Here is a 57,671-nt window from a genome sequence, read left to right on the forward strand (position 1 = left end):
TCGGGCTCTCCCTCGGACGAGATACGGCGGACATGTCCCTGGTGGAGGCCGTGCGGACCCGGCTGTCGGAGTTCTTCCCCGGTGCGCGCATCCGTGGCTCGCGCGCGAACCTCGTCGTCTGTCACCAGAGGATCGCCCGGTACACAGTGGCGCGTTTTGCACGACGCCGGGGGTTGCCGCTGCTGGTGTGGACCGTGGACGAGCCGGAGGCGCTCGCGTACTGGCTCGCGCCGGATGCTGCGTGGCTGGTGACGACCAACTATCCGGAGCGGGCGATCGGGCTCGTGAAGGCTCCATAGCGTGCGCGCTCCGGGGCGGGTCGTTGGGCGGTGACTGCCGGTCGGGTCAGCACGTGGTGCCCCACGGCGCCGCGACGACGTGGACGGCGTCGGCGTACAGGATGCGGCCCGGGTCGTAGGTGCGGACCTCACGCCAGCCGACGTCGTACCCGTCCAGCAGGTCGAGGTAGCCGCGAGTGATGCCGAGCAGGTCCCGGGCGTCGGCGCGGATGTACGTCCGGGCGTCCGGATGGCGCTCGCGGTCGTAGAGGCTCGGGTCGGCGGCAGACGGGTCCGGGTAGGCGCCGTTCATGAGGTCGTTGTGGGTGTGCCACCAGGCCTGGTCCTCGGGCGTGAGCCGCCCGGAGTGAGCGAGGCCGTTGGCCAGCGCGACGACGCCGGGGTAGGTCATCCGGCGGGTCGGCTCGGTGGCCTCGTAGCGGACGTACTCCACGAGGGGTTGCAGCTCGCAGAGCCGGCTGTTGACGTGTGCCCAGTCGTCGTCGGGAGTCTCGCTCAGTTCGCGGTACCTGTGGCCGAACGTGAAGTCCAGGAGGAACGCGGTCAGGTCGTCGGCGAGGCGGCGGTAGGCAGTGCCGTCCGGCCAGTGACCGCCGGGCTCGCCGTCGACCAGCCAGATGGATCTGTCGGCCTCGTTCAGGACAAGCAGGTCGACGTCGTGCACGTCGCCCACGACGTGCCAGGTTCCTGGCGGCGTGTCCTGGCCCGGGGAGAGGGCAGCGAAGGGGTTCCAGTTCGGCAGCCAGGGGCCGTCGTTCAGGCGGATGGCGCCGAGGACGAAGCCGTTGGCGACCCGGAGGATGTCGGCGTGGTCCGGGTGAGTCGCCGTGGATGTCGCTGTTGCCGGTCCCGAGACCTGGTGGTTCATCGCCAGGTCTCGGTCGCTGTTCAGCAGGAGACGGGCCTGGATGAGGCGGTGGATGACGGTGTCGGGCAGGGGCACGGTGGTGAGCGTAGTCAGGCACCGTCGAGCGTGAGCTGTCAGGCGGAGTTGCCGAACAGCGCACGCTCGATCTGGTCGGACGCGACAGGCGTTGCCGGCGTGCTGAGCTCGTCGGCCCAACGCGCGAGCAGCTCGCAGTAGGCGACGTAGGTGTCGGTGTACCAGTTCATGCGCCGGGGTGGCAGGCTGCGCCAGCCCGCGTGGTGCAGGCGCGTCGCGACACGCGCATCGAGAATGACGCAGGGATGTGACGCTGCGCCGTTTCCCGCGAAGTAGAGGTACTTGGTGAAGAACGACGGGCCGAGATAGGGGATCGAGGCACGTCCGGGTCGGACCAGTGCTCGGTAGGAATCAGCAGTGTTACCGGATCGGGCGTGTTCCACCGACTGCCGAAGTAGTGCGACGTTCGTTCGTGCATCAGCCGGGTCGATGAACGCGGCGATACGTCGGCGGTTGTTCCGGATCCTGGGTCCTGAGCCCCAGGCCAGGACGTGCCACAGCAGGTTCAGGTAGGCGTCGTCGTCGGCATCTGGCCCGACGGTGTCCGCAAGCTTGAACAGGGACCCCCGAGTCAGCTGAACTTCAGCGGTGCCGTTCGGATCTGCGGTGACGACGAACCGGCCGAGACCAGCATCCGTCAGCGTTCGGTTCCACCAGGGCAGTGCCAAGTTCGCAGCTGCGGGCCCGTGGTCGAGGATGCCGGTCCCGCGGTCGACCACGTCGGCGGTGACGTCAGCAGGAAGCCGCAAGTCGGTGGGCGGAATGGGTGCCATCTCGCGAGGCTAGTGGACGACTTGACCGAAGGGTGCCGGCGCAGCCCGAAATAACCCGGTGATGCCGTGAGCTCTCTTGTGACCAGGCGCTACGCTCATCGCCGGTAGGAATGAAACGGTCCATCGGCCGGCCGTTCCCGCCCATATCCTGTTCGAGATCTCGTTCAAAGGGGCTTCGCCATGAGTGCATACATCGTGTTCCACAAAGAGGGCACGCACGACCAGTCCGAGCTCGACGAGTACCTGAAGAACGTCGGAAAGACCTTCGAGGGGCATCCGGCGAAGATCCTCGCCGCGTACGGTCCGCAGCAGGTACTCGAAGGCCCCGCGCCGGAGGGGGTCGTGGTGCTGGAGTTCCCCACGGCGGCCGCGGCGCGTACGTGGTACGACAGCCCGGCGTACCAAGCCGTGGCGAAGCACCGTCTCAACGGAGCAACCTTTCGCGTCGTGCTCGTGGAAGGCGCTTGAGAGCACCAGTCGCCCTGCGGCGACGCGCCGTCCACAGATCTCCCCACGGAGGGAGGAGGTGCTGACCGGTACCTGATATCTACGGTCGGGGCATGGAGTCCCACAGTCCCTTGCAGCGCGTGCATCACGTCGACTGCGTCGTCGTCGGCGCAGGCGTGGTGGGAGCGACCATCACTCAACAGCTCGCCCGCCGCGGTGTCGGGGTCGCGCTGATCGATCGCGCGCCCGGGATCGGCGGTGGCTGCTCGTACGCGAACGCCGCGATCGTCGCGCCACACCATGTGACGCCCCTCGCGACGCCCGCACTGCTCCGCGAGGCCCCGATCCAGATGCTGCGCCGCCCGCCGGCCGTCAGGATGCAGCCCGATCCGAGCATCCTCCCGTGGGCCGGGAGCCTGATGGCATCGGCCGCCCCTCGGCGTGCCCACCTGGCCGGGGAGCGGTTGAGCAGGCTGGCGGCCGAGAGCACCCGGCTCCATTGCCTGCTGGCCGACGAGGGTCTCAGCCCGACGCTGCGCAAGACGGGCGCCGTCGACGTCTACCTCCGTCCACCGCGGCGCCGTCGTGCCGACCTGCTCTCCTTCGAACGGCTGACGGCCATCGAACCGGCGTTGGCGCCGGTCGCAGCGGGTGCCCACCACGCCGAGGAGTGGACGCTGGAGAGCCGCAGCTTCGTCAAGGCCATGCTGGACGACGCGTCCCGCCATGGCGCCGACGTCTTCTTCGGCACGTCGGCCGAGCGGTTGCTGACGGAGCACGGGCGGGTCGTCGGGGTCGCGGCGGAGGGCATGATCCTCCTCGCCGATCATGTGATCCTCGCGGCCGGGCTCGGGTCAGCGACGCTGGCGGCTCAGGTCGGTCTGCAACTTCCGCTCCGTGGTGGAAGGGGCTACGTCATCGACGTCGCTGCCGGTGATCACGCCCCGGCGATGCCTGTTCGCATCAAGGAGCACCGCGTCGTCGTGACGCCGCTCGCGGACCGGGTCCGCGTGTGCGGATCCATCGAGTTCGGGGACGAGCGCAGACCGATGGACCCGGGCAGGGCGGAAGCTCTGAAGACCGTGGCCGCACGAGTGCTCCCCGGGTTGGAGCGAGCCGCCGTCGTCGACCGCTGGGCCGGCGAGCGGCCGTGCACCCCGGACGGGGTGCCGGTCATCGGCCGGTCGAGAACGGTGGAGAACCTCTCGGTCGCCACCGGGCACGGGATGTGGGGAATGGTCCTGGCTCCGGTCACCGCCCGGATGATCACCGACGCCGTCGTCGACGACGTCGAGCCGGCCCAGGACGCGTGGCTGAGCCCTGACCGGTACGACGGCCGGCCGGCGAGGCACCGCCGCACGTTGCGTACAGCCTGATCTCTGCCGCCCAGCCAGGTCATCGCTCGAGCGCGAAAGAACCGTGCAGCGGCTATGCTCCGGCGAGCGGCACGAGGGCCTGATCCAGAGAGAGGGCACAGGATATGAACGCTCGGATGCGGGTCCTGTTGGTCGAAGATCACCCCGTGGTGCTGCACGGCCTGCGTGCCATCTGCACCAGCAACCCCACGATCGACGTCGTGGGGGAGGCGGCGACCGCTGCAGAGGCCGTACAGGGCGCTCGCGAGCTGCAGCCGGACGTGGCGGTCGTGCCGGTCAGGCTCGGGGGCACCCGCGGCGGCATCGAGCTCTGCCGGTCGATCAAGAGCGTGTGCGGCGCACGGGTGGTGGTCTTCACGTCGTTCACCAGGACGGTCGACGTCCAGGTCGCGATGCTGGCCGGCGCAGACGCGCTGATCAGCAAGACCGCGACCAGCGACGTCTTCATCGCTGCCCTCCAGCAGGTGAAGGCCGGCCGGCAGGCGCTGTTCGTGGGGACCGGCCCGACGCCCCTGGCCGCAGCGGCGAGCTTCGACGCCATGGAACCGCTCACCGAGCGCGAGGAGGAGATCCTTGGCCTGGTCGTCGACGGTCTCACCAACCCGGAGATCGCGGCACGCCTGACGATCGAGGTGTCGACGGTCAAGACCCACATGCGAAGCGTTCTTCGCAAGCTGCGAGTCGATACCCGGCGCGATCTGCTCGTCGAGCTGGCCCAGTGACCCGGCTCCGCGCCGGAGGCGCCACCGAACACCGGCACCGCGCCTGCGCATCCTCCTTCCGGGAGGATCTTTCGTCGGCGGCACGCATCTAGGTTCTTCTCAACGTGGAGAGCTCACCTCGTGATCAGCTCGCCACCCGCTGGAGAGGGGAACCCCATGCGAGTCCGATCGAGGAGAGGCCTGGGCGCGCTGACCGTGGCGGTGGCCTTGGCCGCAACGGCCGCTGCACCGGTGGCCGCGCAGCAGCAGACGGTTCCGGAGGCGGTGACCGTTCCAGAGGCGGTGACCACCGCTCAGGAGATGGTGGTGACGGCCAACCCGCTGGCGACCAGGGCGGGCGAGCAGGTGCTGCGCAACGGCGGCACCGCCGCCGACGCGGCCGTCGCGGCGCAGATGGTGCTCGGTCTGGTCGAGCCGCAGTCCAGCGGGCTGGGCGGCGGGGCGTTCGTCGTGTGGCACGACGGCGCGAGCGGTGAGGTCACCACCTACGACGGCCGGGAGAAGGCGCCCCTGGCCGCGACCGAGGACCGGTTCGCCGGGCTGTCGTTCACCGACGCCTGGCAGAGCGGGCTGTCGGCCGGCGTGCCGGGCACGCCCGCCCTGATGGAGAAGATCCACACCCAGCACGGCAGGCTGCCCTGGCAGCGGTTGTTCGCGCCGGGGATGCGCCTGGCGCTGGGCGGCTACGAGATGACCGACCGGACCGCTGCCCTGGTCGACTCCTACCTGGCCGACAACGACAGCTGCAGCGACCGGCTCTTCTTTCGCGACCCTGTGGCGTTCGAGTACTTCACCAACGGGTCGGAGACCGACTGCGCGGCCAAGCCCGGCGGGACCCGGATGCGCAACCCCGACTACGCGGACACCCTCAGGACGCTGCGCGACGAGGGCGCAGAGGGCTTCTACACCGGCCGGCTGGCCGAGGCGGTCGTCGAGGCGGTACAGGAAGATCCGCACCTCCCCGGCGACATGACACTGGAGGACCTGGCCGGCTACGAGGTGGCCGAGCGGTCACCGGTGTGCAGCGACTACCGCGGCCACGAGGTCTGCGGCATGGGCCCGCCGTCCTCCGGCGCGCTGGCGGTCGGACAGATGCTGGGCATCCTCGAGCACTTCGACCTCGGCGACGACCCGCTCGCCCCCGAGGCGGTGCACTTGTTCACCCAGGCCGGGCGGCTGGCCTTCGCCGACCGCAACCTCTACGTCGGCGACGCCGACTTCGTGACCGTGCCGGCCGAGGGCATGCTCGACCCGGACTACCTCGCCGAGCGGGCCGGGCTGATCACCGACGAGGACATGGGCGCCGCCGAAGCAGGCATCCCACCGGGGGAGTTCGACCCGACGGCGCCGCAGACCGAGTCCAACGAGTCGGGTACCAGCCAGGTCTCGGTCGTCGACCGGTATGGCAACGCGCTGTCGATGACCACCACCGTCGAGAGCGGCTTCGGCAACGGCGTCATGGTCGACGGCGGCGGGTTCCTGCTCAACAACGAGCTGACCGACTTCTCGTTCGCCGCGGCCGACGCCGAGGGCACGCCGATCGCCAACCGTGTGCAGCCGGGCAAGCGGCCGCGCAGCTCGATGTCCCCGACGATCGTGCGGGACGCCGAGGGCTCGCTGGAACTGGTCACAGGCTCCCCGGGCGGTTCCCGGATCATCGGGTACACCGCCCAGTCGATCGTCAACGTGATCGACTTCGGGCTGGACCCGCAGCAGGCGATCAACGTGCCGCACGTCCAGAACAACAACGGCTCGACCGCGCTCGAGCCGCCGATCCCGGGCGTGACGCTGGACTACGACGTGGCGGCGCTGCGGGCCGCGCTCGAGGCTCGCGGCCATCCCGTCACGGTGACGGAGCAGACCAGCGGTCTGAGCGTCATCCAGGTGACCCCGGAGGGGCTGGTCGGTGGGGCCGACTACCGGCGGGACGGGAGTATCGGTGGGCGGTGATGTTCCGGTGATCGGCTGAGTGTTACGGGGTGGTCTCAGAAGCGCCGATTTGGGGGTATCTTCATGCAGGTGGTTGAACTCTCACGGGAGATTCCCCCCGCGACGCTCGCGCGCTTCACCGGTTGGCTGAGACGACTGACTGTGCCGTCGAGCCTTGCTCGACTCTCGCCACCGCATATCTTGATGGTGCGCGGTTCCGGTCCCAAGTTGCGGTGGCGCACAGCGAATGGTGCATTAACTCCTGTGAAAGATCTTGCCCGCGAGGAGTACCTGCGGAGGTTGCCGCACAAGCGAATGGCAGCAGGCGTGCTTCTTCGCTATGCGGACGAGATCGTACTTGTCGAGCCGACCTACAAGGACGCTTGGGAGATTCCAGGCGGAGTGGTGGAAGCAGACGAATCGCCGTGGGTGGCTGCCGAGCGCGAACTGAAGGAAGAGCTCGGTCTGGTGCGGGAAAATATGCCGGTTCTCCTTGTTGACTACGTTCCTCGCACGCAAGATGGAGTGCCTGAAGGACTGCTCTGGATCTTTGACGGGGGCTCACTGAGCGAATCCGAGCGTGAGCACCTTGGGAGCGCCGATGAGAATGAAGTCAGATCGGTGAGGCTTCTGTCGATCGAGGAAGCCAGGCAGCGGACGAGCGGACCCTTGGCGTCGAGACTGAGAGTCGCGTTTGATGTGGCGCTGGCGGCTCAAGCAGCTCGCGCATCTCAGGCGACGCCGCCTGCGTACGTGACTGTCTTCTGCGACCGGGGGGAACCGAGGCCTCTGGAGCAGCCAATACCCGAACCTGTAGTTTCTTCGACCAGGGATCTCGCGACCGTCTAGGGTCTGCGGGTGACTCTGCTCGCAGGAACCCTTGCCGGTAACTCCCACAACCAGGACCGCTACATGATCGGTGAAGGCTTCGCGGTCGTGCTCGACGGTGCCACATCGGTCGCAGGGGACCGCTCGCACGATCCAGGTTGGTTCGCTGGACGCATCGGCGAGGTCCTCGCCCGCACCCTTCCTGGTGGCGAACCGATCCCTGAGCTGGTCGCGGGCGCCATCGCGGAGGTCCGCGACGCGGACCGTCTCATCCCCGAGACGAGTCCGACGTGCACGGTGACGGTGGCACGTTGGTCAGGGGACACCGTCGAGACCTATGCGCTGTGCGACAGCACCATCGCCGTGCTGCACAGGGACGGGACCGAGTCCGTCTACTTCGACGACGAGGTCGGCGACGCCGTCGGTCAGAAGCGGGAGAAGTATCGCGCTCGCCTCGCGCGCGGGCACGGCTACGACGAGGCGCATCGTGACCTGCTCATCGAACTTCAGAAGGAGCAGGCACGGTGGCGCAACCGGCCCGGCGGCTATTACGTGGCCGGCACTGATCCGGACGCCGCTTACCACGGTGTCGTCGGCACGGTCGAGCGCACCGGAGTGACCGCGTTGCTGCTTGCGACGGACGGTGTGGACCCTGTTCGGCATCCCCGGGCCGGGACTTGGTGGGACCTCTACACCGAGGCCGTGGATCATGGCCCGGACAAGGTTCTCCACGATCTGCATGCCGCAGAGGCCGCCGACCCGGACGGGCTCCAGTGGGCGCGCTCGAAGCGGCACGACGACAAGACTCTGGTTGTCGTGCCGCTCACGTGAGCGACGGAGGTCAGAGGTCGGCGAGGAACTGCTCGATCGGTTCGGCATCGTCCCGGAGGTCGCGTGCCCGGTCGTGCTGTCCGGCACTGGCCAGCAGGGTCGCGTACCCGTTCAAGGTGGACCGGTAGGCGGTGACGAACAGGACTGCCCGCATGCCCGTCTCATAGCGGCGCCGATACAGCCCGACCGCCTCGGCGAACTGCTCCCGCGCGAGATCGTCGAGTCCACACATCGTGAGTGAGGCCGCGGAACTTCCGAGGCTCCAGGCGAGGTTCTGCTCGCGCCGGCTCGGATACCTCCGGGTGAGGTCTCGGTAGACGGCGACGGCCTCGTCGTGGGCTCGGACGGACTCCGCCACGCGGCCCAGGTCCGCGTAGGCGGTTCCCAGGTAGGTGAGGGAGCGCGCGCGTCCGGGTTCGAAGCGGACCGGGTTCCGGGCGGCGAGTCGGAGCCAGATCTCGTGGGCCTCCTGATGCATGGCGAGCGCTGCCTCGGGGAGGCCGAGTAGACCATACGTCGCCCCGAGATCTCCAAGGGCTAGTGCGAGGTCGGGCTCATAGCGAGTCGGGGTCTGCGTGTCCAGCTGCCGCCAGTGTTCCAGCGCCTCGAGGTAGTCAGAGTGTGCCTGCTCGGTGTCGCTGAGGTCGGTGTGGCAGCGCCCGATGGAGCTGAGCGACCGGGCGAGAGAGGCCCGGTGGCGGTCGTGTTGCTCGGCAAGACGTCGTCGGGCAGCCAGCGCCTCCCTGTGCGTCACGAGCGCCTCGCGCGGCTGACCGAGGTCTCGGTAGGAGACCCCGAGGTTGTGCAACGACTTCGCGAGGTCCGGGAGAAGACGTACGGCGTCGACCTGTGCGTGCTGCCGCCAGGTTCCTGCTGCTTCGTGACGAACGACGAGTGCCTCGTCGTTGCGCCCGAGGACGGCGTACGAGTCACCCAGGTTGTCCAGAGACCTGGTCAGGCCCGGCCAGTAGCGGCGCGGGCGCCACCGGGCGAGCTTCCGATACAGGCGTGTCGCCTCTTCCCGCGCGCTCAGGGACCTGTCGTAGTCGCCGAGTGTGAAGGTCCAGTTCCCGAGAACGTGCTGTGCGTGGGCGGTCCTGCCCGTGCGCTCGAAGAGCCGATCGCTGTTGACCGCGCGGACAAGGAGCACAGCGACGTGGTGGCCCACCTCGTGAAGCGCGCTCGGTGGATCTGGCCAAGGGAGCAGCTCGTGGACGGCGCTGACGGTGCGCCATCTCACGTCGATGCCTTGCACGAGATCCAGGGCAAGCCGCGCGACGTCGTCGCCCCTGCGTGGATCGAGACGATCCGGATCGGATTCGTCCGTGGACCGATGATTCTGGCCGTGCGAGCTGGAGCTGTTCGACGGCTTGTCGTCCTGGCTGCGTGACGGATCGGAGGCAGCGCGCGTCAGGACGATCATCGCCCGTACTGCCTGGCGTTCGCTCAGGCCGCGCAGCAGGACATCGCGCCGTTCGGCGCTCACCAAGGCACGTGTCGTGTCGCTGGCGTCGGTTGCCGTCAGCATCGAGACGACGAGGTGCTCGGCAAGGCGGTCCGGATGCAGGCTTCCGATCCAGCCAGGGTCACCGACGAGGACCAGGTCGTCCGAGCTGTCCAGGAAGCCGGTGCTGGGCGGGTACTGCTCACGCAACCAGCGTGCGGCCGCCCGGGGGTCCAGACTGGTGCCGGGTGGACACAGCCGAGCGACGCGGCGGACCAGCGATTCGGCTTCGTCCTGGCTCTCCGCGCCGAGGAGACACGCGGCCGCCACCAGGATTCGCAGCGTCTGTCCGTCGCTGGGGATACCGGCTTCGTCTGCCGATCGTGTCCAGCTTCGTGCCTCGTGCCGGAGCAGCTCATCGAACACGGCGTGCATCGATACGCCCGCCGGGGTTCGCCGTGGGCTGGTTGCGACGTCGGGCGCATGAACTTCGACTCGAAGCACATGGACAAGTGCGATGGAGAGCAGATCGAGCATTCGCGCACCGGGCACGACGTCGGGCAGCGTCAGCTGCGCAGGACTCTTGTCGAGGAATGCGGTGAAGTCTTGGACCGCGACGTCGACGATTCTCTGCTGCTCTGCGAGGTGCCCGTCATCCGCATCGTGCGGTACGACCCGAGCAGAGAGCTCGATCGGGTCATATCTGCCGACGACGGCTCCGACATCGGATTGCTGGCACAGGTCCGACCACCACAGACCACCTCGCCGTGCGAGAAGAAGGACGCGTACGGCACCGGGATCGTTGTTCGCCTGGCGCAGGAGCTCTGCGACGCCTTCACTTCTGTTCTCCGCGTAGTCGACGATGAACAGAACTGGTGCCTCGCGGTGGCCGCGGCGCAGCACCTGCATGGCCTCCGCCTCGACGCCGGTGCGTAGGTTGCGGCACTCCCAGCCGTGATTCGTTCGCATGGCTCTCTGCAGCTCATGCGCCAGGCGCGTCTTGCCGACGCCGCCGGCCCCGGTCACCAGCCGTACTCGCAGGGAGCGTCTGCCGGGGTCGTAGTCGTCGATGCACCAGTCGACGAGCTGCTGGAGCACGTCGTCGCGGCCGACGAACCGGACTATCTGTTCGTCACCGTCTCGAACAGGTGAGAGCAGCCGGCCCGGGGCGTCTTCGTCCCCCGGCGGTCGCACGCCGAGCTGCTGCGAGGCGAGGCGGTCGCGCGCCTCTCTGTCGGCTGCTTCCTGGTGCCGATCGTGCAGAGTGAACCAGCGTTCCAGAAGGGTCGCGCCAAGGACACCGCCCACGACCGCGCCTGCGACCATCGTCTGCCGCACCCAGGTCGGCACCGACTCCGGCAGGATCGCCGCGGCGATCCCCACGATGACGGCGAGCGTGGAGGCGATGCCGTACACCCACAGCCGTCGCGCGCCCTTGCCCCGGTATCCCCCGAAACCCGCCTCCGTCACTCTCACGAGGGTACGAGCAACCGGACAATCCGGGAAGGTAAACCTGGAGGACGGACGCAACCTGGCTGACGTGCGTGCCGCGTTCGGTGGTGAGAAGCCTCGATGCGAGCCACGCGGCAGACAGTCTGCCGGAGGGCCAGCGCTGGCCTGTGCTCCTTGATCTGGCTTGAGCCGCGTCGCTGATGACAGACCATCTGGACCGGTGAAAGACTCGCGCGATGGACCCGCTCCACTGGCACTCGTCGAGGGACCGCGACGCGTACGCCGAGACATTCCTTGCAACGATCGATACGATAGCCGACGCCGCGCGCGCCGGGCGGTGGCCTGACGTGTTCGCTGCCCTGGACGCCGCGCGATCGGACGGAACCACGTTCCATCCGAACGTCTGGCGGATCAGTGGGAGCTCCGGATTCACGCCACTGCACCAGGCCGCATGGCACGGGGCCCCGGTCGAGGTGGTGAGGGAGTTGGTCCGGCGGGGCGCATGGCGGACGCTTCGCGCCGCGAACGGCCAGGACGCAGCGAGTATCGCGCGTCAGCGGGGGCACGAGGAGATCGTTCCCGACCTGCAGCCACCGCCTCCCCCGCAGGACCTCCAGTTCTCCGTGCTGGATGGGCACCTCCTGGGCCTGATCGAGGCGCGCGTGCGCCCGGCGCTCGGGATCAAGCTGCGGTATCCGCAGGCTGCCGTCGTCCATGAGGCGGGCACGATCTGGTACCCCGTCCCTGGGATGTACGGCGGGTTCGTGTTCAAGGCGATTCCGGACGGTGTGGAGGCGGAGAGCTGGGTCCGGGTCGTGGGCGGCTCCGGTCAGCGGCACGTCATCAGCCGCAACGGTTGTCACCTGGTGGAGGAGGGGTTCGTGTGAGCCTCTTGGTGTGGCTTCCGAAGTTCGCGAGATTCTGTTCGGACATGCGGACCGGAGCCCTCCACTGCCTCTATGGCAGGTGCGTCCAGCGCGGTACGAGTACTCAGTGAAGTTCAGCCTGTGAACCGGTCGACGTCCGCTCTACCGTGTGCTGATGACGGAAGATCCCCCCGGGCGTGCGATGCCGGCCATCCTCGAGCCCGAGTTCGCGCCGCTGGCCGTTGCTCCTGCTCCGCGACTACTACGCCGGGACCAGGAGCAACGGCCAGCCCTGGTTCACCGGGGCCCGGCGCTCCGCTCTGGGAGGCCTCCGACGCAGAGATCGGCCAGGTCTCTGCCGCTGCCGAGCTCTGGTGGTTGCTGCGCGGTGGAAGGGACGGAATCGGCAGGGTGACGGCGAGCAAGCTCATGGCCCGCAAACGCGCGGACCTGATCCCGATCTACGACCGCGTCATCGGATCGGCCCTGGGCCAAACCAGTGCTGAGGGCCACTGGGAGGCGATGCGTCAGCTGATGCTGACCAGCGTCGGCGGAGTGCCGCTCCACCAGCGCCTCGGCACGATGGCGCTCGATGCCGGACTCGCCCCGCTCGTCACCCCTCTGCGAGTCTTCGACGTGTTGGTCTGGTACGCCCACAACCCGGACAGTACGGTCAAGGCCAGGGCGGAGGGGTTCGCGGACGAACTCAGCGGATCGGGGGCGCTCTCGCAGATCTGGGACGCGCGTGTATGACCTGCGCGCCTCGTAGACGCTGTCGCTCGTCCCGCCCTACGCGAAGATCCGCTCGCGATGCCAGGCCAGATACTCGTTCGCGGGCGCTACCGTCGGCAGCGTGAGATCGATCCGCTGGCGCAGGCCGTCACCGGAGAAGTGGCGGGCGGTCGCCGGGTGCCGGTCCGCGGCGGAATGCAGACGCGGCGAGACACGGACCGTCAGATGGTCTGGCGCGGTGTCGAGCGTCATCAGGCCGGTGTCGAACGCGGCGTCGTGCGTGGGGCAGGCCGCGATCCCGTTGGCGACGTCAAGGCGTTCGCGGCGGTCGGAGTCGCGCCACGGCTTGATGTGCCCGGCCCGGAGCAGGCTTGGCCGTCGTCCGTCACCCAGGGTGAACCCACAGAATGCGCACGCGTCACCGTAGTTACGCAGCACCTCGCTCGCGAACGCGCTCTGCCCTACGCGGAGCATCTGCACCAGCGCTCGCTCGGTCGCGCTGTCGGTGTCGAGGTCTTCCAGCCGGCGTTGACCGATCTCCTGCTCGACGGCGGTCTCCAGGTCGAGCGCGTCGATCTCCTCCTGACCGAGCAGCACCATGAAGCCGCCGTGCTCGAGGCCCAGGAAGTCGGGTAGACGATCGGTGCCGATACCGACGTTCCGAGCCGCCGCGAGAATGATCCGGTAGGCGCTGGCGACGAGGTCGGGATCGGCGGCGAGGCGGCGGCCGAGGTCAATGTCGGTGGTGGCGCCGCGGTTCCGGCCGGGAACGCCGGACAGGTTCTCGACCTTGGACGCGACGCCGTTGGGCTTGCGTCGGAACAGACGTGCGAGCTCGGGTACCGGGAAGGGGAATGAGCGTCCTTCCCCGCCGCCGGCGCGGACATTCGCCACGACGCGCACCGCGCCCGCCAGGAGCGTCTCGACCGGCGTGTGGTTTACGCGGCCGCGATTTTCCGTGGGGTCCTGGCGCGAGACGATCTCCAGCCACTGGCGCTCGGCCTCCGCGACTGTGAGGTCGAGGTATTTGGGCAGGTTCACGGTTACCTGGTCTGCATTGTTGCGGGCGGCGGGGGCGTCATCGACCCAGGCTAGGTTCTGCGAGCCGGCCGTGTCATCGCCCACCTCGCTCGCGCCTCCTACCATTGGATCGTTGCGTACTCGCTACGATCCAATGGGGCACATTGTCGAGACGGGGGTCGGGTTGCGCGAGCAGGTCAGGATCTGGGGCAAGATCGACAGCTCGCACACGATGCAGGACCCGATCGAGCGACTGAAGGCCTCGAGCCAGTGGCGGCTCCGGCCCGGTACACAGGGCAACGGATCAGTCCGGTCAGCGTTGATGGACACCGACTTCCTGGACGTCGAGCGCGCCGCCGGTCTACGACGGCATCTCACCGACGTAGCGGTCGTGCGTGGGAGTGGCTCGGCACGGCCGCGCATCACGATCCGCAATGGATCCGCCCTCCATTTCGACCTCGTCGCCGGTATCGAGAGTCCATCAGCCGAGGTCACATCCGAGCACATCGAAGAGCTCATTCAGGGTTTCCGCGGCCAGGTTCTCGATCTGGGGCTTGAGCCTGTGGGTGCCGCAACTCGATATTCAGAGCCGGCCGTAGTCGCTACAGGCAGCGACTCCAAGGTCCGAGAGCTTGCCAGCTGTGGCGACACTCCCTGTCTCTATCTGTACGACGGCGTCGTTCCGGTCCTGATCAGCCGCGACACCGGGTGTCCGGGCATCGACAACCCGATCGACGAGTTCTATCTGCACTCGGTCGCGTCCATGGGCGCCCAGGACGTCCTGACGAACGTCCGGGACACGGTGCCAAGTGCGGTCTCCGCACTGGCAGACCTCGGCTCTCTCGACCGTCGTGCGGACGACCGGCTGACCTTCTCCGAAGCACTTGAGGGCACGCACCGTCTGCCTTCATTGCGGCGCGACCTGGTGCGGAACGAAGCCCGCAAGCGAATCCTCGTCGACTTTCGGCGCACGTCCCTGGGCGGAGCCGCGACGAGCCCAGGCCACGCCGGCCTGTACGCCTACCTGGACCGCCATTTCGACGATTACTACCTCGGGTCGTTGGAGACTGCGCTCGGTGCGATGCGCGAGGGTGTCGACGAGATCGGCGAGCACTCGACGACGATTCTCGAGCTCGCGAGTCTGTCGTACGACATCACGATTAAGGAAAAACTCAAGACGATGCAGTGGATGTCGCTAGGCCTTGCCATTGCTTCCTTAGCCGTCGCGGTTGCCGCGATCATGACAGCGCTGTGAGAGGACAGTACACATGAGGGTCGCTCTGCTGGTGGTAGGAGACGAGATCCTGGACGGGTCGACGACGGACAGCAACAGCGGGTGGGTGTGCCGGCAGATCTCTGGCCGCGGGGCGAGCGTCGTACGGACCGCGGTCGTCCCTGACGACCCCCGTGAGATCGGCCAAGGACTGGACTTCCTGCTGCAGGTGAAACCGCGCCTCCTCATCACACTTGGTGGGCTTGGTCCGACACGGGACGACCTCACGGTAGGGGCAGTCGCCGACTATTTCGGTGTGCGGCTGGCCGAGCATCCCGACGGTGCCCGGATCGTCAGCGAGCGGTACGCAGCGCTCGCGGAGGCGGGCCGGGTAAGGGACACGTCGAGTCCGGCAGCGCTTCAGGCACGGGCCAAGATGGCGCTCCTGCCGAAGGCCGCAGTCGCTCTTGACAATCAGGTCGGAGCGGCCCCGGGGGTGTGGTTCGACGTCAAGGAGCGCCTGTCGGTTCTCAATTTGCCGGGCGTGCCGTCCGAGCTGAAGTACATCTTCATCAATGAAGCCGGGGCGCACCTCCAACGTGTGCTGGGTACGGGGTACTTCCGGTCCGCGACGATCGTGACCTCAACGAACGACGAGTCGGAGTTGTCAGCCTCGCTTGCTGCGTTCGACGAGAAGCACGCTGACCCCGCCATCTATCTCAAGTCCCGGGCCAAGCGTTTCGGCAAGGACGTTCGGATGCAGGCGACGATCTCAAGTCGGGGGAGCGACCTGGACGACGTTATCGGTCGGCTCGCAGCGGCTATTGAGGGCTTCCGGTCTGAACTGACGAGCGCGTCCATCGAGGTGCAGTCGGTGACCTTCGATGAGTGATCCCGCGAGCGGACTTGTGGACACGCGGTCCCGAGCGAGACGTCGCGTCGAAGTGATCCTGGGAGACCTCACTCTGGTCGAAGCGGACGCGATCGTCTGCCCGGCGAACAGCTACGGGACCATGGGTGGTGGCGTTGCGGCTGCGGGTTTGGCTTCTTCAGCTGATCCTCAAGATGAGCAGGCTGCGGCTGTGCGGGCGCTTGGCGTGCTGCTCACCGGGACCGAGGCGCTCCTGGTCGCCGCCGGGCTGGACGCCGAGGAACCCGTGACGTCCGCGTTCGCGGTCGTCGATCCTCGTCGGCGTGCGGACGCGCTTGCGCTCGTAGCCGCCGCTGGACTCCGGTTGCGGAGGGATGTGTTGGCCGTCGTGATGCGTGGCATCGAGGGGGGCCGCTCTGTGACTCAGCGGGTCGAGACTCTCTGGACCATGCCCGGGCATCTCGCCGGCGCGGGAAGCCTCACCACATCGCTCGTGCTGCTGGTGGCAGGCGCACGCGAGTCCGTGGTTTGCTCCACCTTCAACTTCCGGCGGTCTTCGGGCATGTGGACCGCGTTGCACCACGCCGTCGCCAGAGCAGGCGTGTCGGTACGTGTCTACGTGGACGCGGTCGCGGTCGAGAGTGGACGAGGTCCGTCTGCCGCCGAACTAGCGAAGTAGGTGCACACGCATGTCGGTCATTCCACTTCGAGCAACACCCGTCATCGCGTTTTCTCGCGCCAGCGCCCTGCTGCCCTGCGCTGAACGTGAGCGACCTGTTCATCGGTCAGGTGCCAGCGCGCTTCACTGCCACGGCTGTCGAGTGTGTTGTACTCGGCCCGTAGCCAGGCCCGTACCGTCTTCGGCGACAACCCGAGCTTGCGGGCGAGATCGGCGGGCGTCACTACGTCGTCGCTCATGTCGCCTGATGCTATCCACCAACCGTTGCGGACCGCTGCTCGCGACCAGATAGCTGGACTATCGAGCCGCGCCGTCGCCGAGTGATTCCATGGCGTCCTCCAAAGCCGCCCGGACGTTTGCAAACCTCGTCTTGAGATCCTCAAGACGAGCTAGCGCGTCGTTGCCGTCGAGGATTGCACGAAGGTCGGCGACGCGGTCCTGGTCTGGGTCTTGGACCGCTCGAACGACCTTGTGGAGCAGGTTCGTGTCGGTCGCAGGCGTCAGCCAGACCTGCTGGGTCTGTCGCGGCTCGGCGTTGTAGTCCAGGATCCACTCCGGGAAGTAGGTCAGGTGCTCGTCCCGCAAGCGGGTCGCGATGTCGTTGAGCACGTTGGTGCCCAGCCGCTTGACTCCCAGCAGGTCCTTGAGGTCCTGCAGTTCGACGACGAGGACCTGCGCCTCAACGGTCTTGGCTTTGAGGTCTGCCCAGTTTCGGTAGCCCACGCGCGCTCCTTCAGTTCGGGACTGCTTGCGCAGTTCGGGACGGCTTGCGCCATCCTACGACGTACTCGTTTCACCCCTGTGCGACGCCCGTCGCACCCTTGTTTGAAGACCTGTCATGTGGCAGGATAAGGGCTCAAATAAGCCTACGGCCGGGAGCCCGACATGACTGACTGGATCTACCCCGCGAATCCTGGGACCGAGAGCTGGGGCTACAGAACAGCCGAGGGCGTCTCAATCCCGCCACGTGAGCTGTTCGCGGGGAAGCACCCGGACGTCCTGGGCCCGGGCAACCGTGTCCAGACCTGGTACTTGCCCCGGCTCCGGCGTGAGTTCCACGCCGGAGACGTCGTTTGGGTCCGGCAGAGCGAGACGGGTGGCCTGCTCGTCGGTGCTGGCGTAGTGCTGACCGAGCCGTGGCCCGGCGAGGACGGGGGCATCTACTTCGAGGTCGACTTCTGGAACCCTGAGAGTCGCGACCTGGCGGCCGTCCCGTTCGACCTCGCCGTTGAGTCTGTACCTCAATCGGCCCGCACTGCGAAGGACAGCGAACGCGCGCAGGTGCTGGCACGCTTCCCGGACGGAGTTACCGTCGATGATGACACCCGAGCCCGCCTACGTCGTCGGCAAGACGTCGCAGGTCGCCAGGGTCTGACGGTGTTCCGCGAGAAACTCATCGACGCCTACGGCGGCCGGTGCGCCATCACCGGCGATGATGTCATCGACGCGCTGCACGCGGCTTACATCGACCCGTACACCGAGACCGGCAGGGAACTCGTGGTGAACGGGCTCCTGCTGCGCGCCGATGTCCGCGACCTGTTCGACCAGGGCCGGATCTGGGTCGATGTCGACGGCAAGGTCCGTATGCACACCTCCCTGCGGTCCAGCGGCTACAAGCAGTACTCGGGCAAGAAGCTCCGCCTGCCCAAGGACGAGAACAAGCGGCCCGGGACCACCCGCCTTGCGCGGCATCGCAGGGTCATTGCCGGTCAGTCCGCCTGACAGGCAGCGCATCCCGCGTGCAGGGCGCGACGGATGCCGGTGGCGCTGATCCCGTGGGTCTGCTCCTCCACGCGGGCGGGAGCCCGTCGAGATCCGTTTCACCCGGGTGAGTTGTTGCCATTTCACTCCGGAGTCTGGGTTGCGACCCTTCGCCGTTCTTATCCTTGGGTGCCGGGCATTGTGGGGCTAGGTCTTGTTTTTCCAGGTCATGAGGGGTGTTGAGTTACGTGGGTGTCGACGGACCCAAGGCGTTGCACGAGGGCGTCGTCGGCCAGGCGTCCCGCCTGCTCGACTTCTTGTCCGCGGTGGCGCGGGAGGTAGGGCCGGAGCCGGTCCGTGACGTCAACCATCAGGAGTTCTTGGTTTGGCCGACCGAGGTCCCGACCCATCGCGCGGTGCGGCTCGGGCCGAGCGACACCCGGCCCTCGTGGCTCGAGGTGAGCCGCCTACCTGAACCCGAGTCAGTGACGATCCCCGACGAGCTCAGCGGACTCATTGTTCAGAAGTCGATGCAGTCTCCTGACCAGGAGCCTGAGTTGTCGGCTGCCGGGGTCGAGGCGTTCGTCGACGAGAGGCTGCCGCTTCCTCTTGACGAGCTCCGCGGTGTCCAGCCCGACGCTATCGAGCAGACGGAGGACCCTGATCGCGCCGTCGACGATGAGCCTCGCGCGGTTTGGGAGGCGGAGCGAGCGGGACTTCGCGAAGAGATCCAGACGCACTTCACCCGGTGGAGGGAGACGACCTGGCAGGTGTGGGCCGACCGCACCCGGCCAGCGATCGCTGCCCGGAAGCTGTACGGCCGGCTCTATGAGCTGCACCTGCGAGCAGAACGGGAGACGGCGACGTACGAGGTCGTCTGGGGCCACTGCGTGATGAGGTGTACCAGGGAGGGGAAGTCCATCGTCGCCCCGATGTTCGTCGCGCCGATGACGGTCGAGGTGAATCCCGATGACGCGTCGATCCGAGTTGCTCCTGAGAAGCCTGCGGAGCTCGAGCTCGACACCATCGAAGGTATCTGGTTCGACGGGCTCGAGGCCCTCTCCGCGCTCCGCACCCGGTTGACGAGCGAGCCTCCGGACCTGTGGGACGCTGACCAGCGGCTTGCGGTGCGACGACAGATCGTAGCGCCGCTCGGCCTGGAGGCGAGGCTTGCGGAAGACGAGGGCCGTGGTGCCAGTGTGTCGGCACCTGTTCTTGACGACGGGTGGACGCTCTACCTGCGCAAGCGCCCGATGCGCCAGGAACGCTTCTATGACGAGCTCGCGGAGAAGCTTCGCGACGAGGAGTTCCTGCCTGAGGCGCTGGCTTCGGTCGTTGCGGACAAGGATGTTCTGGACTCTGCGCTTGCTTCGATCGGGCAGACCGTGGGAAGTGACGACGGCACGGCCAACCGCCTCCTGATGCCGCTCCCGGCAAACGATGACCAGGAGCGAATCGCGCGGCAGCTGGCTCGTTCCCGCGGCGTTACGGTGCAGGGTCCCCCTGGGACAGGCAAGTCGCACACGATCGTCAATCTCGTCTCTCATCTGGTGGCGCAGGGCAAGCGGGTGCTGGTGACGGCACAGAACGACCAGGCACTGACGGTGCTGCGCGACAAGATCCCTGCGGAGCTGCGGGACCTGTCGATCGCAGTCCTCGGCTCGACACCAGCCGCGATGGAGGAGCTGCGGAGCTCGGCACAGTCGATGCAGGACTCGATCTCGTCCCTCGACCTGGCGAAGGAGGAACGGCGTATCAAGGAGCTGGGCGGGAGGATCGACGAGCTCCGGGACAGCCTTCGCCGGACAGATCTCGACCTGGTTGAGGCCCTCCGCAGTGAGCAGCGGGAACTGGACCTGCCTGCAGGCCCGGCCCGTGCCAAGGAGGTCGCGGAATGGCTGGCCAAGGACCGGCACCTGGATGTCATCGGCGACGCAGTACCCGTGGGAAGCGAGTTTCCTGTGGGTGTCGATGAGATGACAGAGCTCCGCGAGTCGGTGCGGAGCATCACCGTGGAAGACGCGACGAGTGCACTGCTGGATCTGCCCGATGTGGACTGGCTACCGACTGCGGCTGACCTGGGCACGGGGTTCGACCGGCTCGACCGGCTCCGTGATGAGGTGACAGCCTTGGAGTCCGGGGGTCTCCAGGTGGAAGGAGTCGACGGGCTCGACCGGGACACATGCCGTGCCCTCGCCGACGAGGCTCTGGACTCGGCGCGCACGCTCGACGCGCTCAACGGTCACTGGGAGAACCAGCTCGCCGCTGAGATCCTCAGCAACGGCCCGGTGGCCGACTTCACGATCCAGCAGAACGCGACTGTTCTGGCCAAGCTGGGCGAGGGACGTTCGATACAGGTGCGCCTCGCCGGCCACGAGATCATCGTCCCCGATGGGGACCCCGCCGTTCAGGTCGCGCTGCTGCAGACCTGGCGGGAGCGGCTCGATGCTGGCAAGAGGGGACTTCCACCATTCGGTGCCCGCGAGCTCAAGACACTCGCGGAAGCCACGCGATTCGACGGGTTCCCGGTCTCGTCCGTCGCTCAGGTCGATCTTGTCGCCTGGGCGATCCAGCTCCGGTCGGTCCTACGGGGGGTCCGCCTGCTCATGGTTCAGGCGTACCAGCCCTCAGGGATCCCGGTGCCTGACGACGGGCCAGGCTTCATCTTCGCAGCGCAGAAGCTGGCCGACCGCGTTGGCAAGGTGCACCGCTGGTGGTCCGAGACATACCCCGACCTCACGCGGCGCTTCCGGCCGCTGGTCACCTTCTCCGATCCCGCCCGAGACGCGGCCTCCCTGCGGCGTGCGGGCGAGCTGCTCGGCGGTGCGGCGGCACGTATCGAAGAGCGAGTCCTGAGCAGCGAGCTCGACAGACTCGGCGCACGGCTCAAGGGGTGCGTGGCGACGGAGCACGCCTCGCCCTTGTGGGCAGCACTCCTTTCCGCTCTCGAGCTGCACTCGGCGCAGAGCTGGAGCCAGGCGACAGAGGAGACCCGCCGGCTCGCGGCCGTCCGGGGCCGTGTGAACTACCGGGAACGGCTCGTGGAGAAGATCGCTGAGGCGGGTGCTCCGCGGTGGGTGCGCTTGGTCGTGGATTCCCGTGCTGATCACGACGTGACGGGCGACCTCGACGACCTGCCGCGGGCTTGGCAGCGTGCTGCGGCACGGACGTGGCTCACCCAGCTGCACGGCGAGAGCGATGTTGCGGTCCTGATGGAGCGTACGCACGAGCAGTCCAAGGAACTGCAGCGGACCGTTGTCGACCTGGCGAGCCGTTCGGCGCGGGTTGGGCTCAAGAAGAACATCAAAGACCGCCAGCGTCGTGCTCTCGACATGTGGCTCACAGCCATCAAGCGCATCGGCAAGGGAACCGGAAAGAACGCGGTTCGGTACCAGGCGCAAGCACGCGAGGCGCTACCCGCGGCGATGGGCGCAGTACCCGTCTGGATCATGCCGATCTATCGGGTCCTGGAGAACTTCGATCCCCGTGTCTCGGACCTGTTCGACGTCGTCGTGGTCGATGAGTCATCGCAGTGCGACCTGCTCACGCTCGGAGTGCTTGCCCTGGGGGAGAAGTCCGTCGTCGTTGGTGACGACAAGCAGACGTCGCCACAGGCGGTCGGCATCAACACCGACCGGATTGCAGCGCTCCAGGAGCAGCACATCGGCGATCTTCCCGGTCGGCGCCTGCTGACCATGGATGAGTCCCTGTACTCGATCTCCGGCCGGGCCTTCCCGTCCACGATCCTGCTCCGTGAGCACTTCCGGTGTGTGCCCGAGATCATCGCTTTCTCCAACACGTTCTATGACGGCAAGATCCTTCCGCTCCGAGAGGTGACACAGCCGCAGATCGGTCGCGCGCTCAACGCCGTGCACGTCCAGGACGGCGCCTCCGTCAAACAGGGATCTCACCGCGTGAACGTGCGCGAGGCCCAGACGTTGGTGGACAAGGTCGCCGAGTGCGCGGCGAACCCCGCCTATGACGGGCTGACCTTCGGCGTGGTGACTCTTATGAGCGGCCCACAGGCGAAGATCATCGAGGACTTGCTGGTCAAACGGCTCGGCATCAGCGAGTACGAGAAGCGCCGACTTCGGGTCGGTAACCCGCCGGTCTTCCAGGGAGACGAGCGCAGCGTTGTCTTCATCTCCGTGGTTGCCGACGACAACTCTTTCGCTGCGACCCGGACGATGCACGCGCAGTGGGTCAACGTCGCGGCGTCGCGCGCCCAGGACCAGATCTGGCTCTTCCACACAGTGGACCCGAGCACTCTGAACGCCGCTGACTACCGTAGGCAGCTCATCGAGCATGTCCGCGACCACGGTGACCGTCCGGAGGCAACCGACCTCTTCGCGCTGACCGACTCCAAGTTCGAGCGCGACGTCCTCAAGCAGATGCTCGACCACAGTTACGACGTGACCCCACAACACAAGGTCGGTAGCTACCGGATCGACTTCGTCGTCAACGTCGCGCCAGGGGAACGGCTGGCCATCGAGTGTGATGGCGACTCGTTCCACGGGCCCGACCAGTGGGATGCCGACGTGCGTCGACAGCGTGTGCTCGAACGCATCGGGTGGAGCTTCTGGCGTATCCGGGCCTCGAGGTACTACCTCGACCCCGTCGAGGCGATGGAGCCATTGTGGGAACGCCTGGAGCACATGCGGGCCCGCGCCGCTGAGGCAGAGAAGGTACGGGCTCGGCAGGCCGAGATCGAGGACGAACGCCGGCTCCGGCGGCTTCGTGTCGCGACGGTGCGACGTGAGCAAGCCGCTCCGACGAGTACCCCAGCAGCCTCGACGGAAGCAGCGGTCGCCGGCACGCTAGACCTGGACGAAACAGTTGCTCCGGAGTCGCGTACCCGGGTCCTGTCGGCCACCAGGCCATCGCGTGAGCCTGGGCAGCAACTCGTCCCCTCGCCTCGACGAGAGACTCCAGGCACGCTCGAGTGGTCCACGATGACTGACCCCTCCGCGATCCGAGCCTGGGCACGGGCACAAGGGTTCAGCATTTCGGACCGAGGCAGAATCTCCGCCGAGGTGACCGCGGCGTTCCAGAAGATGCAGCGTGCCCTTTCGGACGCCGTGGGCACTCCTGGCACGGTGCCATCGGCATCACCAGCGAGCGAGCAGTTGCGCGAGATCTCGGTAAGCGAGATCAGTTCCGACAGGCTGGCCGAGGTCTCCTTGTACGGCGACCAGTACGTTCTTGACCACCTCGGGGACATCGTCTCGCGCCGTGACGGCCGCAGCCTGAGCGATGCCGTTGGTCCGCGTCAGGCCGCGCGGGTTCGTGACGCGATGCGGGCCGTCCGTCCGCACGGCGGCAGGTTCAAGGTCGGCCGCGATGGCGTGATGGTGACGGCGGTTGGGAACACGCCGACCTATGTCACCACCGTCACCGCGGACGAGTGGTTTCCGGGAACTATCGGCTGAACAGTCGAGCGGGCGCCACCATCGAAGAACTGGTCGACGTGATGCTCCGTACCAGGTAGGTGACGAAACTGTCAGGTTTGGGTCCGCCAGCGCCGTAGCAAGTCTTCCTCGACGTCGTGCCGCAGGCGTTCGAGGTCCAGAGAGCCATCGGGCGTCCGCAGACCGCCACGGGCGAGCGTCTCGCAGACCCCGATCCACACAGTGCCGATGACGGTGATCACTGCAGGTTCGATGATGACGTCGGCGAAAGTCCCGGCACCCCCGCTGCTGGGCGCTTCGGACGCCTTTCGGGTAACGGACCAGGCGGTGCGTGCGAGGCGCACCACAGTGCCGGCCGCCTCCTGCGCTTCCCCGGACTCGACCCGATAGATGGCGGCAACCTCCGAGATGAGCTTCTCAAGCAGTTCGTCAGAGTTCTTGGTGCTGAATGCCTCGCCCGCGGCCTTGAGCACGGCCATTCCGGCATTCCTGCGCCGAGCCCAGGACTGTCGGCCGACTGACTTGGCGACCGCCCGATCGATCGCGCTGCGTACTGCAGGAGCGGCGGCTTCGAGCATCGCTTCGTAGAGAGCGTCGAGGCCATGTGCAGACTCACCGGTCTCGACGTCGTCGACGGCCACAACGGCATGTGCTCGTCCGGCATGGACAGGCAGCTGGAGGGACTCAAGGTACGCCGCCATCTCGAAGGCAGACCTGGTGAGTCGGCCGTCGTGTCCCAGCGGAGCCCGGGTGAGTACCAGCAGCACGGGCAGGCCGAGCGCTGACACCTTGCGGATCAGGCCCTCTTCCGCGGGGTGGAGGCGCGCGTCGATGGCGTGAACGCAGTAGAGCGCCATGTGGATCTGCTCGTTCAGGTCTCCCGAGGTGTGGCTCTTGATGCGGTCCCGGAGGTCGTGGACCAGCTCGCTCGACCTCGTTCCGAGCTCGCTCCCCGGGGCGTCGTAGACGCCCAGCGGCTTGCCTGGAACAGCGTGGAGGGTGAGCCTCTCGGTGACCGGACGCCCGATGCCTGTTCGCGCGAGGTCCACGTCGAAGAGCGCATTGACCAGCGTCGACTTGCCTGCGCCGGTGCGGCCGAGCAGGAGGACGTTGAAGCGCTCGGCGCGCTGAGCTTCGGCGGTGTAGGCGGCGCCGCGATCGAGGGGCGAGTCATCGGTCGGCGGCAACTGTGCCTCCGTCTCTTGTGTCGGGAACCGGTGTGCCGTCTTTCTGTGCCTTGCGGAACGCGTACCGAAATTCGTCCCGGAACAGCTTTCCGATCGCTTCGTCGTCGAGCTCGCCGTTGTCGGACCGGAACCGCCCCAGCGCCACCGCCTCGCAGACCGCGATCCAGGCCAGACCGACGGCTGAGACGAGCGCGAAGATGAGTGCGCCGTTCACCACGCCCGCTACCGCGCCGACGACCGGCAGTACCTTCAGGAGCGCGCCGATCGCAACGCGCCCGCTGGCTGCACCAAGGACGACACCGGCGACGCTGGCGACCACTCTGCGGCTGAAGCGAAGCTTGTAGTGTGCGGAGAGGCTCGCGATCATGCCGGTCAGTGCCGTAGACAGACCCGCGATATCGACCAGCGGGACCGGGATGGCCACCAAGCCGGCCGATGCAGTGGCCGCAGCGGTGACGATGCCCAGTGCTGTGGGGCGGAGCCGGCGCAGGCGGGTCTTGACACTCGAGGTGTCGTTGATCGTCCTGTCGAAGGCGGCTTGCCACTCGTCGCTCAGGTGGTCCCAGGTGACGTCATAGAGACGGTCCAGACCGTGCTTCTTCTGGCCCGTCTCCTCGTCCTGGAGCGCGTGCAGCGGTACGGCCTTTCCACCCGCTACCGGCAGGCCCACGTCGTCCAGGAACCCGACGAACTCTGCTGCTCGTGTGACCAGTCCACCGCTCAGAGACTGGCGTGCCTTGGTGACGACGAGTACCACCGGGAGGCGATCAGCGAGATGGCTGATGATCTCCTGCTCGCCCTCGGTGAGCCGTCCAGGTTCGGCGGGGACGCAGTACCAGCAGGCCTGGATCGTTCGTTCGCGTCGCTCCTTGAGTACGTCGTCGATCTCGCCGATCAGCTGGGCGACGGACCTACCGAGCTCGAGTCCCTTCGTGTCATAGATGCCGAGACCGGCCTCTGGGAACTCGTGGTATTCGACGTGCTCGGTGACTGGTTTGCCGGTGCCGGTCCTCGCGACGTCGACGCCGAACATCGCGTTGATGAGGGTGCTCTTGCCGGCACCGGTCTGGCCGAAGACGGCAATGTCCAGACGGGGTTGGGCGCGAGCGGCGCGTTCAAAGGCGTCGTCGAGGTTCTCGTCCTCTGGCGAAGCGGTCGCTGCCATCGGAACTCCGATCTGGTTGGAGGGTCCAGGATGCATGAAGGAGGTGCCTCCGGAAGGCGGTGGGGCGCGAGCCCGGGGGTGATCTTGCTGCTCAAGAGCGTGCCACGAGCGTGCGCCACGGCCAGTCAGGGAGACGATAACGCTGGTTCCCAGCGCTGCGGTTGCTCGGGCCGACTCCGCCCCAGCCCGCGAGCTTCACCTTCTGCTTCTACCTCGGCATGACTATCGTTTGGTAGGCACAATTCAGGGTGACGGGTCGATGCGACCAGGACCGCTTGCGGACAGGTCACCCCGGAGCACCTCCCAAACCGTCTCCTCCAACACCGCCACACCCCGCTCGACCATCGCCGGCGCAAGCTCGTCGTCCCACGGCGCGGGAGTCACTCGCCCAACAGGCGCACCGTGGTCGCCGACATGAGCTCGGTACTCCAGCGCGTCCATCCGCCACGGCAGCGCACCGGTCTCCGCCATGACATGCCCTGCGATGCGCACCCCCTCACCGTCGAGGTCCCCGTGGTAGCGCAGCTCGTTCCCTGCCTCAGCCAGGCCGTTCAGCAGCCGCATCCCCGCCGTGCTCGGCCAGCCCGACGTGCACACCATCGGCGGAACCAGCGGCCCAAAGGCCGTCACCGCGAGCCAGAGGACCGCCGGGTTCTCAACGATCCGCACGATCCCAGCTCGAGGGAGAGTCGGAGCCCCCTCCTGCAGATCGGCCAGGGTCAGGCTGACGGCCCGGCCGTCGGCGTGGCCAAGATGGCACATCCGATCAGCGGCAGCGTCCCCGACAGCGGCGAACCCCGCGACGAGCACCGTCGAGGACAGCACGTCGTCGGCCACACCGACGGACTGCCACAGGGCGCGCCGTTCCGCGGCGCGCTGGGGCCGCCCGACCTCGCGTTCGATGGCGACCGCGCCGAGCACCAGCGTGGCCACCGGGGAACCGGGATCGAGCGCGTGGGTGTCGTTGAGTGTGCGCCCGGCCAGCACGGGCAGCGGCTCACCGGTGCTCGGCAGCGCGTCGAGCACGGTCAGCGCCCGTTCCAGGTTGGTCCGCTGCGTGTCGACCGACCCCCGCACCCCGCCGGCCTCGACGTCGCGGGCCCATCGGGCCAGATCCCGGGAGCGGACGACGGGGTGGCTACCCAGCCATTCCCACAGGGCGGTACGGGCGTCAGCCTCTTGCGCGCGGTCGGCGACCCGGTCGCCGATCGGTCCGTACCTGTGGATCAACGCTTCGCGCAGGGGTGCCCCGGACAGCCGCTCGACCGCGGCGGCCACGTCCTCGAGGCGCACCTTGGCTCCTGCGGACGGCAGGCTCGCCAGCCCCAGCAGGTCGGCTATCGCGTCCTGTTGTGCGCGGTCCAGCTGCCCGAGCCGTACCGACGTGACCGGCTTACCGGTGGAGAGCCGCCGGTGGCACTCCCGGAGCAGGCTGTCGAGCCCCGCGTCCCACCCGTCGGCCGTCACAGGGCCTGTTCCACCAGGTCGATGAGGTCGTCCGGCAGATCGTCGTCCTGGACCAGGCGACCGCCTCGCCACACGAAACGAGTGGTGGTCACGGGGTCTCCGTCCGAGCCCGCGGCGAGAGCATGGATCGCGATCTCAGGAACCTCCGGGTAGCACGCCCACTCGTGGTCGGACGTGAGGACGAGGTCCAGGTCGAGGTCGCGCAGGAGGGCGAAGATCTGCCCGCGGTTGTTCTCGTCGATCCCGACGAAGACCTCGTCGAGCAGGATCAAACGGGGTGCGGTCGGCGTGGCCTCGTAGTGCGCGGCGAGTGCCGCGAAGAGGGGGAGGTGCAGCGCGATGGCTTTCTCGCCACCGGAGAGCACGCTGTGCGTGCGCTTGGTCAGCGTGCGCCAGCCCTCGATGTCCGGGCGGGAGAGCTGGACCTGGAACCGGTGCCACTGGGTGTAGTCGAAGACGGTCGCGAGCTGTTGCGCCCAGCTGCGTCCGGAGTCCTGCGCGTGCGCTGCGTCGATCCGGGCGCGGAAGAACGTGTGGAGGGCATCGTGCTCCACCTCGGTCAGGAGGGCAGGGTTGCGCAGGAGCAGTTCTCGAGCACTCCGCAGACCGGTGCCCGCATCGTCTCGGACGTCCCAGCTGAGGCGTACCCGGACGCCGGATGCTGTTCGCACCGTGCCGAGACGGTCGTTCATCCGGCGTACCAGCGCGTCTGCGTCACGGATCGTCTGCGAGAGATGCCGCCGCGTGTCTCCGGTGAGGGCCTTCTCGAACAGGGCGTGCTCGCTGTCGGTGATCTCGTGGTGGGCGCGTCGCTCCTCCTCCTCGACAAGGTGAAGGAGTTCCGCGATGCCGATCCGGCGGCCGGGCAGCACTGCGACCGGGATGACGACGTCGCTCTCTTGGATGACGTCGAGGTGGGCCCGGCGGGCAAGCTTGTCGCCGATCTCGTGGGCCCGTTGGTGGAGCCGGCTCTGCGCGTGATGCAGCGTGTCGTTGGGGCGGGTGGTGGGCAGCGTGCGGTCGAGTCGGCGGGATTCTTCCAGCACGGCGGTCACCCCGGCGTCCACAGGCAGCGGCTCGGTGATACCTGTGTCGGTGGCGAGTGTCGTGCTCAGCGCGGCGACCAGGGCTCGGGAGACCTCGTCACGGTGCTCCAACGCGCTCTGGTGCTCTGACTCAGCCGTGACAGCGGCCTGCTCCAGGCGGGCGACAGCCTTGCCCGCGTTCCCCGCCTCGCTCGTGAGCCGCTTCACCTCGCGACCTTCGTCGTCGATCTGTCCGGTCAGCTCGTCAAGACGCGACACCACCTCGGCGTACGAGCCGCCGAGCCGTTCCTCGAGCGTGCGGAGCCGGACGGCGTCCTCGTGCGCCGTTCTCCCATCGCCCTCCGCGCGGTCCTGCTTGCTCGAGACGTCGTCCGCGGCAACCTCGGCGGCCTCCTGTGTGTCCAAGGACGTGTCACGCGCGGCCTCGGCGTCGCGCTCCGCCTGCACACGGTCCCGGTCCTGGACGCGCAGCAGGGCCAGGGTGGCAGTGATGGTCTCGAGCTGCTCGCGCTCGTTGGGCAGGGCGCGTTCCTGTGCCCCCCGGACGAGCGTCTCGTGGGCACGGGTCACGGCGTCCTGGGCCTCACGCACCGCCTCGGCAGCGACGCCGTCGGCCCGTTCACGCTCGGCCTGCAGCACGGAGGCCTCATCGATCGCCCGACGTGCGGCAGCAAGTGTGGTGGCGGAGGGAAGCCGCGTGGCCTCGGCATCGACGATCCGCAGCTGCTCCTCCAGTCGCTGCACGGTGTCGGCGTGCCCGGCTGCGCTCCTGGCGTGCTCGGTGATCTGCTCGTCGAGCTCTGCGAGGCGCACGAGTCGGTGTCGTTCGCGTGCGGCGGCGCCGATGAACTGTGCGGCGTCCTTCGACCAGGTGCCCCGTGCGACGCCGAGACGCCAGGCGCCGGCCGGGGAGACCCAGCTCGCTGCCGTGCCCTCCGATGCCTCGTCGCCGGTCTGGTGCAGCCCGACGGCGTCAAGGGCGCGCGTGACGGCGGTTGCGGACACTGCGACGCCGGCGGGGACGTCGGGTCGCAGTACCTGCGAGAGCCGCGGCCCGTCGACCGGTGCGGACGGGGCCAGCACCGTGTCGTGACCGGCGGGGACGAGGGAGCCGTCTGACGCCAGCCAGGCGTCGAGCAGGCCCGACGACTCCAGGGCGGCCTCGAGTCCGGCCTGGTCGTCGCCCGGCACGGAGTCCTGGAAGTCGACGACCTGCCACAGCCGAGCCCCCGGGCCGCGCCCGGGACGCTCCGAACGGAACCGAGACGGCGTGGGAGCCACCAGGGACTGGTCGGCGAGCGCCGCATGCTCCGCCGTGAGCCTGTCCCGCTCGCCTGCCTCAGCATCGTGCAGGCGTGCCTGCTCGTCGCGGTCCCTCTCCAGCTCGCGCCGGGTCTCGTACCTCGCCTGCTGGACGTGCTCGGTGACCCTGTCGGTATCGAGGGCGGCGAGCAGCGCCGGTTCATCGAGCTCCAGCACGGAGCAGGAACGTGCCCAGGCCATCACCTCCTCGACGTAGCGTTCCTCCTCCGCCGATGCCGCGGCCCGCGCGTCGTCCAGGTCGCTTGCCGCCTGTGCGAGCAGCTCCAGAGCGCGGGTGCGGGCAGCCTCGGCCGTGTCACGGTCCGCGCCGGCCTTCTCGAGCCGGTCCAGGAGGCGGAGCACTTCGCTGACATGGCCCTCGACGATCTTGATGCGCGCCGCGAGGTCGTCCGTACCGATCAGGTCTTCCATCCCGATCGCACGAGCGGTCTGTACCGCCACGCCGCGGGCTCGTTCGGCTGCACCGCTCTGGTCTGCGGCGGCGCGTACCGCCTCGGCTGCCTTGGTCGCCGCCCGCCCGGCCTGCGCCCGTGCCGTCTCCAGGTCGTGCCGTGAGCGGTCGGCGACCTTGACCGACTGCGCTGCCCTCTTGCGTAGGTCCTCGAGATTCCGGCCTTCCTGATAGGCGTCGGAGTCCTTGAGAGCCTGCTGCTCGGCGTGCCGGCCGGTGAGTCGGGTCTCGGCCTCCGCTCGGAGCTGAGTGAGTTCCGCCTCGCGCTCCTGGGCTTCGGTGAGCCGGTCGCCGCCCTGACGGAGCCGCCGCGAGGCCGTGTCCACCTCGGTAGCTGCGGCGGTGACGGCCTTGGCGCGCTCGCGCAGCAGCACTGCGCCGTACGTGCGCGTCGTGTCGAGCAACGTGTGTGCCGCACGGACCTCGACGGCCAGGTCAGCCAGCTCGGCTCGTCTCTGGTCGAGCCGTTCGAAGCCCTCCGCGAGCTCCTCGATGCGCGTCGCGTCGACAGGTGGCAGCGCGGAGGAGAGGAAGGTCGAGAGGTTCTCCGGGTCGAGCCGCTCGGACAGTTTGGGACGGCGCAGCTGCAGCAAGGCCTGCACGAGTGCGTCGTACCGGTCCGGTTCCATGCCAGGGAAGAGGGTGGTGCGTACGTGTTCGCGATAGCCGTGGACGTCGTCCTCGTACACCTTTCCGCGACTGCTCACGGCCGTCTTGAGGTGGGCGACGGTCAGCGGCTCGCGATCAGGTTGCAGCTCGAGGTCGTACCCGACGCGGGCCTGCACCACGAAATAGGTGGTCCGCACCCTCGTGTCGGACTTGCTTGCCTGCAGCCGCGCGCCGATCGTCACGTGCTGCTCGCCCAGGTCTGCCGGACGGCGTAGCTCCAGCCACACGTAGCCGACGCGGGTCGCGCCGACGGCTCCCTGTCCCATGAGGTTCCAGTGCATCGACCGCTCGCCCGACCCGAACGTCGACAGGCGTGACGGCCGCAGGTTGGCATCCAGCAGGAACGGGAGGAGCAGCTCGAGAGCCTTCGACTTGCCGCTGCCGTTCGGGCCGCGCAGGAGGAGCCGGCCGTCGGCGAACGTGAGTGTCTCGTCGTGGTAGCGCCACACGTTCAGCAGCCCTGCGCGGGTCGGTTGCCAGCGGTTCGTCATGCGGGGCTCTCCTCAGGAACGTTGCGTGCTGGAGCTGCGGCGAAGGTTGCGTCGCGATACCGGTGAGCGGCAGGGCGGGCCGTCACCACGGCACCGTCGCGTGTGACGAGATGATGGCGCCCCAGCAGGCCGATCGCCTCTGCGAGGAGTCGATCCGGACCGTCGTCGTCCTGGTAGGTCCGCGCCCAGCCGCGGTTCGCGGCGAGCAGGTCGGCGATCGCGCTGCGGAGCAGGTCGATGTGGCTACTGCCTGCCGGGCTGCTCGTCAGCACTGTGACGAGGTGGAGCGCGGCGACCGAAGGGGCCCCGTCACCCGGGAACACCTCGTCGGTCGAGATCCGCTCGCGATCGACCAGCAGGTACCCCTCGGCCCGCGTCTCCAGCACGAAGCCAGCCGTCTCGGCGGCCTTGCGCAGCTGTTCGCGCCCGCTGATCGAGTCGAGGTAGTCCCGCTGGGCGGGGCTGAGCCGGTCCCTGTGCAGCGCGGGATCGTCGAACACTGCGCGGAGGGTCGAGTGCCGCAGCCACAGGTTGCGACGCGTCCGGGCAGCATCGTCCTCCGGGGGCGCGAGCGGCCCCGCGCCGGGCCGGGTCGCGTCGCGGTAGTCCTCGCCGTACGCGGGCTCGGCGAGCAGCGCGTCGACGGCGTCGTCGAGCCACTCGTCCTGGTCCAGGTTGACGGCGGTGGACGACGCCCCGACGGGTGCAGCGAGCAGCGAGAACAGGCCGGCCTGCTCCACCTGGTAGAGCACAGCGGTGGTCGCGTCGTCGGTGAACGACTCGGCGCGGCCTTCAACGGCCCGGAGGATCCCCGCCTCCTCGAGCTGGAGCACGGCGTCGACGAAGGCTCGGCGGTGCCCGTGCCTCTTGGTGTCGAACGGCGGTAGCGCAGCGTCGGTGCTGCAGGAGTGCGCCGCAGCCTCCGCGAGCTCACCGAGCGTGACGACACGGCGAGACACGAGCTCGGCGCCGACGACGCACAGGAGGACGTACCGGTGCCGGTCGAACGGGACACCGGAGCGGTGCTGTCTGGCGGGGCGGACGTCGTCGGGCACGAGATCGGGGGGTGCCACCTTGACGAGGCGCACGTGCCCGCTGCGTGGGTGCAGCCGCAGCTCCCAGCCGAGGTAGTTCTGGAACCAGGCGCTGACGGCGATCTGTCGGCGCCGCACGAGGTCGTAGTCGTCCGGCGAGCTGTCCCGGACGATCAGGGGAGTGCGGAGGAGAACCCGGATTGCCTTGCGGACCTCCTCCGTCTCGGTGACGACAAGCTGGTTCTGCAGGTTGCTCACGAGACCGCCCCCACGGTGGCCGGCTGCGCCCGTGTGGAGGTGACCACGTCGAGGCGGATGGTGAAGTCGGGGCACTCCAGCTCGCCGAACGTGGTTCGCAGGACGGCTCGGGCGCCGCCCGGGGCCGGCGTCAGTGTGAGCGCCACGAGACCGTCGGACGAACGGACCGAGCGTGGGCCCGGCCCTGCGACGGCCACCGCCTTGCCGACCAGTGCGAGCAGGTGCCGGAACGCCACCGGGTCGAGTCGTGCGATCTGGGACAGGCGAGTCTCTCCGCCGGTTCCGAGTGCATCGAGCGCTGCGATGGCTTGCTCACGCTCGGCGCGCGCCTGCTCCGCGCGCTCCCGCCGCAGTGCGCTGACGTCACGGACCTTTCCGGTCCGCGAGAACACCGCGGTACGGCCGGACTCCCGCAGTGTGCGCGACACTGGCACGGGTGGGGCCGCCTGCCAGGGCACGCCCGCCGAAACCGTCTCCGGGTCCACCCGGTCCAGGTGGGCATGACGTGCGGAGTGCAGTCCGAAGCCCACGCGCCACAGTCGGTGCAGGTCGGCGTCGGACGGCGCCGCCGCGAACCAGCGTGCGAGCGTCCGGAAGTCCGCCTCGATGCTCGACGGGCGCCGCCGGGCCGCCCAGAGGCGTTCGAGGACCTGCAGCAACGCCAGGATGGCCCGACGGCCGGCCGCGCCCAGCTCCTCCGCGCGCGGGCGGCTGCCGTCGAGGGGTGAGAACCAGGCATCGAGTCCGGCCCACCGCGCCCGCGCCTGCGCGAGCCACCGTTCCTCTCGGTCTGCGGTACGCAGCTGCGGCGGCAGCTCTGCCCCCGCGAGGGCACGGGCGAGGACCGCGTCGACGCCCTGCGCGCGGACCCGGTCCAGCGACCGGACGATGCGGGCCGCCCGCTCGTCGAGGCGGGAGAGGTACTCCTGGAGGTAGGTCACCGTGGCCTGCTTGACGTCTGCGAACGTCTCCTCGTCGACCTCCTGTGCACGCAGGAGCCGTTGCAGGTCGGCGTTGAACCGCTTGACGTTGGCCGCGAGCGCTGTCAGGTGCCCCTCGAGCTCTTGGAGAGCCACGTAGACCTTGCGGTCGAGCGCGGCTTCGTCCGTTGCGCTCGTGCGAGCGGGCGGCGCGGAGGCAGCGAGATCCGCGAGCTGGTCGAGCCGGTCGGCGATGGCTTCCAGTACAGCCGTCTGCAGTGACCCTGTGGCCTGGAGCGCCGCGACGGCAGCGGCATGCCCGGCGAGGGCTGCCTCTCCGTGACGGGTGAGCGAGAACTGCAGATTGCGGCGCTCGTACTCGCGCACCGTGCGATAGCGCTCGGTGTGGTTCTGGCCGGACTCCAGCAGATCCCAGGCCACGAGCTGGTCGAGCGCTGCGGTGAGCTCCGCGTCACCGAGCTCGTCACGCCATCCGACGTCGTCGAGGTGCCGGCGCACGTCGTCTGCTGTCAGGGAGGTGACCAGCCGATCGTTCGCATCGCCGAAGGCATACAGGAGCGCGGTGTAGAGGGCGTTGCGATCGGCGCCTGTGAACCGGAACAGCGTCTCTGGAAGGACGATGTGGCGCATGAGCCTCCCTGTGTTCGGGCAACGGTGGCTGACGTCGGACCTGACCGGTTAGGTCAGGCAGCGCTTCGGACCCTATCCGGGGCCACCGACATCCAGGATCTCTACTGCGGTGCGGAACCTCAGAGCGGCCTCCCGCACCTCCCCGTACGGCTTTCCGCAGTCCTCTCCGAACCCGGGTTTTCTAGGTTGAGCAGCATGCCGAGCCAGCCCAGATTCCGTCGCACCCGCCGCACTATCGCGGCCCTCCTCGTCACTGCCGTCGTCACCACCGCAGCGGTCACTCTCGCCCTGACGCTCGCACGCGCTCAGACCCTCCACGCTGTCACGGCCAGCACCGTGCCCTCGACGTCCGCCGCCCTCCTGACAGTCACCGGATCCGGTCCAGCCGACACCTGGACCTCCGGCTCCCCGACCCCCGCCGGTACGGAGCCGCCGTCGGGCAACGAGCACTTCCGCATCGGCAGCATCACCAAGACCTTCGTCGCCACGGCGATCCTGCAGCTCGTCGACGAGAACAGGATCGAGCTCGACGCCCCCATCGAGACCTACCTGCCAGGCACCGTTCCCAACGGCGCCAACATCACCATCCGCCAGATCCTCAACCACACCAGCGGCCTGTACGACTACATGAAGGGGGAGGGCTGGTCCACCAACCGCTGGCGCGGCGACGCCCGCTTCATTACCTACTCGCCCGACCAGCTGCTGACCGAGGCCTTCCGGCACGAGCCGTACTTCGCGCCGGGCACGGACGTCCGCTACTCGAACACGAACTACATCGTGGCGGGCCAGCTCATCGAGGCGGTCACGGGTCGGCCGTACAGCAGCGCGATCGAACACCGGATCCTGGCGCCCCTCGCGCTCATGGGCACGTCCTTCCCGGGCGACGACGCGAGCCTGCCGGAGCCTGCCGTCCACGCCACCGCCAGCCTCGACGGCGGCAAGGAAGTCGACGTCACTGAGCAGAACGTCTCCCTCGACTGGGCCGCCGGCGAGATGGTCTCGACGACCCGCGACCTGCAGACGTTCTTCGCCGCCCTCCTGGGCGGCAGCCTGATCAGCGAGGACTCACTGGTCCAGATGCGCACCACAGTCCCGATGGGCATGGGCTTCCACTACGGCCTCGGCCTGGAGCGCTTCGACCTGCCCTGCGGCGGCCAGCTCTGGGGACACGGTGGCCAGCTCCTCGGCTACGTCACCTACGCCTACCGCCGCGACGACGGCCGCAGCCTCACCCTGCTGCTCGCCTCCGGCAGGAGCGACGGATTCATTCCGTTCGCGGCTGCTACGGGTGCGGCGTATTGCCTGACGTGACGGCCGACCACCTCAGCCGTCCGGATCAGCCAGTACAGCGACCCCCGACCCCGCCCGCGTCAACCGGGTGGAGTGTGATTCCCGTGGCCAGGAGACCGTCGGGCTCGGCGGTCCGGGCTCTCGTCCGACCTTCTGACGTCACGACTCCAGGTACCGCAAGATCGCCAGCACCCGCCGGTTGTACCCGTTCTCGGCCAGCAACCCCAGCTTGTCGAAGATCGCGTTCGAGTGCTTCTCCACCGCCGACGTCGACACGAACAACGCCGCAGCGATCCCCGCGTTGGTCCGCCCCTCGGCCATCAACGAGAGCACCTCCCGCTCCCGCTCCGTCAGCACCCCGAGCGCATGCGACGTGTCCCGAAACAGCTGCCGCACCACATCCGGATCCAGCACCAGCCCCCCGATGCGCACCCGCTCCAGCGCGTCGAGAAAGTCGTCCACCCCCATCACCCGGTCCTTGAGCAGGTACCCGACGGCGCGCGCGTCATCCCCGAGCAGCACCTGCGTGAACTCGCGCTCCACGTACTGCGACAGCACGAGGATGCCCACCTCCGGCCAGCGCTCCCGGATCCGCACCGCGGCCTGCACGCCCTCGTCGGTGTGGGTGGGCGGCATGCGCACGTCCAGCACGACGACGTCGGGCAGCTCCGCCGCCAACCGCGCCAACAAAGGCTCAGCGGAACCGTAGGCGGCGACGACGTCGTGCCCCTCGTCCGTCAGGAGGCTGCGGATGCCCTCGCGGAGCAGGGCGGAGTCCTCGGCCAGCATCACGCGCACGGGAGCGTCACCTCGATCCGGGTCGGCCCGCCGGCCGGGCTGTCCACGACCAGCGTGCCGCCCGCTGCGGCCACCCGCCCGGCCAGGCCGGCGAGCCCGTGCCCCGGCGCGAGCACAGCGCCGCCGACGCCGTCGTCGCTGATCACCACGTCCACGATGCCGCCCTCCGGAACCCCGCCAGCCGCACCGCCCCCACCACGAACCCCCACCGAAACACCAGCCGACCCAGCCCCCGAATGCTTCGCCACATTGGTCAGCGCCTCCGCCACCACGTAGTACACCGTCGTCTCCGCCCCGGCCGGCAGGCGCCCAGGGGAGTCCCACTCCAGCTCCGTCGGCACGCCCGCCCGAGACACCAGCTCCGCCAGCACCGGCGCCAGCCCGTGCGTGTCCAGCGCCGTGGGCCGCACCCGCCACGCGACGTCCCGCAGGTCCGTCACCAGCCGCTCCGCCTCGAGCCCCGCCTGCTCCAGCAACAAGGCCCCAGCAGACCCCGGAGCAGCTACCCGCCGCGCCCGGTTCACCAGCAGTCCGAGCGCCACGGCCCGCTGCTGCACCCCGTCGTGCAGGTCCCGCTCGATCCGCCCCCGCTCAGCGTCCAGGGCCGCAAGCAGCTCAGCCCGGCTCACCGTCAGCGACTCCACCTCCGCCGCCAGCCGCTCGCTCCTGCTCGGCGCCAGCCACCGCGCGGCCGCCGACCGGTCCAGCAGCCCCACGCCGACCAGACCCATCAGGTTCAGGTACAGCAGCACCGCGCCGATCGGCACCAGCAGGAGCATGTCCGACGTCGTCAGCCCGTCACCCTGGAACGACGCGTCCACGGTGAGTCGCAGATCGAACAGCCACGACGCCAGGCTCACCACCACCCCGAACAGCCCGTACCCCAGCAGCCCGAGCACCAGCGTGCCGACCAGGCCGACGCCCACCCGCGCCCCGAGATACCGGGCGGCCCGGGGAGAGGTGAGCGCAGCGCCGCCGTCCGCCCACCCGAGAAACCGCACCGTACGACGCCGGTGCCACCTGACCAGGGAACCCACCAACCCGGGTGCCGTGCCCCGCCGCACCAGCGCCGCCACCGCACCCACCAGGTCCACCGGCCACGTGACAGCGCCGACGGACGCGCCCCACAGCATGCGGGCAGGGGTGCTGCGCCAGACGGCGGGGGAGGGGTCCACCCCGCCAGGATAGGGACGACGTCGGTGGCGCGGACTGCGGAAAACCACACCCGACCTGCGGCCCGCCCCACCGCACCGGACGGATGGGCGCAGCTCGTCCGACGCCAAAGACGAATAGCGTAGGGCCCATGACGACACACAGCTTCGCCTCGACCGTCGCCGAATGGGCCATCGGGCTGATGGAGACCCTCGGCGCACCGGGCGCAGGCGTTGCGATCGCCCTCGAGAACCTCTTCCCGCCCCTGCCCAGCGAGGTGATCCTGCCGCTGGCCGGCTTCACCGCCGCGCAGGGCACCCTCGTGCTCTGGCACGTGCTCATCTGGACGACGGCGGGGTCCGTCGTCGGCGCGGTCCTCCTGTACGGGCTGGGAGCCTGGCTGGGCCGCGACCGCCTGCGCGCGATCGTGGACCGGATGCCGCTCGTGTCCCTGGAGGATGTCGACAAGGCGGAGAGCTGGTTCAACCGGCACGGCGACTGGGCGGTCCTCATCGGCCGGCTGATCCCGATCGTGCGCAGCCTCATCTCCATCCCCGCGGGCGTGGAGCGCATGTCGATCTGGCGCTTCCTCGCGTTCACGACGCTGGGTTCCGGCGTGTGGAACACCCTCCTGGTCGGCGCCGGCTACCAGCTGGGGGAGCAGTGGCACGTCGTGGAGCAGGGTGTCGGGGTCTTCCAGAAGGTCGTCATCGTGGTCGTCGGCCTGCTGGTCGTCTGGTGGGTCGTCAAGATGGTGCGGCGGCGCCAGGGCCAGGACACCCCCCGGCACGTGCGGAAGCGCTGACCACCCGGTGCATGATGCTGCTGTGACCGACGACCGCACCGCCAAGACCCTCCGCTCCATCGCCCCCTACCTGGCCGACTGGGCCTCGTTCCAGGCCGCCTACCACGGCATGCCCGGCCTGCAGCTGGCCGTCGGCCGCCGCGGGGAGGTCTTCGTCGACCTGGCCTGGGGCAAGGCGAACCTCGAGACGGGGGAGGACCTCACCAGCGACCACCTGTTCCGCGTCGCGTCCCACTCCAAGACATTCACCGCCGTCATCGTGATGCGGCTCGTCGAGCACGGCAAGCTCCGCCTGGACGACGCCGTGGGCGAGCTCGTCCCAGAGCTCGACGGATCGGCCGCCGCAGGCATCACCGTCCGCGAGCTGCTCGGCCACCAGGCGGGCATCGTCCGCGACTCCTCCGACGGCGACTTCTGGCAGCACGAGCGGCCCTTCCTCGACCGCGCGCAGGTGCTGGAGTGCGTACGCACCGAGGGCGTCGTGTTCGAGCCCAACGAGCACTTCAAGTACACGAACATCGGCTACAGCCTGCTCGGCATCATCATCGAGGAGGTCACCGGCAAGACGTACGACGAGATGGCGCGCGCCGCCGTCGTCGGACCACTGGGACTGACCCGGACCGGCACCGAGCTGGACCCCGCCCGCGCCGCCGAGTACGCCGCCGGGCACACCGGCCGGATCACGCACGGCGACGCGCGCCGCGTCGTCCCGCACGTCGACACCCGCGCCATGGCCGCAGCGACCGGCTGGTACTCCACCGCCCTCGAGATGGTCCGCTACGGAGCCACGCACGTGTTCGGCGACACCACGCTGCTCACCGACAAGAGCAAGCGCCTCCTCCAGCGCGAGGAGTCCCGCGTCGTGGTCCGGGGAGCGGAGCGCGGCCGGTACGGCGTCGGCATGGCGCTCGGCAAGATCGGCGACCGGGAGGTCGTCGGACACTCCGGCGGCTATCCCGGACACATCACGCGCACCTGGATCGACCCCGCCGACGGCCTCGTCGTGTCCTCGCTGACCAACGCCGTCGACGGGATCGCCGACCAGATCGCCACCGGCGTCATCCACCTGATCAACCTGGCGCTCGCGGCGGCGGACGACGTCGCGGCGTCCGTCGCCGGCGGGACGGGCGAGCCGGTACCGCCCGTCCCGGCCGACGCCCCTGTCGGACGCTTCGCCAACCTCTGGGGCGTGGCCGACGTCGTGGACCTCGGCGGGATCCTGCACTCGATCAACCCGCGCTTCCCGCGGCCGGACGAGGTCGCGGTGCGCCTGGTCGCGGTCGACGGCCGCCTGGTGCAGGAACCCGTGGCCGGGTTCACCACGGTCGGCGAGCCGGTCCAGGTGGAGCGGGACGCCGACGGCGCGGTCACCTCCGTCCGGGTCAACGCCCTGACGTCGTGGCCGATCGAGGAGTTCCGGGCGGCGGGCGGCAGCCCGACCGAGCCGCTGAGCCGCACGTAGACACAGCGTGAGCGGGCTGCGCCGCGGAGAGTAGACCAGCTCTCCGCGGCGCAGCCCGCTCACGTGACCTTCCCGGCGCCGCCTCAGCGACGGCCCACCGTCACTCCGCCCCGAGCGCCGCCACCGGCGAGGTGCGGGCCGCGGCCCGTGCCGGGAGCACCGACGCGAGGAGGCCGGCGATGAGGGCGACACCGAGGGTCAGTGCGAGCTCCGTCCACGGGACGGCAAACTGCACGGTGCCCATCACGGACAGGGCGGTGGCCGACCCGGACCAGCCGAACCCGAGGCCGAGCACGATGCCGACGAGCGCACCGACGCCCGCGATGAGGACGCCCTCTACGGCGAGCATGCCGCGCAGCTGCTCCTTGCTCATGCCGATGGCCCGCAGGGTCGCGGACTCCTTGGTCCGCTCGATCACCGAGAGGGACAGCGTGTTGGTCACGCCGACCAGGGCGATCACCACGGCGACGGCGAGCAGCCCCACCATGATGCCGAGGACGACGTCCACGATCTGCCGGAACGACGCGGCCTGCGCGGCCTGGCTCACGACCAGGGCGTCGATGTCGACCTGCGTGGCGATCTCCTGGACGTTTCCGAGCACCACCTCTGCGTCGTCGCCCGAGATGTGGCCCCAGATATCGGTCCCGGTATGGGTGTCGGTGACGCGGGCGAGGTCCTCGGGCGTGACGGTCTGGTCGAGCGCAGTGGAGCCCGTGATGACGACCGTCAGGTCGACCGTGCCGCTCGGGCCCGAGACGGGGGTGCTGTCGCCTGCGCCGAGGGACAGCGAGTCCGCCGTGTCCTGGGACAGCAGGATCGAGCCCTCCGCGAGCTCTTCCGCCTGGTCCGGCACGTTCACCACGGCGACCAGCCCGTCGGGGTCGGCGGCCTTGAGCTGCATGTCCTCCGTGTCACCGATGGCGGCCGACGCGTGGGTGACGACCGCGGCGGCCGAGACGCCTGACGCCTCGGCGACGGCGTCGCGCATGTCCTCGACGTACTCGGGCACGGTGACGGACACGCTCAGGTCGTACGGGAAGGCCTCGTCGAGCCTGTGTTCCGAGGTCGCACGGGCGCTCGCGGCGCCGGTGGACATCATGGTGACGAGGGTGACGCCGATGAGCAGTGCCGTGGAGGTCGCCGCCGTACGGCGCGGGTTGCGCAGCGTGTTGGCGACCGCGAGGCGTGGGGCCGGGCCGGAGCGGGTCACGAGGGCGCCCAGGCCGGCCGCGACGCGCGGCAGCCAGAGGACCGCGCTCAGCACGATGCCGAAGAACGTGAAGGCGACGCCGCCGACGGCCGCGACCATACCGACCTCCAGGGAACCGGCATTCCCGAGGGAGGCGCCGAGGCCGAGCAGCGCGATGCCGCCAAGAATGCAGAGGACCGAGATCACGAGGCGGGCGCGGCCGGTACGGGCACCGAGCGTCGGGGCGTCGGACGGCCGCAGCGCGGCGAGCGGGGCGACGCGGGTCGCGGAGCGGGCCGGGGCGAGCGCGGCTAGGACCGTCATGACCGTGCCGACGGCGAGCGGCAGCACTATCGACTGCGGGGTCAGCGTGATCGTCTCCGGGATCGGCACACCGAGGTCGAAGTTGGGTGCCACCATCAGCGCGGCCTGGGTGAGCAGCGCGCCGATCAGGGTGCCCAGCGCGGAAGCGACGACGCCGAGGATCGCAGCCTCCAGCAGGACGCTGCGGTAGACCTGGTCGGCCCCCGCGCCGATGCAACGCAGGAGGGCGAGCGTCCTGGTCCGCTGGGCGATGAGCACCTGGAACGTGTTCGTGATGACCATGGCCGCGATCATCAGCGCGATGGCGGCGAACGCCATGACGAACACCAAGAAGATGATGTTGTCGCCACCGGTCAGTCCCGAGGTCCTCGTCGTCGCAGCCGCCTCGGTGGTCTCGACGGACGCCTGAGCACCGGTGCCGCCGACGGTGTCCTGGATCGCTGTGCTCAGTGCCGCAGGGACGCTGTCGTCGGCGAGCGGGCTGTCGAGCGCGACGAGCAGATCGGTGACGTCCGACGGGTAGACCTCGGCGGCGTTCCAGGCGCTGAGCGTGGCGGACGGGATCGCGGCGGCCCCGCCGGAGGCCGTGTAGACGCCGTAGGGGTCGTCGGCGAGGCCGGTCACGGTCAGTGACTCGAAGACCTCCTCCGGCTCGCCGAGCTCGGCTGCCGGGTTCTCCGCCTCGCTCTCGGCCCAGCCCTCCGGGTACAGGGTGCGGGAGATCCTCAGCTCGTCGCCGATTTCGGCCTCGAGCCGCTCGGCGGCCTGGGGTGTCAGCGCCACCTCGTCGGCGGCGGCCGGCCAGGCGCCGTCGCTCAGCTCGAGAGGTGAGAGCCGCGGGTCCGTCGGGACCGGGGCGAACAGCTGGTGGCCACCCTTGCCGCCGTTGCGCAGGGTGCCCGACCAGGTGATGAGAGGCTGGACGGTCCCGACGCCGTCGACGGCAGCGACCGCCTCGACGTCATCGGTGGAGAACGAGCTCTCCGACTCCTCGTCGGCGGACACGATGACGTCGGAATCCGCGTAGCTCGCCGCCACGACGTCGCGGGCCGTCTCCTCGATGATGCCGCCGGCGAGCAGCGTCACGGTGACGAACACCGTGCTGATCAGGATGGCGATGCCTGCTGAGGCGAGGCGCCCGGTGCTGCGGCGCATCTGCCCGAGGGTGAAGCGCGCGGTGGGCATGGAGGTGGCCATCAGGCACCGGCCCCGGTGGTCGTGCCGGTGGCGGGACCCGTGGCGACGGCGGGCTCGAGGGTGCGTAGGGCGTCGAGGCCGGCCATGGCGGACTCGGGGGTGGGGTCGCTGATGTCGCCCGCGATGCGGCCGTCGGCGATCAGGACGGCACGGTCGGCGTACGCCGCGGCGGAGGGGTCGTGGGTGACCATGATGATCGTGCGACCCAGCTCGCGCACGGAGCGGCGCAGGAACGACAGGACCTCAGCCCCCGAACGCGAGTCCAGGTTCCCGGTCGGCTCGTCCGCGAACACCACATCAGGCTGCGCGATCAGCGCACGCGCGATCGCCACACGCTGCTGCTGCCCACCAGAGAGCTCACCCGGACGGTGGGTGAGGCGGCTCTTGATTCCCAGGGTCTCGACCAGGGTGTCGAACCAGGCCTTGTCGACCGTGCCACCAGCAAGCTCGACCGGCAACGTGATGTTCTGCTCGGCCGTGAACATCGGCAACAGGTTGAACTGCTGGAACACGAACCCGACCCGATCACGCCGCAACCGGGTCAACGCCTTGTCGTTCAACCCGGTGATCTCCGTGTCACCCAGGAACGCCTGACCGCTGGTCGCAGAATCCAGACCCGCCAACAGGTGCATCAGGGTCGACTTGCCCGAACCCGACGGACCCATGATGGCCGTGAACCGGCCCTGCTCGAAGTCGACATCGACCCCGTCCAAGGCCTGCACGGTGGCCTCACCCTTGCCATACGTCTTCGTCAGGCTCCGGGCCCGTACGGCGCGGGCGGCTCCGCCCGGCGCAGGGGCCGGCTGGTCCGCCGGGACGTACACGGTGGTGTCCACGAAATTACTCCTCGAATCGATGACGGCTGAGAGCCGTTCAGGCTGGGTCCTGCTGGCCCGCCGCGGAGGGCGACGGGCCAGCAAGGACGAACCTACGGATTCGAGGGGGTCGGGGCGTCAGGCCTGAGCCTGATCATCTGCCGGACATGTCATACCCAGGTCGTACCGGTTTGATCGGCAACGGTGCAGGTCACGACGCTGCTCTGCAGCGAGGAGGAGCGGGTGCACGACGAACGGAGCACAATTCTTCCGGACACCGCCGGGCCTGGGGGCGCTAGAGGACAACCTGGGGCGCTCGATCTCTCGCCGCCTCGGCCAACCTCTCGCCCAGCTCCGCGAGCGGCACGGAGACCTTCGCGCCCGACGCCGGGTCGGTCACGGCGAGTACGCCCGCCTCGACCTCGCGCGGCCCGAGCACGCCGAGCAGCGCGTCGCGCCGACGTCGGGCCAGGCGGATCCGGTTGCCCAGCGATCCGTCCCGTTCCACGCGGACGCGGACGCCGCGGGAGCGCAGGTCTGCGGCCAGCCGGTCGGCTGCATCACCCGGGGCGACTGCGTCGTCCGCGGCGTCCGGCGAACGGTCGGCTACCGGGAGCAGGCAGACCTGCACCGGCGCCAGCCAGAACGGCAGCCGCCCGCCGTGCCGCTCCAGGAGGAACGCGACCATCCGCTCCATCGCCCCGACGGTGCCGCGGTGGATCATGACCACCCGCTCCCGTTCGCCGGACGCCGCGACGTAGGTCAGGTCGAACCGCTCCGGCTGGTTGAAGTCGAGCTGCACGGTCGCGAGGGTCTCCTCGTGGCCGCGCACGTCGAGTACCTGGACGTCGATCTTCGGCCCGTAGAACGCGGCCTCGCCCGGCACCGCGCGCCAGGGCACTCCGGCCGGAGCCGCACCGAGCACCGCGCCAAGCGCCGCGGCCAGCGCCTCCTCCGCCGAGGCCCACTGCTCGGGCGAACCCAGCCACCTGACCGAGTCGTCCCGGCCAGACAGCCGCAGGTAAAACACCTCGATCCCCAGGGTGTCGAGCACCTCGAGGACCGCGTCCAGGGCGATGCGGACCTCCGCCCCGACCTGGTCGGGGCGGCAGAAGACGTGCGCGTCGTCCAGGTTGATCTGCCGCACGCGGCTCAGCCCCGACAGCACCCCGGACCGCTCCGCGCGGAACATCGGGGCGAGCTCCGAGTAGCGCACGGGCAGGTCGCGGTAGGACCGCGGCTCGGACGCGTAGATCTGCGCGTGGTGCGGGCAGTTGGCGGGGCGCAGCACGAGCGGGTCGGCGTCGCCGGGCTCCTCGTGCGGGTCGCCGAGGTACATGGGTGGGAACATGTCGTCCGCGAACTTGGCCCAGTGGCCCGACCGCTCGAACAGCGAGCGCTTGCCGAGCACCGGCGAGTACACGGGCTCGCACCCGGTGCGCAGCGCGACCTCACGTGCATACTGCTCGAGCTCGTACCGCACGGCCGCACCGGCGGGCAGCCACAGCGGCAGGCCGGGACCGACCAGCTGGCTCGAGCTGAAGATCCGCATGTCGCGGCCGAGCTCGCGGTGATCAAGGCTGGCGGTGACGTTCATGGTGGTGCTCCTTCGATGAGGGAGCTGCCCCGGTCCGCCGTCGTGCACGACAAAGGCCCCGGGAGCATGCTCCGGGGCCTGGTTGCTGCGAGATGCAGGGTCAGCGCGCGCCGGAGGGAACCGGCGTCGTCGTGCGTGCGCTGAGGTGCATACGCACAACCGTAATGTCAGAGGGTGGACGCGTCCAGCGCGTTGCAGTCCTGGATGGTGCCGCCGTTGTAGCCGGTCGAGAACCACTTGACGCGCTGCTCGCTGGAGCCGTGCGAGAACGCCTCGGGGTTCACGTCGCCGCCGGACCGGCGCTGGATGTTGTCGTCGCCCACGGCAGCGGCGGCGGACAGTGCCTGGTTGAGCTCGTCCTCGGTGATGGGTTCGAGGAACGTGACGCCGGTGTCCGGGTCCTCGGTGGTCGCGGCGTTGCCTGCCCACATCCCGGCGAGGCAGTCGGCCATGAGCTCGATGCGCACGGAGTCGGACTCCGGACCAGTGCCCGACCGGTCGGCCTGCTCGAACAGCCCGAGCTGGTTCTCGATGTGGTGCCCGAACTCGTGCGCCGTCACGTACATCTCCGCCAGCGGCCCGCCCTCCGCGCCGAACTGGCTGGACAGCTGGTCGTAGAACGCGAGGTCTTCGTACACGGTCGTGTCGGCCGGGCAGTAGAACGGTCCGGTGGCCGACGTCGCCGACCCGCAGCCGGTGTCGACCGCCTCGGTGAAGCTGACTACCTCGGGCATCGCGTACTCGACCCCGCCCTGCTCGGGGAGGGTCGCGGCCCAGTACACGTCCAGCGAGTCCACAACCCCGCTGAGCCGGCACTCCGCGTCGGCGTTGGCCTGCTCCGCGGTGCACTCGCCGACATAGCCCTGCTCGCCGGTGCTCCCGGCGTCGGCGCTGGTCCCGCCGAGGATGTCGGTCGGGCTGTTGCCGGTCACCAGCATGTACACCAGCGCGACGATGATCGCCACGCCGCCTCCGCCGCCCGCGACGACCGCGCCACGGCGTCCGCCGCCCTTGCGGACCCGGCCGCCCTCGAACTGCCCACCCTCGCTGAACGTCACGCGGCAACGCTACCTCGATGAAGGTGTCCGTACCCGGGGGGCGGCGGCGCTCAGCCGGCCCAGGTACGCCGGTCGCGGGCCGCGAGGTGCACGATCTCCAGCTCGCGGTCGGTGAGCATCGGTTGCCGGCTCTCGAGCCACGGCACCAGCTCGCCCGCTGTGAGCACCTCGACGCCGTCGCACGGGCCCTCGACTCGGGGCTGGTCCGACCGCACGAAGACGATCAGCGCCTGCACGGTCACCGGCACCCGCGTCGCCCGGCCCAGGATCTCCTGGGTGCGGCGCGCGGCGTTCCGGGCGGCGTCGGCGGTGACGTCCTGGACGGGCCGGTACACGGTCTCGATGATGAAGACGCCGGCGGGCCCGATCACGAGCTGGTCGAGCTCCAGGGCGCCGCCGCGCTGTGCCGAGCCCGGCGAGCGAAGGTGTCCAGAGCTCGACGAAGGGACCTGGATCGACTGGATGACGCGCCAGACAGGTCGGTGGGCCACGAGCTCCCAGAGCTCGCCGGCGACGGTCCGCACGCCGGTGATCCGGCGGCTCAGCGCGCGGTGCTTCGGGTCGTACCGGCTGCGCAGCCGCCCGCGCACCAGGGAGCCGAGGTGCTGCCGCCGGTATGCGCGGCGGCGGGCGATCAGGTGCTTCGCCGGCCGGTTGCTGGTCAGGTCGTCCCCCCGGGCCAGGCGGCCGGTGCGGAGGTTCGGCAGTGCGTCGGCGACGGTGACAGGAACGCTCGGGGAGTCGGTGCCCATGAGTGGACGGTACGTCCGAGATGGTGGATCCGCGCGTTCTGGGGGTGAAGTGTGGATACGCGGACGGGCCCCGACCACACCTCAGTCCTGCGTCGCCGGGAACCCCTGGCGCGCCACCAGCACCACCAGCAGCGCCGCCACGACGATCACCGCCCCGGTGTACGGCACCGCGGCGAACCCGGCGCCGTCGAGCACGAGCGCCCCGAGGGCCGCGCCGCCGCCGATGCCGATGTTGGCGGTGGAGTTGACCAGCGCGCCGACGACGTCGGGCGAGGCCCCGCGCGTCCGGATGGCCGCCGCCTGGAAGACGGCGGCGACCGCGCCGAAGCCGATGCTCCACACCGCGGCCGCGGCGAGCGTGCCCGCCGTGCCGGGGAACGCGAGCCCGAGCGCCAGGATCCCGCCGGCGACGACGACCAGGGTGATGACGGTGGTCTGCCGGGGGCGCACGTCGAGCCGGGCGGCAGCGAAGCCCGCGCCGATGAGGCCGAGGGCACCGATCAGCAGCAGCGCGGGGCCGAGCGCCGCCGTCGCGAGCCCGGTGGCCAGGAGCAGCACCGACACGTAGGTGTAGACGGTGTAGTGGCCGAGGTATGCGAGCGCGTTCGCCGTCGTGACCTTTGCCAGCGCGGTGCGGCGGGCGCCGCGGGCGGCGTCGTCCGGGGGAGCGCCGCCACCCGGGACCGATGGCAGCACCAGCGCGGTGAGCACCCCGGCGAGAGTGCAGGCCACGGCCAGGACCAGGAACGCGGCACGCCAGCCGACGGCGGTGCCGAGCGCCGTCGTCAGCGGCACGCCGAGCACGAACCCCGCCGACGCGCCAAGGGTGACCAGCCCCAGCGCGCGGCCCGCCAGGTGCGCGCGCACCAGGCGCGACGCGTACCCGATGCTCACGGAGAAGAAGACCGCGTGGGACGCGCCGCCCAGCGTCCTGGCCACCGCGACGAGCGCGAACGTGGGAGCGACCGCGACTATCACGTTGCTCAGGACGTAGACCCCGAGGGCGGTGAGCAGCAACGTCTTGCGGGGCAGCTTGCGCGTGGCCGTCGTCAGGGGCACGGCGAGCACAGCGACCATGAACGCGTAGGCGGTGACCAGCAGTCCCGCGACGCCCTCTGAGACGTCGAGGTCGTCGCTGATCAGGGGAAGCAGACCCACCGGGACCAGCTCGGTGGTGATGGCGACGAACGTGGCGAGCGCCAGGGCGAACAACCCGCCGCCGGCCTCCCGAACGTCCCCGGGCTGCCAGGTCGGACGCACGCGCGGTGTGGCCATGGGCTCCATCCCAGACCGGACGAGCCTGGCTCGCAAGGTGATAGTCCGAGAGTGTCCTACGTCGCGACCGGCGCCGCCGGGAAGGCCCGGCGGGCGAGCAGCACCACGACCAGCGCCGCGACGACGAGCACCACCCCGGCGTACGGCACGGCTGCGGTCCCTGCGCCGTCGAGCACCAGTGCCCCCAGGGCCGCGCCGCCGCCGATCCCGATGTTGGCGGTGGAGTTGACCAGTGCCCCGACGACGTCGGGCGAGGCGCCGTGCGTACGGATGGCGGCCGTCTGGAAGACGGCGGCGACCGCGCCGAAACCGATGCTCCACATCGCGGCGGCGGCGACCGTGCCGACCGTGCCGGGGAAGGCGAGACCGACCGCCAGGATACCGCCCGCGACGACGGCGAGAGTGATCACGGTGGTCTGCCGGGGCCGGACGTCGAGCCGGGCGGCGGCGAACGCGGCACCGATGAGGCGGAGCGCCCCGATGAGCAGCAGAGCGGGCCCGAGGGCAGCCGTCGCGATCCCTGCGGCCAGGAGCAGCACCGATATATACGTGTAGACCGAGTAGTGGCCGAGGTAGGCCAGCGCGTTCGCCGAGGCGACGGTCGCCAGCGCGGTGCGGCGGACGCCACGGGCGCCGTCGGCCGGGGGAGCTCCGCCGCCCGGGACGGACGGCAGCAGTGCAGCGGTCAGCACGCAGGCGAGCGCGCACACCCCGGTCAGGACGAGGAAGGTCGTGCGCCAGCCGACCGCCGCCCCGAGCGCCGTGGACAGCGGCACGCCGAGCGCGAACCCGGTCGACGCCCCCAGCGTGACGAGCCCCAGCGCGCGCCCGGCGAGGTGCGGACGCACCAGGCGGGCGGCATACCCGATGGTGACCGAGGCGAAGACGGCGTGCGAGGCGCCGCCCAGCGCCCGTGCCCCGGCGACGACGGCGAACGTGGGCGCGAGCGCGACGATCACGTTGCTCACGGTGTAGACGGCCAGGGCGCCGACCAGCAGCGCCTTGCGTGGCAGCCGACGGGTCGCCACGGTCAGGGGCAGCGCCAGCGCGGCGACCATGAACGCGTACGCCGTGACCAGCAGCCCGGTGAGCGGCTCCGAGACGGCCAGGCCGTCGCTGATCAGAGGGAGGAGGCCGACGGGGGCCAGCTCGGTGGTGACGGCGACGAACGTCGCGAGGCTCAGTGCCAGCAGCCCGCCGGCGGCGCCGCGTACGTCGCCGGGCTGCCAGGACGTGGGCTCGCGCTCCGCTGCGGACATCGCCCTATGGTGACAGCGTCGGTGCTTGGTCGTGGGCGTGATCGTTGCGACTTCCTGTCCGGTTCAGCAGCAACGATCGCGCCCACGACCAATCGTCAGCTCAGGGCGCGGAGGCGGAATCGCTCGAACGTTGCGGTTACCGGCGGGGTGGCGCCGCCGCCCGCGTAGATGCCGACCTCCGGGTCCGTGCCCGCAGGGAGCGTCCAGGTGGCGCCGAAGCGCCAGCTCTCGCCGTCGCGCGAGGACGCCGCCCGGTACTCGTGCTCACCGGTGTCCGGGTCCGTGGTGTGGAACAGGCGCAGGTGCATGGTGTCGGCGACCGGCCCGGAGACGTGGCCGCCGAACCAGGTGCGGCCGTCGGCCGTGAGCTCCTTGCCGAACTCGACCTGGCGGGTCTGCCAGATCGATACCGGCGCGAGCCGCAGGAAGTCGTCGTCGCCCGCGTGCACCAGCAGGCCCGCCTGCTGGTAGTTGCGCACCGTGTCCTGGCCCAGCGGCAGGTGCACGGTGGCCTCCAGCACGTAGTCGCCGTCCGGCGCGTCGCGCAGCAGCGCCGGTGCGTCGTTGGTGGCTCCCACCAGGTCGTGCCCGGTCAGGGGCCACTCCAGCGCGCCGTCGTTGATCTCGACGTCGGCCGGGTCGTGCAGCCACCGCCACCCCGCGTCCAGCTCGCCGTCGAACTCCTCGGCGAACGTGACGTCGCCGGCCTGCGGCTCGGCGACGCGCTCGGTCACCGGGTCGTGCGCCGCCACGACGGTCAGGTTGTCGAGCTGCGCCTCACCGCCGTCGGCCGCCAGACGGACGGGTGCCCGCCGGGGCAGGTCGCGGCGCGGCTCGAACCGCACCTCGGCGTCCACGTCGCCCAGGCCGCTCGAGGACAGCCGCGCGTCGACCACGCCGTCGCGCGCCTCGACGGTCAGCACGTGCCACGAGGTGAGGTCCACGTTCGCCGGCACGTCCGCCCGCCGCTCCTGACGTCCCTGCCCGACGACGAGCTCGCGCGCCTGAGCGTCCAGCCGCACCGACACCTCGGACCGGCCGGACTGGCTGGACTGGCCGGACCGGCCGGACTGGCCGCCGACGGCGACCGTGAGCGACCCGTCGGCGTCGGGCAGCCGCACGTCCGCCTCGACCCGTACGTCCCGCGGGGCCGGCGCCGTCCGCGCCACCGCGGCACCCCGCCGGTCCGGGACCAGCCGCGCGACCGCGCCCGCGTCGCCCGACTCGTCGGTACCCCTGGCGAGCGTGCCCGCCACCCGCCGCAGCCCGCGCCCCGACCCCGGGTCGCCGCTCACGATGCCCAGCCCGCTCGCGGCCACCGGCCCCGGCTGCGGACCCTCGCTCGGACCCGCGCCCGCGTTGACCACCGGCCACCCGTCGATCCAGTCCATCCGGTCGATCAGCGTGGGCCGCCGGTTCACGCCGCCCGGCTCGTCCAGCCACGCCTCGTCCTTGTCGATCGCGTGGTACAGCATCCAGTCCTGGCCGGAGACGTCGGTGAGCACCGCGTGGTGCCCCACACCGATCCACCGGTTGCCGTTCTGCGCCACGACCTGCGTGCCGCCCACCCGGGACTCGTTCAGGCTCACGCCCTCGTGATCGGTGAACGGGCCCAGCGGCGACCGCGACCGCCCCGTGTACACGCTGTACCCCGTCACCGGGCCGGCGCAGCAGTTGGCCGACGACCCCATCAGGTAGTACCAGCCGTCCCGCTTGACCACGAACGCGCCCTCGTACCGGTCGGCGACCGTCACCCGCGTGGGCTCGCCCACCGCCCGGGTCCCCGTCTCGTCCAGCTCCGTGACCCAGATCCCGCCGTTGAAGCCGCCGAAGTAGAGGTAGCGCGAACCGTCGTCGTCCGCGAACAGCGCCGGGTCGATCGTGTTCAGGTACGAGTCGCCGCCCGCGGGGCGCGGGTCCAGGACCGGCCCGCCGGAGTCGGCCCACGGCCCCGTCGGCGTCGGCGCCGTCGCCACACCGATCGTGTAGTCCCACGGATCGGGGTTCGCCGCCGTGTCCGTCACCGTGTAGTACATGACGTACTGGCCGTCCACGTAGCGGATGTCCGGCGCCCAGAAGTACGAGGCGCTCGCGGCCCAGGCCGGCCGGTTCTCCTCGTCGAAGATCGTGTCCACGTACTCCCACGTCTCCAGGTCCCGGGACCTCGCCACGTGCATGTTGCCGAAGGGCCCGCCCGACACCAGCGGGTCGCTCGTCGCGTACAGGTACCACCAGCCGTCCTTGCCGCGGATGATCGCGGGATCGGCATAGGTGTCGGCGAACGGTTCGGTGATCGGGTTGGTGAAGGTGGTGCCGGACGGGCTCTCGTTGCTTGACGGGCTGCCGTTGCTTGCCGGCGGTGGCGCGGCCGCTGCTTGTGCGGCACCACCGCCGTCGGGCAGGGTGCTGGCGCCCAGGGCCAGCGCGAGCGAGGCGAGGACGGCGACGAACCGGATCTGCATGGGTTTCTCATCCCTTCGGGCGACGGGGAACGTCCTCGATGACGTGGCCCGGCGCACCTTGACGACGAAGTAGCCTGGTACAACGTAGTACCAGGCGAAAAGGTACCGTCGCGAGACCAACCGCGTCCAGACCCGTGCGTCTTCGGCAGCGTGAGGCATCGCACCGTAATCCCTGGACGATGGGCACTAGACTGGACCGGCCCCCGCCGCTGTGGGTCGAACGATCGAACACCACCCCCCAACTGTGAGGACCATCTGCGTGATCACTGCCCATGGCGTCGAGCTGCGCGTCGGCGCACGCCTGCTGCTGAGCGAGGCCAACTTCCGGGTCGCCTCGGGCGACCGGATCGGTCTCGTGGGCCGTAACGGTGCCGGCAAGACCACGCTGACCAAGACGCTCGCGGGCGAGACCCAGCCGTCGAGCGGGCAGATCGTGCGCGGTACCGACATCGGCTACCTGCCGCAGGACCCGCGGACGGGCGACCTCGAGGTCCTTGCGATGGACCGCGTGCTGTCCGCGCGCGGCCTGGACAAGGTCATCGCGAAGATGCGCCAGGCCGAGGGCGAGATGGCGTCGCTGGACACGGCCACGCAGAACGCGGCGATGGAGCGCTACCCCAAGCTGGAGGCGCGGTTCCTCGCCGCCGGCGGGTACTCCGCCGAGTCCGAGGCGCAGATCATCACGGCGAACCTCGGCCTGGACGAGCGCGTCCTGGCGCAGCCGCTCGGCACGCTCTCCGGCGGCCAGCGTCGCCGGATCGAGCTGGCGCGCATCCTGTTCAGCGGCGTCGAGACACTGCTGCTCGACGAGCCGACGAACCACCTCGACGCCGACTCCATCGTCTGGCTGCGCGACTACCTGCGGGCGTACAGCGGCGGGTTCATCGTGATCAGCCACAACACCGACCTGCTGCGCGCCACCGTGAACAAGGTGTTCCACCTCGACGCCAACCGGGGTGAGCTCGACCAGTACAACCTCGGCTGGGACGGCTACCTGGAGCAGCGCGAGACGGACGAGCGGCGTCGTCGGCGGGAGCGGAGCAACGCCGAGAAGAAGGCGGGCACGCTGCTCGCCCAGGCCGAGAAGATGCGCGCCAAGGCGACCAAGGCGACGGCCGCGCAGAACATGATCAAGCGCGCCGAGAAGATGATGTCCGGCCTGGAGGCCGAGCGCGTCTCCGACCGCGTGGCCAACCTGCGCTTCCCGACGCCGGCGCCCTGCGGGCGCACACCGCTCACCGCAAACGGCCTGTCGAAGGCGTACGGGTCCCAGGAGGTGTTCGCCGGGGTGGACCTGGCGATCGACCGCGGGTCCCGCGTCGTCATCCTCGGTTTCAACGGTGCGGGCAAGACGACGCTGCTGCGGATCCTCGCCGGCGTCGAGGCGCCCGACACCGGCGAGGTGGTGCCAGGGCACGGGCTCAAGCTCGGCTACTACGCCCAGGAGCACGACACGCTCGACATGAACGTGACGGTCGTGGAGAACCTGCGCCACGCCGCGCCCGACCTCACCGACACGCAGGTGCGGTCCGTGCTGGGCTCGTTCCTGTTCAGCGGGGACGACGCCTACAAGCCGACGAACGTGCTGTCCGGCGGCGAGAAGACGCGGCTGGCGCTGGCGACCATCGTCGTGTCCGGTGCGAACGTGCTGCTGCTCGACGAGCCCACCAACAACCTCGACCCCGCGTCCCGCGCCGAGATCCTCGGAGCGCTCAAGACGTACGAGGGCGCGGTGGTCATGGTGACCCACGACGACGGCGCGGTCGAGGCCCTCGAGCCCGAGCGCGTGCTGCTCCTGCCCGACGGCGACGAGGACCTCTGGAACGACAGCTACCAGGAGCTGGTCTCGCTAGCCTGAGCCAGAGGAGCGGAACCGCCGGCTCAGGCGATACAGACAGAGCCTGACCCTCTTCTGGTTGCTCACGACCAAGAAGGTCAGTGGAGCTGGGCCTCGATGAGCGCGTCTTCCTCGTCCTCCGCCGTCCGACGGCGCTCGCGGGCCGGCTTGCGCGCCCGCACACCGTCGGCGTCGGCCAGGTCCTCCGACGCCAGCAAGAGGTCGCCCGCCGACACGCTCTCGCCGCGCAGCGCCCCGCGCTCCCTGCGCCACAGCAGGACGTACCCGCCGATCGCGCCGATCGCGAAGATGCCCCACTGGAACGCGTACGACAGGTGCGAGCCGGGGTCGGTGTCGGGCTTGGGCAGGGTGGCGAGCCCGACGTCGGGCGCCGGGACCTCCGTGCGCAGCGCGGCGTACGCGCCGACGGTGCGACCGTCGGCCCAGGCGGCGCCGTCGGGCCCCGCCGCGAGCACCTGCGCGGTCGAGATCGCCTGCACCTGCCCTGGCTGCGCGCCACGGTCAGACGGTGGCTCGTCCGCGCGCAGGGCCGCCACGACGGTCACGCTGCCCGACGGCGGCGCGGGGATCGCGTCCGGCCCTGTCGCGTCCCGCCCGAGCGGGACCGTGCCACGGTTGACGACGATCACGACGTCCTGACCGTTGACCTGGGTCTCGAACGGAACCAGCACGTGGTACCCGTTGCGCCCGGCGACGGGCCGGTTGCGCAGCACGACCGTCGCGTCGGTGACGTAGTTCCCCTCTAGCTCCACCGGACGCCAGACCTCCGACTCCGGCAGCGCGGCGCCCGGCCCGGCGAGGATCTCACCCGGCGGCACCACGGGTGCCGACCAGTTGGCCTGGATGAGGTCGATCTCGGCGTTGCGCGACTCGGACCGGTTCCACTGCCAGCGTCCCGCCACCAGGCACAGGGCGGCGAGTACCACGGCGGCCACCGCGAGGATGACCCACTGGCGGGTGGTGCGGGGCCCGCGGGCGTCGTCGGGCAAGGGGCCCGAGCCGGAGGCACCGTCCGTCATGACGCCGCCGCTCACCGTGCCGCCGCTCACGACACCCGGTCCAGCTCCGCCACGGCCACCGTCTGCTTCCAGAACGACCGCGACGCCAGGAAGTGTTCGAGGTGCTCACGGTGCTCGTCGCACGCGAGCCACACCTTGCGGCGCTCGGGCGTGTGCAGCTTCGGGTTGTTCCACAGCAGGCCCCACGACGCCTGGGCGCGGCAGCCCTTGGCGCTGCAGACGAGCTCGCCGTCGGGCACAGGGTCGGGTGCGGGGCCGGAGAGGCCGAGGAGGTCCATCAGGAGTTCTCTCAGTCGTCCACGTGGTCGATGACGCGGCCGGCACCTGGAGCGCTCGGGGCGCTCGAGGTACGCGGGGCGTCCGGCACGTCGGGGGAGGCGTCTGGCAGCTCGGTGAGCGCGGGGGCGGCGGGCGGCGTCACGGGCGACGTGTCGTGCGTGACGTGGTCACGGCCGGAGTTGGCGATGAGCACCGCCGAGTACGGCAGCACCACGGCGGCGGCCACGAGGGCCCACCGGACCCAGCCGTCCACCATCACCGCGCCGATGATGCACACCACGCGGATGGACATCTGGATGAGATAGCTCCGCGTTCGGCGCGACTGGTCCACGGCCAGCGGCTCAGGGGCCGAGGTGATGGACGGGACCGGCTCGCTCATCCTGTCAGTCTACGTCCGCGGCGAACCGGGCGGGTACGCCCTCCGGCGTCCGTCTACACAGGTGCGCCACGGGGGGTTGTTGTAGAAAACCGACAAGGACCGGTGAATCCCTGTGGCCCGGCGCGCGCGGCGCACGGCCGACGCGCGGGGTAGCGTCGCAGCGGACCCGGATCGACCCAGGTACCGGCCGCCGCCCCCAGCCTCGCGCGGCCTCCATGCGAGCTTGCGCATTCCAGCATCGAGGAGTTCAGGTGACCACTATGCCCGCCACTCAGAGCATTTCCGCAGGTCCCACCGGCCGAGTAGTCGTCGTGACGGGTGCCGCCCGCGGCATCGGCCGCGCCATCGCGGAGCGCTTCGTGGCGGACGGCGACCGTGTCGCCACGATCTACCGCGGCGGCGACCTGCCCAAGGGCGTCGAGGCCTATGTGGCCGACGTCACCGACTCGGCGGCCGTCGACGCGGCGTTCGCCGCCATCGAGAAGGACATGGGCCCCGTCGAGGTGCTCGTGGCCAACGCCGGCGTGACCAAGGACCAGCTCCTCATGCGCATGAGCGACGAGGAGTTCGAGTCGGTCCTCGACGTGAACCTCACCGGGACGTTCCGCTGCGTCCGCCGCGCGTCCAAGGGCATGATCCGGGCACGGAAGGGCCGCATCGTGCTGATCGGCTCGATCGTCGGCCTGTCTGGCGGCCCCGGCCAGGTCAACTACTCCTCCTCGAAGGCCGCCCTGGTGGGCATGGCTCGCTCCATCACCCGTGAGCTCGGCACGCGTGGCATCACGGCCAACGTCGTCGCGCCCGGATACGTCGAGACGGACATGACCGCCGCGCTGTCCGAGGACGTGCGCAAGGGCTACCTCAAGACGATCCCGGCCGGGCGCTTCGCCTCGACGGACGAGATCGCGGCCGTGGTCTCCTTTGTCGCGTCCGACGCGGCGGGCTACGTCTCCGGCGCGGTCATCCCGGTCGACGGTGGCCTCGGGATGGGGCACTGAGCCGTACTCTGGCGCCGCTACCTGCGGTTTTGCCCGAATATATCCACCATTCTGGACATCAAGTACGGCGGGGAGTTTCGTTCCACGCCGCAATCCGCATTACGCTCGCACCCAGCGCAGGGGTCGCCTCGGCACGCCTGCGCCTGATCGGAAGGACAACATGGGTCTCCTCGAAGGTAAGAAGCTGCTCGTCACGGGCGTGCTGACGGACTCGTCGATCGCATTCCACGCCGCCCGGCTCGCTCAGGAGGAGGGCGCGGAGGTCGTGCTCTCGTCCTTCGGGCGGCAGATGAAGCTCACGCAGGCCTTCGCGAAGCGGCTGCCGGCCGAGGCTCCGGTGGTCGAGCTGGACGCGACCAGCCAGGAGAACCTCGACGCTCTGGCCGACGCGGTGCGCGCGGAGGGCTTCGACCGGCTCGACGGCGTCGTGCACTCGATCGGGTTCGCGCCGCAGTCCGTCATGGGCGGCAACTTCCTCACGGGCACCTGGGAGGACGTCGCCACCGCGCTGCACGTCTCCACGTTCTCGTACAAGTCGATCGCCGTGGCTGCGAGGGAGCTGATGACCGACGGCGGTGCCGTCGTCGGCCTGACGTTCGACGCGCAGTTCGCCTGGCCCGTGTACGACTGGATGGGCGTGGCCAAGGCCGGTCTGGAGTCCGCGAACCGCTACCTGGCGCGCGACCTCGGGCCTGAAGGAATCCGCTGCAACCTCGTCTCGGCAGGGCCGATCCGGACCACCGCCGCCAAGTCCATCCCGGGCTTCGCGACGATGGAGGACGCCTGGCCGACCCGAGCCCCGCTCGGTTGGGACCAGACGACCGCGGAGCCGGCGGCGCGTGCCGTGTGCGCGCTCCTGTCGGACTGGTTCCCGGCGACCACCGGTGAGATCGTGCACGTCGACGGCGGCGTGCACGCCATGGGTCAATAGACCCGGCTCAATAGATGGGCAGGAGGCTTTGATGGGCAGAGCGTCGGGCACGGAGCCCACCACTTCGCCGGGACGGCGTCTGGTGTTGCTCCGGCACGCGAAGGCGGAGCCGCCGTCGGAACTTCCCGACGAGCAGCGGCCGCTCGCACTGCGTGGCCGGGACCAGGCGGTGAAGGTCGGTGCGGCGTTGGTCGCGTCCGGCCTCCTGCCCGACGCCGTCCTCGTCTCCGGGGCGGTGCGTTCCCGGCAGACGTGGGACCTTGCGCGCAAGCACCTGGGGGATCCGCCGGTGGCGTTCACCGACGACCTCCTGGGAGCGATGCCGCGCGGCGTCCTCGCGCTCGTGCGCGAGCTCGACCCAGCCGCGCGGACCGTGCTGGTGATCGGTCATGAGCCCGCGATGGCGGGCACGGCCGAGCTGCTGGCCGGTCCCGGGTCGGAGGACGGTGCTCTCGCGCAGGTCCGCGTCGGCGTCCCGACGGGCACCTACTCGGTGCTGCACTCCGACCTGGACTGGTCGGAGTGGGACCGCAAGGCGGCCCGCCTCACGGAGGTAGCCCGCCCCGCCTGACGGGA

Annotated in this window: 46 protein-coding genes (1 of these 46 cut by a window edge); 21 read left to right on the forward strand and 25 right to left on the reverse strand. The window is 69.7% G+C overall.

The features are described from left to right. On the forward strand, positions 1 to 299 hold the final stretch of the coding sequence (locus APR04_RS14925) for a glycerophosphodiester phosphodiesterase (protein ID WP_253871521.1). The gene continues 466 nt to the left of window position 1, outside the view; 299 of the gene's 765 nt are visible here — the last part of the coding sequence; the start codon falls outside the window, past its left edge; its stop codon occupies positions 297 to 299. A 46-nt stretch (positions 300 to 345) separates the two neighbouring features. Here the strand turns inward: APR04_RS14925 and APR04_RS14930 are convergent, their stop codons facing one another. After that, a complete protein-coding gene (locus tag APR04_RS14930; RefSeq protein ID WP_253871522.1) occupies positions 346 to 1,242 on the reverse strand; it encodes a hypothetical protein in 897 nt (298 codons plus the stop codon). 38 nt (positions 1,243 to 1,280) lie between these two features. After that, complete coding sequence (locus tag APR04_RS14935) at positions 1,281 to 2,015, reverse strand: 8-oxoguanine DNA glycosylase OGG fold protein (protein WP_253871523.1); 735 nt, start codon at positions 2,013 to 2,015, stop codon at positions 1,281 to 1,283. A gap of 180 nt (positions 2,016 to 2,195) precedes the next feature. Here APR04_RS14935 and APR04_RS14940 point away from each other — a divergent pair, with 180 nt between their 5' ends. The 6 genes from APR04_RS14940 to APR04_RS14965 all read left to right on the forward strand — a co-directional run bounded on the left by APR04_RS14940 (position 2,196) and on the right by APR04_RS14965 (position 8,148). Beyond that, positions 2,196 to 2,483, forward strand: coding sequence for a DUF1330 domain-containing protein (locus tag APR04_RS14940; RefSeq protein ID WP_253871524.1), 288 nt, complete (start codon positions 2,196 to 2,198; stop codon positions 2,481 to 2,483). Positions 2,484 to 2,575: 92 nt separating this feature from the next. Next, positions 2,576 to 3,838 carry an NAD(P)/FAD-dependent oxidoreductase gene (locus tag APR04_RS14945; protein WP_253871525.1) on the forward strand — a complete coding sequence of 421 codons (1,263 nt, stop codon included), beginning with the start codon at positions 2,576 to 2,578 and terminating at the stop codon, positions 3,836 to 3,838. A 116-nt stretch (positions 3,839 to 3,954) separates the two neighbouring features. Beyond that, positions 3,955 to 4,560 (forward strand): response regulator, encoded by a 606-nt coding sequence (locus tag APR04_RS14950; protein ID WP_253871526.1) that lies wholly within the window; start codon positions 3,955 to 3,957, stop codon positions 4,558 to 4,560. Between the two features lie 156 nt (positions 4,561 to 4,716). Further along, positions 4,717 to 6,510 carry a gamma-glutamyltransferase gene (gene ggt, locus APR04_RS14955; RefSeq protein WP_253871528.1) on the forward strand — a complete coding sequence of 598 codons (1,794 nt, stop codon included), beginning with the start codon at positions 4,717 to 4,719 and terminating at the stop codon, positions 6,508 to 6,510. A gap of 243 nt (positions 6,511 to 6,753) precedes the next feature. Next, positions 6,754 to 7,338, forward strand: coding sequence for an NUDIX domain-containing protein (locus tag APR04_RS14960; RefSeq protein ID WP_253871530.1), 585 nt, complete (start codon positions 6,754 to 6,756; stop codon positions 7,336 to 7,338). A 9-nt stretch (positions 7,339 to 7,347) separates the two neighbouring features. After that, complete coding sequence (locus APR04_RS14965; protein WP_253871532.1) at positions 7,348 to 8,148, forward strand: protein phosphatase 2C domain-containing protein; 801 nt, start codon at positions 7,348 to 7,350, stop codon at positions 8,146 to 8,148. A 10-nt stretch (positions 8,149 to 8,158) separates the two neighbouring features. Here the strand turns inward: APR04_RS14965 and APR04_RS31040 are convergent, their stop codons facing one another. Next, the gene (locus APR04_RS31040; RefSeq protein ID WP_253871534.1) at positions 8,159 to 11,062 is read right to left on the reverse strand and encodes a tetratricopeptide repeat protein; all 2,904 of its coding nucleotides are present in this window, start codon (positions 11,060 to 11,062) and stop codon (positions 8,159 to 8,161) included. Positions 11,063 to 11,280: 218 nt separating this feature from the next. Between APR04_RS31040 and APR04_RS14975 the strand changes: the two genes are divergently transcribed. Together APR04_RS14975 and APR04_RS14980 are read left to right on the forward strand one after the other, a co-directional pair. After that, on the forward strand, positions 11,281 to 11,931 hold the full coding sequence (locus APR04_RS14975; protein ID WP_253871535.1) for an ankyrin repeat domain-containing protein: 651 nt from the start codon (positions 11,281 to 11,283) through the stop codon (positions 11,929 to 11,931). 72 nt (positions 11,932 to 12,003) lie between these two features. Further along, complete coding sequence (locus APR04_RS14980; RefSeq protein ID WP_253871537.1) at positions 12,004 to 12,663, forward strand: DUF6308 family protein; 660 nt, start codon at positions 12,004 to 12,006, stop codon at positions 12,661 to 12,663. A 36-nt stretch (positions 12,664 to 12,699) separates the two neighbouring features. Here APR04_RS14980 and APR04_RS31045 read toward each other — a convergent pair whose 3' ends face one another. Then, a complete protein-coding gene (locus tag APR04_RS31045) occupies positions 12,700 to 13,767 on the reverse strand; it encodes an HNH endonuclease (protein ID WP_253871539.1) in 1,068 nt (355 codons plus the stop codon). Positions 13,768 to 13,795: 28 nt separating this feature from the next. Between APR04_RS31045 and APR04_RS14990 the strand changes: the two genes are divergently transcribed. From APR04_RS14990 to APR04_RS15000, 3 genes are read left to right on the forward strand one after another with little or no spacing between them, the layout of a single operon-like run. Then, the gene (locus APR04_RS14990) at positions 13,796 to 14,917 is read left to right on the forward strand and encodes a hypothetical protein (protein WP_253871541.1); all 1,122 of its coding nucleotides are present in this window, start codon (positions 13,796 to 13,798) and stop codon (positions 14,915 to 14,917) included. 13 nt (positions 14,918 to 14,930) lie between these two features. Then, a complete protein-coding gene (locus APR04_RS14995) occupies positions 14,931 to 15,767 on the forward strand; it encodes a competence/damage-inducible protein A (protein WP_253871543.1) in 837 nt (278 codons plus the stop codon). Beyond that, positions 15,760 to 16,425 (forward strand): hypothetical protein, encoded by a 666-nt coding sequence (locus tag APR04_RS15000; RefSeq protein ID WP_253871545.1) that lies wholly within the window; start codon positions 15,760 to 15,762, stop codon positions 16,423 to 16,425. The genes APR04_RS14995 and APR04_RS15000 overlap by 8 nt, the downstream gene beginning before the upstream one ends. 41 nt (positions 16,426 to 16,466) lie before the next feature. On the opposite strand, the gene APR04_RS15005 is transcribed toward APR04_RS15000, so the two are convergent. Next, positions 16,467 to 16,664, reverse strand: coding sequence for a hypothetical protein (locus APR04_RS15005; RefSeq protein WP_253871547.1), 198 nt, complete (start codon positions 16,662 to 16,664; stop codon positions 16,467 to 16,469). 58 nt (positions 16,665 to 16,722) lie between these two features. Continuing rightward, complete coding sequence (locus tag APR04_RS15010; RefSeq protein ID WP_253871550.1) at positions 16,723 to 17,148, reverse strand: hypothetical protein; 426 nt, start codon at positions 17,146 to 17,148, stop codon at positions 16,723 to 16,725. Positions 17,149 to 17,310: 162 nt separating this feature from the next. Between APR04_RS15010 and APR04_RS15015 the strand changes: the two genes are divergently transcribed. After that, a complete protein-coding gene (locus APR04_RS15015) occupies positions 17,311 to 18,147 on the forward strand; it encodes an HNH endonuclease (RefSeq protein WP_253871552.1) in 837 nt (278 codons plus the stop codon). Positions 18,148 to 18,374: 227 nt separating this feature from the next. Further along, positions 18,375 to 23,555 carry a PDDEXK-like endonuclease domain-containing protein gene (locus APR04_RS15020; protein WP_253871554.1) on the forward strand — a complete coding sequence of 1,727 codons (5,181 nt, stop codon included), beginning with the start codon at positions 18,375 to 18,377 and terminating at the stop codon, positions 23,553 to 23,555. Positions 23,556 to 23,626: 71 nt separating this feature from the next. Here the strand turns inward: APR04_RS15020 and APR04_RS15025 are convergent, their stop codons facing one another. The 6 genes from APR04_RS15025 to APR04_RS15050 form a co-directional block, all read right to left on the reverse strand. After that, complete coding sequence (locus APR04_RS15025; RefSeq protein WP_253871556.1) at positions 23,627 to 24,721, reverse strand: GTPase; 1,095 nt, start codon at positions 24,719 to 24,721, stop codon at positions 23,627 to 23,629. After that, the gene (locus tag APR04_RS15030) at positions 24,705 to 25,886 is read right to left on the reverse strand and encodes a GTPase (protein WP_253871558.1); all 1,182 of its coding nucleotides are present in this window, start codon (positions 25,884 to 25,886) and stop codon (positions 24,705 to 24,707) included. Before APR04_RS15030 ends, APR04_RS15025 begins: the two co-directional genes overlap by 17 nt. A 243-nt stretch (positions 25,887 to 26,129) precedes the next feature. Continuing rightward, the gene (locus APR04_RS15035; protein WP_253871560.1) at positions 26,130 to 27,353 is read right to left on the reverse strand and encodes a TIGR02679 family protein; all 1,224 of its coding nucleotides are present in this window, start codon (positions 27,351 to 27,353) and stop codon (positions 26,130 to 26,132) included. After that, positions 27,350 to 31,333, reverse strand: a complete 3,984-nt coding sequence (locus tag APR04_RS15040) for a TIGR02680 family protein (protein ID WP_253871562.1) — start codon at positions 31,331 to 31,333, stop codon at positions 27,350 to 27,352. Before APR04_RS15040 ends, APR04_RS15035 begins: the two co-directional genes overlap by 4 nt. Further along, positions 31,330 to 32,625: a TIGR02678 family protein gene (locus APR04_RS15045; protein WP_253871564.1), complete on the reverse strand. Its 1,296-nt coding sequence runs from the start codon at positions 32,623 to 32,625 to the stop codon at positions 31,330 to 31,332. Before APR04_RS15045 ends, APR04_RS15040 begins: the two co-directional genes overlap by 4 nt. Further along, the gene (locus tag APR04_RS15050) at positions 32,622 to 34,196 is read right to left on the reverse strand and encodes a TIGR02677 family protein (RefSeq protein WP_253871566.1); all 1,575 of its coding nucleotides are present in this window, start codon (positions 34,194 to 34,196) and stop codon (positions 32,622 to 32,624) included. The genes APR04_RS15045 and APR04_RS15050 overlap by 4 nt, the downstream gene beginning before the upstream one ends. Positions 34,197 to 34,391: 195 nt before the next feature. Here APR04_RS15050 and APR04_RS15055 point away from each other — a divergent pair, with 195 nt between their 5' ends. Beyond that, complete coding sequence (locus tag APR04_RS15055; protein ID WP_253871568.1) at positions 34,392 to 35,507, forward strand: serine hydrolase domain-containing protein; 1,116 nt, start codon at positions 34,392 to 34,394, stop codon at positions 35,505 to 35,507. Positions 35,508 to 35,645: 138 nt separating this feature from the next. Here APR04_RS15055 and APR04_RS15060 read toward each other — a convergent pair whose 3' ends face one another. Next, positions 35,646 to 36,275 (reverse strand): response regulator transcription factor, encoded by a 630-nt coding sequence (locus tag APR04_RS15060; RefSeq protein WP_301312557.1) that lies wholly within the window; start codon positions 36,273 to 36,275, stop codon positions 35,646 to 35,648. After that, positions 36,275 to 37,459, reverse strand: a complete 1,185-nt coding sequence (locus tag APR04_RS31050) for a sensor histidine kinase (protein WP_253871572.1) — start codon at positions 37,457 to 37,459, stop codon at positions 36,275 to 36,277. The genes APR04_RS15060 and APR04_RS31050 overlap by 1 nt, the downstream gene beginning before the upstream one ends. 128 nt (positions 37,460 to 37,587) lie before the next feature. On the opposite strand from APR04_RS31050, the gene APR04_RS15070 reads away from it, so the two are divergent. Continuing rightward, a complete protein-coding gene (locus APR04_RS15070; RefSeq protein ID WP_253871574.1) occupies positions 37,588 to 38,241 on the forward strand; it encodes a DedA family protein in 654 nt (217 codons plus the stop codon). 22 nt (positions 38,242 to 38,263) lie between these two features. Then, positions 38,264 to 39,703: a serine hydrolase domain-containing protein gene (locus APR04_RS15075; RefSeq protein ID WP_253871576.1), complete on the forward strand. Its 1,440-nt coding sequence runs from the start codon at positions 38,264 to 38,266 to the stop codon at positions 39,701 to 39,703. 100 nt (positions 39,704 to 39,803) lie between these two features. On the opposite strand, the gene APR04_RS15080 is transcribed toward APR04_RS15075, so the two are convergent. The 8 genes from APR04_RS15080 to APR04_RS15115 form a co-directional block, all read right to left on the reverse strand. After that, positions 39,804 to 42,413: an FtsX-like permease family protein gene (locus tag APR04_RS15080; protein WP_253871578.1), complete on the reverse strand. Its 2,610-nt coding sequence runs from the start codon at positions 42,411 to 42,413 to the stop codon at positions 39,804 to 39,806. Beyond that, complete coding sequence (locus tag APR04_RS15085; protein WP_253871580.1) at positions 42,413 to 43,249, reverse strand: ABC transporter ATP-binding protein; 837 nt, start codon at positions 43,247 to 43,249, stop codon at positions 42,413 to 42,415. Before APR04_RS15085 ends, APR04_RS15080 begins: the two co-directional genes overlap by 1 nt. Before the next feature lie 274 nt (positions 43,250 to 43,523). Beyond that, positions 43,524 to 44,825: an aminoacyl--tRNA ligase-related protein gene (locus tag APR04_RS15090; RefSeq protein ID WP_253871582.1), complete on the reverse strand. Its 1,302-nt coding sequence runs from the start codon at positions 44,823 to 44,825 to the stop codon at positions 43,524 to 43,526. A 167-nt stretch (positions 44,826 to 44,992) separates the two neighbouring features. Continuing rightward, positions 44,993 to 45,883 carry a KPN_02809 family neutral zinc metallopeptidase gene (gene ypfJ / locus APR04_RS15095; RefSeq protein WP_253871583.1) on the reverse strand — a complete coding sequence of 297 codons (891 nt, stop codon included), beginning with the start codon at positions 45,881 to 45,883 and terminating at the stop codon, positions 44,993 to 44,995. A gap of 50 nt (positions 45,884 to 45,933) precedes the next feature. Further along, entirely contained in the window at positions 45,934 to 46,635 is a 702-nt protein-coding gene (locus tag APR04_RS15100; RefSeq protein ID WP_253871584.1) for a hypothetical protein, read from the reverse strand. 81 nt (positions 46,636 to 46,716) lie between these two features. Then, positions 46,717 to 47,910: an MFS transporter gene (locus APR04_RS15105; RefSeq protein WP_253871586.1), complete on the reverse strand. Its 1,194-nt coding sequence runs from the start codon at positions 47,908 to 47,910 to the stop codon at positions 46,717 to 46,719. Between the two features lie 56 nt (positions 47,911 to 47,966). Further along, positions 47,967 to 49,169 (reverse strand): MFS transporter, encoded by a 1,203-nt coding sequence (locus APR04_RS15110; protein ID WP_253871588.1) that lies wholly within the window; start codon positions 49,167 to 49,169, stop codon positions 47,967 to 47,969. Positions 49,170 to 49,264: 95 nt separating this feature from the next. Beyond that, the gene (locus APR04_RS15115; RefSeq protein WP_253871590.1) at positions 49,265 to 51,631 is read right to left on the reverse strand and encodes a glycoside hydrolase family 43 protein; all 2,367 of its coding nucleotides are present in this window, start codon (positions 51,629 to 51,631) and stop codon (positions 49,265 to 49,267) included. A 259-nt stretch (positions 51,632 to 51,890) separates the two neighbouring features. Between APR04_RS15115 and APR04_RS15120 the strand changes: the two genes are divergently transcribed. Next, positions 51,891 to 53,489 carry an ABC-F family ATP-binding cassette domain-containing protein gene (locus APR04_RS15120; protein ID WP_253871592.1) on the forward strand — a complete coding sequence of 533 codons (1,599 nt, stop codon included), beginning with the start codon at positions 51,891 to 51,893 and terminating at the stop codon, positions 53,487 to 53,489. Positions 53,490 to 53,566: 77 nt separating this feature from the next. Here the strand turns inward: APR04_RS15120 and APR04_RS15125 are convergent, their stop codons facing one another. Genes APR04_RS15125 through APR04_RS15135 form a run of 3 tightly spaced genes read right to left on the reverse strand, consistent with a single transcriptional unit; the run spans position 53,567 to position 55,166 of the window. Then, positions 53,567 to 54,538: an SURF1 family cytochrome oxidase biogenesis protein gene (locus tag APR04_RS15125; RefSeq protein WP_253871594.1), complete on the reverse strand. Its 972-nt coding sequence runs from the start codon at positions 54,536 to 54,538 to the stop codon at positions 53,567 to 53,569. Beyond that, a complete protein-coding gene (locus APR04_RS15130; protein WP_253871596.1) occupies positions 54,535 to 54,786 on the reverse strand; it encodes a hypothetical protein in 252 nt (83 codons plus the stop codon). Before APR04_RS15130 ends, APR04_RS15125 begins: the two co-directional genes overlap by 4 nt. Positions 54,787 to 54,797: 11 nt before the next feature. Continuing rightward, positions 54,798 to 55,166, reverse strand: coding sequence for a DUF3099 domain-containing protein (locus APR04_RS15135; RefSeq protein ID WP_253871597.1), 369 nt, complete (start codon positions 55,164 to 55,166; stop codon positions 54,798 to 54,800). Between the two features lie 260 nt (positions 55,167 to 55,426). Between APR04_RS15135 and fabG the strand changes: the two genes are divergently transcribed. The 3 genes from fabG (at position 55,427) to APR04_RS15150 (ending at position 57,666) form a co-directional block, all read left to right on the forward strand. Beyond that, positions 55,427 to 56,164 carry a 3-oxoacyl-ACP reductase FabG gene (gene fabG, locus APR04_RS15140; RefSeq protein ID WP_253871643.1) on the forward strand — a complete coding sequence of 246 codons (738 nt, stop codon included), beginning with the start codon at positions 55,427 to 55,429 and terminating at the stop codon, positions 56,162 to 56,164. Positions 56,165 to 56,324: 160 nt separating this feature from the next. Next, on the forward strand, positions 56,325 to 57,095 hold the full coding sequence (gene fabI, locus APR04_RS15145; RefSeq protein WP_253871598.1) for an enoyl-ACP reductase FabI: 771 nt from the start codon (positions 56,325 to 56,327) through the stop codon (positions 57,093 to 57,095). 31 nt (positions 57,096 to 57,126) lie between these two features. Beyond that, a complete protein-coding gene (locus APR04_RS15150; RefSeq protein ID WP_253871599.1) occupies positions 57,127 to 57,666 on the forward strand; it encodes a SixA phosphatase family protein in 540 nt (179 codons plus the stop codon). Positions 57,667 to 57,671 lie beyond the last annotated feature (5 nt).

Origin of the sequence: Promicromonospora umidemergens (assembly GCF_024171995.1) — a bacterium.
Taxonomy (GTDB): domain Bacteria; phylum Actinomycetota; class Actinomycetes; order Actinomycetales; family Cellulomonadaceae; genus Promicromonospora; species Promicromonospora umidemergens.

Excerpts from the sequence above, each read along its gene's own strand:
- ggt (WP_253871528.1), top strand. The coding sequence starts at position 4,717 with ATGCGAGTCCGATCGAGGAGAGGCCTGGGCGCGCTGACCGTGGCGGTG.
- APR04_RS14980 (WP_253871537.1), top strand. The coding sequence starts at position 12,004 with ATGGCAGGTGCGTCCAGCGCGGTACGAGTACTCAGTGAAGTTCAGCCT.
- APR04_RS15135 (WP_253871597.1), bottom strand. The coding sequence starts at position 55,166 with ATGAGCGAGCCGGTCCCGTCCATCACCTCGGCCCCTGAGCCGCTGGCC.
- APR04_RS15090 (WP_253871582.1), bottom strand. The coding sequence starts at position 44,825 with ATGAACGTCACCGCCAGCCTTGATCACCGCGAGCTCGGCCGCGACATG.
- APR04_RS15060 (WP_301312557.1), bottom strand. The coding sequence starts at position 36,275 with ATGCTGGCCGAGGACTCCGCCCTGCTCCGCGAGGGCATCCGCAGCCTC.
- APR04_RS15110 (WP_253871588.1), bottom strand. The coding sequence starts at position 49,169 with ATGTCCGCAGCGGAGCGCGAGCCCACGTCCTGGCAGCCCGGCGACGTA.
- APR04_RS15040 (WP_253871562.1), bottom strand. The coding sequence starts at position 31,333 with ATGACGAACCGCTGGCAACCGACCCGCGCAGGGCTGCTGAACGTGTGG.
- APR04_RS15150 (WP_253871599.1), top strand. The coding sequence starts at position 57,127 with ATGGGCAGAGCGTCGGGCACGGAGCCCACCACTTCGCCGGGACGGCGT.
- APR04_RS15115 (WP_253871590.1), bottom strand. The coding sequence starts at position 51,631 with ATGCAGATCCGGTTCGTCGCCGTCCTCGCCTCGCTCGCGCTGGCCCTG.
- fabI (WP_253871598.1), top strand. The coding sequence starts at position 56,325 with ATGGGTCTCCTCGAAGGTAAGAAGCTGCTCGTCACGGGCGTGCTGACG.
- APR04_RS15105 (WP_253871586.1), bottom strand. The coding sequence starts at position 47,910 with ATGGCCACACCGCGCGTGCGTCCGACCTGGCAGCCCGGGGACGTTCGG.
- APR04_RS14940 (WP_253871524.1), top strand. The coding sequence starts at position 2,196 with ATGAGTGCATACATCGTGTTCCACAAAGAGGGCACGCACGACCAGTCC.
- APR04_RS15000 (WP_253871545.1), top strand. The coding sequence starts at position 15,760 with ATGAGTGATCCCGCGAGCGGACTTGTGGACACGCGGTCCCGAGCGAGA.
- APR04_RS15030 (WP_253871558.1), bottom strand. The coding sequence starts at position 25,886 with ATGGCAGCGACCGCTTCGCCAGAGGACGAGAACCTCGACGACGCCTTT.
- APR04_RS14945 (WP_253871525.1), top strand. The coding sequence starts at position 2,576 with ATGGAGTCCCACAGTCCCTTGCAGCGCGTGCATCACGTCGACTGCGTC.
- APR04_RS15100 (WP_253871584.1), bottom strand. The coding sequence starts at position 46,635 with ATGGGCACCGACTCCCCGAGCGTTCCTGTCACCGTCGCCGACGCACTG.
- fabG (WP_253871643.1), top strand. The coding sequence starts at position 55,427 with ATGCCCGCCACTCAGAGCATTTCCGCAGGTCCCACCGGCCGAGTAGTC.
- APR04_RS14975 (WP_253871535.1), top strand. The coding sequence starts at position 11,281 with ATGGACCCGCTCCACTGGCACTCGTCGAGGGACCGCGACGCGTACGCC.
- APR04_RS15130 (WP_253871596.1), bottom strand. The coding sequence starts at position 54,786 with ATGGACCTCCTCGGCCTCTCCGGCCCCGCACCCGACCCTGTGCCCGAC.
- APR04_RS15005 (WP_253871547.1), bottom strand. The coding sequence starts at position 16,664 with ATGAGCGACGACGTAGTGACGCCCGCCGATCTCGCCCGCAAGCTCGGG.
- APR04_RS14995 (WP_253871543.1), top strand. The coding sequence starts at position 14,931 with ATGAGGGTCGCTCTGCTGGTGGTAGGAGACGAGATCCTGGACGGGTCG.
- APR04_RS14950 (WP_253871526.1), top strand. The coding sequence starts at position 3,955 with ATGCGGGTCCTGTTGGTCGAAGATCACCCCGTGGTGCTGCACGGCCTG.
- APR04_RS15050 (WP_253871566.1), bottom strand. The coding sequence starts at position 34,196 with ATGCGCCACATCGTCCTTCCAGAGACGCTGTTCCGGTTCACAGGCGCC.
- APR04_RS15080 (WP_253871578.1), bottom strand. The coding sequence starts at position 42,413 with ATGGCCACCTCCATGCCCACCGCGCGCTTCACCCTCGGGCAGATGCGC.
- APR04_RS15015 (WP_253871552.1), top strand. The coding sequence starts at position 17,311 with ATGACTGACTGGATCTACCCCGCGAATCCTGGGACCGAGAGCTGGGGC.
- APR04_RS14935 (WP_253871523.1), bottom strand. The coding sequence starts at position 2,015 with ATGGCACCCATTCCGCCCACCGACTTGCGGCTTCCTGCTGACGTCACC.
- APR04_RS15055 (WP_253871568.1), top strand. The coding sequence starts at position 34,392 with ATGCCGAGCCAGCCCAGATTCCGTCGCACCCGCCGCACTATCGCGGCC.
- APR04_RS15070 (WP_253871574.1), top strand. The coding sequence starts at position 37,588 with ATGACGACACACAGCTTCGCCTCGACCGTCGCCGAATGGGCCATCGGG.